The sequence below is a fragment of the Arthrobacter sp. 9V genome, assembly GCF_902506065.1.
Taxonomy (GTDB): domain Bacteria; phylum Actinomycetota; class Actinomycetes; order Actinomycetales; family Micrococcaceae; genus Arthrobacter.
The window spans coordinates 3,304,948-3,362,618 of the sequence record NZ_LR732912.1 but is presented as its reverse complement, the minus strand read 5'-3'; the positions used below and the strand labels follow the sequence as shown (position 1 = coordinate 3,362,618).

General features: G+C 62.7%; 53 protein-coding genes (1 of these 53 running past the window's edge). 25 read left to right on the top strand and 28 right to left on the bottom strand.

Features of this window, described 5'->3' with window-relative positions:
- The 4 genes in view from BACI9J_RS15380 to BACI9J_RS15365 are tightly spaced (at most 9 nt apart) and all read right to left on the bottom strand, a layout consistent with a single transcriptional unit that may run on beyond the window.
- On the bottom strand, positions 1-460 hold the 5' portion of the coding sequence (locus tag BACI9J_RS15380; RefSeq protein WP_159735149.1) for an ABC transporter ATP-binding protein. 311 nt of this gene lie to the left of the window's left edge; only the first 460 of its 771 coding nucleotides appear in the window; it begins with the start codon at positions 458-460; its stop codon lies off the left edge, out of view.
- Positions 457-1,449 (bottom strand): ABC transporter ATP-binding protein, encoded by a 993-nt coding sequence (locus BACI9J_RS15375; RefSeq protein ID WP_159735148.1) that lies wholly within the window; start codon positions 1,447-1,449, stop codon positions 457-459. Before BACI9J_RS15375 ends, BACI9J_RS15380 begins: the two co-directional genes overlap by 4 nt.
- Entirely contained in the window at positions 1,446-2,414 is a 969-nt protein-coding gene (locus BACI9J_RS15370) for a branched-chain amino acid ABC transporter permease (protein WP_159735147.1), read from the bottom strand. The genes BACI9J_RS15375 and BACI9J_RS15370 overlap by 4 nt, the downstream gene beginning before the upstream one ends.
- 9 nt (positions 2,415-2,423) lie before the next feature.
- Positions 2,424-3,821, bottom strand: coding sequence for a branched-chain amino acid ABC transporter permease (locus BACI9J_RS15365; RefSeq protein WP_159735146.1), 1,398 nt, complete (start codon positions 3,819-3,821; stop codon positions 2,424-2,426).
- Between the two features lie 342 nt (positions 3,822-4,163).
- Here BACI9J_RS15365 and BACI9J_RS15360 point away from each other — a divergent pair, with 342 nt between their 5' ends.
- Complete coding sequence (locus tag BACI9J_RS15360; RefSeq protein ID WP_159735145.1) at positions 4,164-5,075, top strand: Bax inhibitor-1/YccA family protein; 912 nt, start codon at positions 4,164-4,166, stop codon at positions 5,073-5,075.
- Between the two features lie 77 nt (positions 5,076-5,152).
- On the opposite strand, the gene BACI9J_RS15355 is transcribed toward BACI9J_RS15360, so the two are convergent.
- The 3 genes from BACI9J_RS15355 to galT form a co-directional block, all read right to left on the bottom strand.
- The gene (locus BACI9J_RS15355) at positions 5,153-6,391 is read right to left on the bottom strand and encodes an acetyl-CoA C-acetyltransferase (protein WP_159735144.1); all 1,239 of its coding nucleotides are present in this window, start codon (positions 6,389-6,391) and stop codon (positions 5,153-5,155) included.
- A 64-nt stretch (positions 6,392-6,455) separates the two neighbouring features.
- Positions 6,456-7,616, bottom strand: coding sequence for a galactokinase (galK, locus tag BACI9J_RS15350; protein ID WP_159735143.1), 1,161 nt, complete (start codon positions 7,614-7,616; stop codon positions 6,456-6,458).
- Positions 7,613-8,761 (bottom strand): galactose-1-phosphate uridylyltransferase, encoded by a 1,149-nt coding sequence (galT, locus tag BACI9J_RS15345; protein WP_159735142.1) that lies wholly within the window; start codon positions 8,759-8,761, stop codon positions 7,613-7,615. The genes galK and galT overlap by 4 nt, the downstream gene beginning before the upstream one ends.
- Positions 8,762-8,858: 97 nt before the next feature.
- On the opposite strand from galT, the gene BACI9J_RS15340 reads away from it, so the two are divergent.
- The 4 genes from BACI9J_RS15340 to BACI9J_RS15325 all read left to right on the top strand — a co-directional run bounded on the left by BACI9J_RS15340 (position 8,859) and on the right by BACI9J_RS15325 (position 13,097).
- Positions 8,859-9,809: an aldose 1-epimerase family protein gene (locus tag BACI9J_RS15340; protein WP_236558709.1), complete on the top strand. Its 951-nt coding sequence runs from the start codon at positions 8,859-8,861 to the stop codon at positions 9,807-9,809.
- A gap of 127 nt (positions 9,810-9,936) precedes the next feature.
- On the top strand, positions 9,937-11,214 hold the full coding sequence (locus tag BACI9J_RS15335) for an AI-2E family transporter (RefSeq protein WP_159735140.1): 1,278 nt from the start codon (positions 9,937-9,939) through the stop codon (positions 11,212-11,214).
- Positions 11,215-11,217: 3 nt separating this feature from the next.
- Positions 11,218-12,456, top strand: a complete 1,239-nt coding sequence (gene ilvA / locus BACI9J_RS15330) for a threonine ammonia-lyase (RefSeq protein WP_159735139.1) — start codon at positions 11,218-11,220, stop codon at positions 12,454-12,456.
- 14 nt (positions 12,457-12,470) lie between these two features.
- On the top strand, positions 12,471-13,097 hold the full coding sequence (locus BACI9J_RS15325) for a rhomboid family intramembrane serine protease (RefSeq protein WP_159735138.1): 627 nt from the start codon (positions 12,471-12,473) through the stop codon (positions 13,095-13,097).
- Positions 13,098-13,250: 153 nt separating this feature from the next.
- On the opposite strand, the gene greA is transcribed toward BACI9J_RS15325, so the two are convergent.
- Both greA and BACI9J_RS15315 read right to left on the bottom strand, forming a co-directional pair.
- Complete coding sequence (greA, locus tag BACI9J_RS15320) at positions 13,251-13,745, bottom strand: transcription elongation factor GreA (protein WP_159735137.1); 495 nt, start codon at positions 13,743-13,745, stop codon at positions 13,251-13,253.
- Positions 13,746-13,897: 152 nt separating this feature from the next.
- Complete coding sequence (locus BACI9J_RS15315; RefSeq protein WP_159735136.1) at positions 13,898-14,356, bottom strand: DUF4307 domain-containing protein; 459 nt, start codon at positions 14,354-14,356, stop codon at positions 13,898-13,900.
- A 74-nt stretch (positions 14,357-14,430) separates the two neighbouring features.
- Between BACI9J_RS15315 and mca the strand changes: the two genes are divergently transcribed.
- Positions 14,431-15,336 (top strand): mycothiol conjugate amidase Mca, encoded by a 906-nt coding sequence (gene mca, locus BACI9J_RS15310; protein ID WP_159735135.1) that lies wholly within the window; start codon positions 14,431-14,433, stop codon positions 15,334-15,336.
- A 104-nt stretch (positions 15,337-15,440) separates the two neighbouring features.
- A complete protein-coding gene (locus BACI9J_RS15305; RefSeq protein ID WP_159735134.1) occupies positions 15,441-15,731 on the top strand; it encodes a hypothetical protein in 291 nt (96 codons plus the stop codon).
- Between the two features lie 50 nt (positions 15,732-15,781).
- On the opposite strand, the gene trhA is transcribed toward BACI9J_RS15305, so the two are convergent.
- Entirely contained in the window at positions 15,782-16,423 is a 642-nt protein-coding gene (gene trhA, locus BACI9J_RS15300; protein ID WP_159735133.1) for a PAQR family membrane homeostasis protein TrhA, read from the bottom strand.
- 107 nt (positions 16,424-16,530) lie between these two features.
- Between trhA and BACI9J_RS15295 the strand changes: the two genes are divergently transcribed.
- Positions 16,531-17,337, top strand: coding sequence for an isoprenyl transferase (locus tag BACI9J_RS15295; RefSeq protein ID WP_159735132.1), 807 nt, complete (start codon positions 16,531-16,533; stop codon positions 17,335-17,337).
- 37 nt (positions 17,338-17,374) lie between these two features.
- Positions 17,375-18,970: a PhoH family protein gene (locus BACI9J_RS15290; RefSeq protein ID WP_442858643.1), complete on the top strand. Its 1,596-nt coding sequence runs from the start codon at positions 17,375-17,377 to the stop codon at positions 18,968-18,970.
- 164 nt (positions 18,971-19,134) lie between these two features.
- Here the strand turns inward: BACI9J_RS15290 and BACI9J_RS15285 are convergent, their stop codons facing one another.
- Both BACI9J_RS15285 and BACI9J_RS15280 read right to left on the bottom strand, forming a co-directional pair.
- Entirely contained in the window at positions 19,135-19,779 is a 645-nt protein-coding gene (locus BACI9J_RS15285; RefSeq protein WP_159735130.1) for a GNAT family N-acetyltransferase, read from the bottom strand.
- Positions 19,780-19,843: 64 nt separating this feature from the next.
- A complete protein-coding gene (locus BACI9J_RS15280) occupies positions 19,844-20,605 on the bottom strand; it encodes a hypothetical protein (RefSeq protein WP_159735129.1) in 762 nt (253 codons plus the stop codon).
- Between the two features lie 61 nt (positions 20,606-20,666).
- Between BACI9J_RS15280 and BACI9J_RS15275 the strand changes: the two genes are divergently transcribed.
- Both BACI9J_RS15275 and BACI9J_RS15270 read left to right on the top strand, forming a co-directional pair.
- Complete coding sequence (locus BACI9J_RS15275; protein WP_159735128.1) at positions 20,667-21,218, top strand: prepilin peptidase; 552 nt, start codon at positions 20,667-20,669, stop codon at positions 21,216-21,218.
- Positions 21,219-21,344: 126 nt separating this feature from the next.
- On the top strand, positions 21,345-21,821 hold the full coding sequence (locus BACI9J_RS15270) for an NUDIX hydrolase (protein WP_159735127.1): 477 nt from the start codon (positions 21,345-21,347) through the stop codon (positions 21,819-21,821).
- Between the two features lie 2 nt (positions 21,822-21,823).
- On the opposite strand, the gene BACI9J_RS15265 is transcribed toward BACI9J_RS15270, so the two are convergent.
- The 5 genes from BACI9J_RS15265 to BACI9J_RS15245 all read right to left on the bottom strand — a co-directional run bounded on the left by BACI9J_RS15265 (position 21,824) and on the right by BACI9J_RS15245 (position 27,283).
- Positions 21,824-23,500 carry an MDR family MFS transporter gene (locus tag BACI9J_RS15265; RefSeq protein ID WP_159735126.1) on the bottom strand — a complete coding sequence of 559 codons (1,677 nt, stop codon included), beginning with the start codon at positions 23,498-23,500 and terminating at the stop codon, positions 21,824-21,826.
- Positions 23,497-24,183 carry a TetR/AcrR family transcriptional regulator gene (locus BACI9J_RS15260; protein WP_159735125.1) on the bottom strand — a complete coding sequence of 229 codons (687 nt, stop codon included), beginning with the start codon at positions 24,181-24,183 and terminating at the stop codon, positions 23,497-23,499. The genes BACI9J_RS15265 and BACI9J_RS15260 overlap by 4 nt, the downstream gene beginning before the upstream one ends.
- 185 nt (positions 24,184-24,368) lie before the next feature.
- The gene (locus tag BACI9J_RS15255) at positions 24,369-25,796 is read right to left on the bottom strand and encodes a class II fumarate hydratase (RefSeq protein ID WP_141283037.1); all 1,428 of its coding nucleotides are present in this window, start codon (positions 25,794-25,796) and stop codon (positions 24,369-24,371) included.
- Between the two features lie 87 nt (positions 25,797-25,883).
- The gene (locus BACI9J_RS15250) at positions 25,884-26,498 is read right to left on the bottom strand and encodes a carbonic anhydrase (RefSeq protein ID WP_159735124.1); all 615 of its coding nucleotides are present in this window, start codon (positions 26,496-26,498) and stop codon (positions 25,884-25,886) included.
- 83 nt (positions 26,499-26,581) lie between these two features.
- Positions 26,582-27,283 carry a DUF4245 domain-containing protein gene (locus BACI9J_RS15245; protein ID WP_236558708.1) on the bottom strand — a complete coding sequence of 234 codons (702 nt, stop codon included), beginning with the start codon at positions 27,281-27,283 and terminating at the stop codon, positions 26,582-26,584.
- Positions 27,284-27,483: 200 nt separating this feature from the next.
- Here BACI9J_RS15245 and glpX point away from each other — a divergent pair, with 200 nt between their 5' ends.
- Positions 27,484-28,506: a class II fructose-bisphosphatase gene (gene glpX / locus BACI9J_RS15240; RefSeq protein ID WP_201296589.1), complete on the top strand. Its 1,023-nt coding sequence runs from the start codon at positions 27,484-27,486 to the stop codon at positions 28,504-28,506.
- Positions 28,507-28,674: 168 nt separating this feature from the next.
- Here glpX and BACI9J_RS15235 read toward each other — a convergent pair whose 3' ends face one another.
- From BACI9J_RS15235 to BACI9J_RS15215, 5 genes are read right to left on the bottom strand one after another with little or no spacing between them, the layout of a single operon-like run.
- Positions 28,675-29,610: a lipid II:glycine glycyltransferase FemX gene (locus BACI9J_RS15235; RefSeq protein WP_159735121.1), complete on the bottom strand. Its 936-nt coding sequence runs from the start codon at positions 29,608-29,610 to the stop codon at positions 28,675-28,677.
- Between the two features lie 3 nt (positions 29,611-29,613).
- Positions 29,614-30,864: a mannose-6-phosphate isomerase, class I gene (manA, locus tag BACI9J_RS15230; RefSeq protein ID WP_159735120.1), complete on the bottom strand. Its 1,251-nt coding sequence runs from the start codon at positions 30,862-30,864 to the stop codon at positions 29,614-29,616.
- Positions 30,865-30,911: 47 nt separating this feature from the next.
- The gene (locus tag BACI9J_RS15225; RefSeq protein WP_159735119.1) at positions 30,912-32,534 is read right to left on the bottom strand and encodes an LCP family glycopolymer transferase; all 1,623 of its coding nucleotides are present in this window, start codon (positions 32,532-32,534) and stop codon (positions 30,912-30,914) included.
- 14 nt (positions 32,535-32,548) lie between these two features.
- A complete protein-coding gene (gene purE / locus BACI9J_RS15220) occupies positions 32,549-33,112 on the bottom strand; it encodes a 5-(carboxyamino)imidazole ribonucleotide mutase (RefSeq protein ID WP_159735118.1) in 564 nt (187 codons plus the stop codon).
- Positions 33,109-34,296 (bottom strand): 5-(carboxyamino)imidazole ribonucleotide synthase, encoded by a 1,188-nt coding sequence (locus BACI9J_RS15215; RefSeq protein ID WP_159735117.1) that lies wholly within the window; start codon positions 34,294-34,296, stop codon positions 33,109-33,111. The genes purE and BACI9J_RS15215 overlap by 4 nt, the downstream gene beginning before the upstream one ends.
- Before the next feature lie 179 nt (positions 34,297-34,475).
- Between BACI9J_RS15215 and BACI9J_RS15210 the strand changes: the two genes are divergently transcribed.
- Positions 34,476-35,042 (top strand): GtrA family protein, encoded by a 567-nt coding sequence (locus tag BACI9J_RS15210; RefSeq protein WP_159735116.1) that lies wholly within the window; start codon positions 34,476-34,478, stop codon positions 35,040-35,042.
- Positions 35,043-35,079: 37 nt separating this feature from the next.
- Here the strand turns inward: BACI9J_RS15210 and BACI9J_RS15205 are convergent, their stop codons facing one another.
- Complete coding sequence (locus BACI9J_RS15205) at positions 35,080-35,775, bottom strand: TIGR03089 family protein (protein ID WP_159735115.1); 696 nt, start codon at positions 35,773-35,775, stop codon at positions 35,080-35,082.
- A 376-nt stretch (positions 35,776-36,151) separates the two neighbouring features.
- On the opposite strand from BACI9J_RS15205, the gene BACI9J_RS15200 reads away from it, so the two are divergent.
- The 3 genes from BACI9J_RS15200 to BACI9J_RS15190 are packed head-to-tail and all read left to right on the top strand — an operon-like array spanning position 36,152 to position 41,776.
- Complete coding sequence (locus BACI9J_RS15200) at positions 36,152-36,694, top strand: WhiB family transcriptional regulator (RefSeq protein WP_159735114.1); 543 nt, start codon at positions 36,152-36,154, stop codon at positions 36,692-36,694.
- An 11-nt stretch (positions 36,695-36,705) separates the two neighbouring features.
- Entirely contained in the window at positions 36,706-40,101 is a 3,396-nt protein-coding gene (locus BACI9J_RS15195) for a glycosyltransferase family 2 protein (protein ID WP_159735113.1), read from the top strand.
- Entirely contained in the window at positions 40,094-41,776 is a 1,683-nt protein-coding gene (locus BACI9J_RS15190; protein WP_159735112.1) for a DUF5719 family protein, read from the top strand. The genes BACI9J_RS15195 and BACI9J_RS15190 overlap by 8 nt, the downstream gene beginning before the upstream one ends.
- A 30-nt stretch (positions 41,777-41,806) precedes the next feature.
- Here BACI9J_RS15190 and BACI9J_RS15185 read toward each other — a convergent pair whose 3' ends face one another.
- Entirely contained in the window at positions 41,807-42,325 is a 519-nt protein-coding gene (locus tag BACI9J_RS15185) for a metallopeptidase family protein (protein WP_159735111.1), read from the bottom strand.
- A 143-nt stretch (positions 42,326-42,468) separates the two neighbouring features.
- On the opposite strand from BACI9J_RS15185, the gene BACI9J_RS15180 reads away from it, so the two are divergent.
- From BACI9J_RS15180 to BACI9J_RS15160, 5 genes are all read left to right on the top strand, one after another.
- Positions 42,469-42,867, top strand: a complete 399-nt coding sequence (locus tag BACI9J_RS15180; RefSeq protein ID WP_159735110.1) for a DUF3499 domain-containing protein — start codon at positions 42,469-42,471, stop codon at positions 42,865-42,867.
- A 145-nt stretch (positions 42,868-43,012) separates the two neighbouring features.
- Positions 43,013-43,231, top strand: coding sequence for a Trm112 family protein (locus BACI9J_RS15175; RefSeq protein WP_159735109.1), 219 nt, complete (start codon positions 43,013-43,015; stop codon positions 43,229-43,231).
- A 45-nt stretch (positions 43,232-43,276) separates the two neighbouring features.
- A complete protein-coding gene (gene ahcY / locus BACI9J_RS15170; protein ID WP_159735108.1) occupies positions 43,277-44,755 on the top strand; it encodes an adenosylhomocysteinase in 1,479 nt (492 codons plus the stop codon).
- Between the two features lie 146 nt (positions 44,756-44,901).
- Positions 44,902-46,122, top strand: coding sequence for a L,D-transpeptidase (locus tag BACI9J_RS15165; RefSeq protein WP_236558707.1), 1,221 nt, complete (start codon positions 44,902-44,904; stop codon positions 46,120-46,122).
- Positions 46,123-46,309: 187 nt separating this feature from the next.
- Positions 46,310-47,131 (top strand): pentapeptide repeat-containing protein, encoded by an 822-nt coding sequence (locus tag BACI9J_RS15160; RefSeq protein WP_159735106.1) that lies wholly within the window; start codon positions 46,310-46,312, stop codon positions 47,129-47,131.
- A 113-nt stretch (positions 47,132-47,244) separates the two neighbouring features.
- Here BACI9J_RS15160 and BACI9J_RS15155 read toward each other — a convergent pair whose 3' ends face one another.
- Complete coding sequence (locus tag BACI9J_RS15155; protein ID WP_159735105.1) at positions 47,245-48,048, bottom strand: RDD family protein; 804 nt, start codon at positions 48,046-48,048, stop codon at positions 47,245-47,247.
- Positions 48,049-48,154: 106 nt separating this feature from the next.
- On the opposite strand from BACI9J_RS15155, the gene BACI9J_RS15150 reads away from it, so the two are divergent.
- Entirely contained in the window at positions 48,155-49,150 is a 996-nt protein-coding gene (locus BACI9J_RS15150; RefSeq protein WP_159735104.1) for a stage II sporulation protein M, read from the top strand.
- A gap of 139 nt (positions 49,151-49,289) precedes the next feature.
- A complete protein-coding gene (locus tag BACI9J_RS15145; RefSeq protein ID WP_236558706.1) occupies positions 49,290-50,465 on the top strand; it encodes a TIGR01906 family membrane protein in 1,176 nt (391 codons plus the stop codon).
- Positions 50,466-50,504: 39 nt separating this feature from the next.
- Here the strand turns inward: BACI9J_RS15145 and BACI9J_RS15140 are convergent, their stop codons facing one another.
- Both BACI9J_RS15140 and BACI9J_RS15135 read right to left on the bottom strand, forming a co-directional pair.
- Positions 50,505-52,337 (bottom strand): AMP-dependent synthetase/ligase, encoded by a 1,833-nt coding sequence (locus BACI9J_RS15140; RefSeq protein WP_159735103.1) that lies wholly within the window; start codon positions 52,335-52,337, stop codon positions 50,505-50,507.
- 13 nt (positions 52,338-52,350) lie between these two features.
- On the bottom strand, positions 52,351-54,183 hold the full coding sequence (locus BACI9J_RS15135; RefSeq protein WP_159735102.1) for a dolichyl-phosphate-mannose--protein mannosyltransferase: 1,833 nt from the start codon (positions 54,181-54,183) through the stop codon (positions 52,351-52,353).
- A 133-nt stretch (positions 54,184-54,316) separates the two neighbouring features.
- Here BACI9J_RS15135 and rsmI point away from each other — a divergent pair, with 133 nt between their 5' ends.
- Entirely contained in the window at positions 54,317-55,186 is an 870-nt protein-coding gene (gene rsmI, locus BACI9J_RS15130; RefSeq protein WP_159736491.1) for a 16S rRNA (cytidine(1402)-2'-O)-methyltransferase, read from the top strand.
- A 160-nt stretch (positions 55,187-55,346) separates the two neighbouring features.
- Positions 55,347-56,828: an NAD-dependent succinate-semialdehyde dehydrogenase gene (locus tag BACI9J_RS15125; protein WP_159735101.1), complete on the top strand. Its 1,482-nt coding sequence runs from the start codon at positions 55,347-55,349 to the stop codon at positions 56,826-56,828.
- A 197-nt stretch (positions 56,829-57,025) separates the two neighbouring features.
- On the opposite strand, the gene BACI9J_RS24375 is transcribed toward BACI9J_RS15125, so the two are convergent.
- On the bottom strand, positions 57,026-57,671 hold a 646-nt coding region (locus BACI9J_RS24375), incomplete at its 5' end, for a DUF4129 domain-containing protein (RefSeq protein WP_236558705.1).

Genomic DNA, 57,671 nt, shown 5'->3' with positions numbered 1-57,671 from the left:
CGGACAGGGAGCCTGCACGCTGGGCACGCCGCTTTCCCAGTTCGGGGAAGAGGCTGGTCACAAAGTCGAAGCGCTGGGAGAAGTCTTTGGGCCGTTGGAACATGCCCATTTGCAGGTTCTCTTCAATGGTCAGCGTGGCAAAGACGTTGTTGGTCTGCGGCACGAAGCCCACGCCCTGGGTCACCAACTTGTTGGCCTTCAGCCCCGTGAGGTCCTCGCCGCGGACCACCACGGTGCCGGAGTGAACCTTCACCAGGCCGAACATGGCTTTCAGGAGCGTGGACTTGCCGGCGCCGTTCGGCCCGATGATGCCGATGAGTTCGCCCTTGCGGGCCTCGATGCTGCAGCCGTTGAGGATGTTGACGCCGGGAATGTACCCTGCCACCAGGTTGGTGACCTTGACCACCGAGTCGGTGTCGGGGGCAGCTGCCGAGGCGGGCATTGCGCTGGTGCTGCTCATTGTCCGTCCTCCTTCTTGGTTTCTACGATTTCGGACAGGATGCCTGCGTCTTCGGTTCCCACGACGGACTCTTCGTCAGCTTCGAGTTCTGCCTCGAGCACCTTGATGCCTTCGGCGTCGCCAAGGTCCACATCATGGTGGGCGCCGAGGTATGCGTCGATGACAGCGGGGTTCTTCATGACTTCCCCTGGAGGTCCTTCGGCAACAACCTTGCCTTCTGCCATAACAACAACCCAGTCAGCGATGTGGCGGACCATGTTCATGTCGTGCTCCACGAACAGCACGGTCATGCCCTCCGCTTTGAGGTTCTTGATGTGGTCCAGCAACGACTGCGTCAGGGCGGGGTTCACACCGGCCATGGGCTCATCCAGCATCACCAGCTTGGGCCTGACCATCAAGGACCGCGCCATCTCCAGGAGTTTCCGCTGGCCACCGGAAAGGGATGCTGCGTAGTCGTCCTTCTTGGTATCTAGCTTGAACTTCTCCAAGAGGAGGTTGGCTTGGGCTGTGATTTCCTTCTCGCGGCCTCCCCACATGCCCTTGAACAGTGCCTTGGAGAGCCGTTCACCTGGCTGGTCGGCAGCGCCGAGCCGCATGTTTTCCATGACGGTCAGCTTGCCCATCACCTTGGTTAGCTGGAAGGTGCGGACCATGCCCATGCGGGCCACTTTGTAAGAGGAGACGCCGGCCAGGCTGTTGCCTTCAAATTGCCACTTGCCCGTGTTGGGAGTGTCAAATCCGGTGAGCAGGTTGAACAGGGTGGTCTTGCCGGCACCATTGGGGCCGATCAAAGCGGTGATCTTGTGGCGGGGGATCTCAAGGTATTCGACGTCCACGGCGTTGATGCCGCCAAAGGAACGGGTGACGTCCTCTGCCACCACAATGGGATCCCGCTTCTTGCAGCCGGGAGTGTTTTCCCCGACGGCGATGGGCCGCGAATCTGTCATGTAGTCGATATTTTCGGTGTTGCGTTCGTTGGTCTCACTCATGCGAAAGCAAGCTCCTTCTTATTGCCGAAGACGCCTTGCGGGCGGAAGATCATCAGGAGCATCAGCGCAACACCCACCAGGATGTAGCGCAACTGGCCGGCCTGGACTGTAGTCAGCCAGGTGACCACCCCTGATTCGATGAGGCCGTAGAGCAGGCTCTGGGTCAGCGAGAGCACTACCCAGAAGATCATGGCCCCAATGACCGGCCCCAGGACCGTGGCCATGCCGCCGAGCAGGAGGCAGGTCCACAGGAAGAACGTCAGTTCCGTGCCGTAGTTGGATGGCTGGACGGCGCCGCGGGGGAGTGTGAAGATCATGCCGGCCAAGGCGCCCAGTACGCCACCAATGATCAGTGCCTGCATCTTGTAGGCGTACACGTTCTTGCCCAGCGAGCGGACAGCGTTTTCGTCCTCCCGGATGCCCTTCAGGACGCGACCCCAAGGGCTGCGCATCAGGAGCCACACCAGGAGGCAGCACACGATCACCAAGCCCCAACCGACCACGCGGATGAAGAAGTCGCGGTTGTTCATGCCCATGTAGGACCCCTCGGGGAAGGGGTTCATGGCATAGAAGGTGTTCTCAAACGCTGCAAGGCCGTTGGCGGAGCCCGTGACACTGGTGAGCTGGTTGGTGGTAACCACATAGCGGACAATTTCCGCCGCTGCGATCGTGACGATTGCCAGGTAGTCGGCCCTAAGCCGCAGAGTGGGGATGCCGAGGATGAAGGCGAAGATCACCGAACAGAGAACAGAGATGATCAAGGCCAGGAAGAACGGGGCGTCGAAACTCAGGGTTGAGATGGCAAAACCGTACGCGCCGACGGCCATGAAGCCGGCCTGGCCGAAGTTCAACAGGCCTGAGTAGCCGAAGTGCACCGCGAGGCCCAAAGCGGCAAGTGCGTAGGCCGCCGTCGTCGGGCTGAACAATTCGCCAAGGGCGCTGGAGAAAATAAATCCGAAGTCCATGGCCCGCTCCTAACCCACACGCTCACGCCGGCCGAGGATACCCTGCGGTCGGAACAGAAGAACAACAATCATGATGAACAGGGCCCCGACGTACTTGAGGTCGGCGGGGAGGCCGAACACGGTAGTCAGTTCCACGAAGATGCCGACGACGATCGAGCCGATCAGGGCACCGAAGACGGTCCCCAAACCACCCAGCGTCACACCGGCAAAGATGAGCAACAGGATCTGCGAACCCATGTCGAAGGTGACCCCTGGCCGGTAGTACGCCCACAGGATGCCACCGAGGGAAGCCAGGACACCGCCCACGATCCACACGATGCGAATAACGGAGTCGACGTCGATGCCTGAGGCGGCTGCCAGAGCGGGGTTGTCCGCCACGGCGCGGGTTGCCTTGCCCAGGCGGGTCTTCAGCAGGACGATGCCGATCAGTGCGATGACCACGGCGCTGATAATCAGGGACCAGAGGTTGTTCGGGGAGATGGACACAGGCCCGATCTGGATCTCTGCGCTCTGCGCGCCGGGCAGCTGCTGTGTTGCGCCCCCGAAGAAGAACTGGATGACGTAGCGGATTGCCAGGGCCAGGCCAATGCTGACGATCATCATGGGGACCAGGCCGGAGCCGCGCTTCCTCAGCGGCCGCCACAGCCCTGCATCCTGGACATAGCCGAAGAGGCCGCCGCCCAGCAGGGCAAGCAGGATCGCCAGCCAGAAGGGGAGACCGAAGGCGTTGAACATGAACACCAGTACTGCACCCAGAGTCACCATCTCACCGTGAGCGAAGTTGGTCAGGCCGGTGGTTCCGAAGATCAGGGAGAGGCCAACCGCGGCGAGTGCAAGGAGGAGACCAAAACTCAGGCCCGCAACGAGGCGATTGAGGAGGTTTTGGCCAAAGTCCTGTTGCTGGATCACGATGCCCTTGCCAAAGGCGAAGATCACCGACAAGTTGGACGTCTGGCTGAAGGTGACGTCCCGGGGATTGTCCTGGCCTTCAGCCAGAGTGATGCCCTCCGGCAAGGTGGAGGTGTCCAGCTCGATGGTGTAGGTGCCCTGGACGGGAACGCCGATGGTCCAGGCGCCGTTGGCTCCGGAGGTGGCTTCACCTTCAAATCCGTTGCCTGTGGCCTTGATCTTGACGCCGGGTATGGGGGCCCGGGCATCGTCGCGGAGGAATCCGCTGATGTTGTTCTGGAAAGACGTCGATGACGGCGAAGGCGAGGGGGTGGTTGCCTGTGCCGATGGGGCGGCGATCAACAGAGCGGTGATGAGGGCTGCGAACAGCGCCCCCACAACTCTCTGCAGTCCCTTGGACCGTCTCATGGACGGGTCGCGCAGTGTGCTTCTCAAAATGGAAACCTCCACAGTGGGGGTGGTCCCGGCTGCGCCATTGCAGCCGGTGCGAACGGTCATGGGGCTTGTGAACAGTTCTTGCCTAGCTGCCTCGTTTGTGATCTAAGTCACCCATGTGTGGCCTATGTTACCGCCCGGGGGAGGTAATGAATGCCCAGTTGGGGGCTGTGAAGATCGCGATCGGGTAACAACTGTGAAGCTATAGACAACTAGTGATGTAGCAAGACTTAAGTAAGCCTTTGTTGTTTGACGGTGCTACTAAACGTTTCGGCGAAGCCACTCCTCGGATTTCGTGTCACGGTTGAGTTTCGTCTCCGTGAACAAGGGAACTTTCCCTGCCGGGCGCACGTGGTAATTGGTACCGTGAATTATCACTAGCCCTTTTTCAGGAGGACACCCGCAATGGCACTTGGCGGAAACCCAGTCTTCAACGGAAAGAATTTCCGTGGAGCAAAGCAGGCCCCGCCTGTACCGCAAAACCAGTACGGCCAGCAGTTCAACCAGGCACCCGGCCGTGCACCGAGCCAGGTCATGGACGGACAGGCAGCATGGTCCGCCCAGCAGCAGAACATGACCAATGAGCAACTGCAGCAGATGTACAACCAGCCTGCTGCGGGCCCCGCCGATACCGGCCGCATGACCTATGACGACGTCATCATGAAGACCGTCGCCTGCCTCGTGGTACTCATCATCGGCGCAGGTGTGACGCTCTTCGTGGCGCCCGCCCTCTCCACCATGCTCATGATCGTTGGTGCTCTGGGCGGATTCGTCCTGGCGCTGGTCAACACGTTCAAGAAGCAGCCTTCACCGGCCCTGATCCTGGCCTACGCCGGCCTCGAGGGCCTGTTCCTCGGTGGCCTTACCCGCATCCTGGATGGCATGTACCCGGGCGTCGGCCTTCAGGCTGTCATCGGTACGCTGGCAGTCTTCGGCGTCACCCTGGTGCTCTTCAAGAGCGGCAAGGTCCGCGCCACCCCGAAGATGATGCGCTTCTTCCTGATCGCCACCATCGGCTACGCAGTCTTTGCCCTGATCAACATGGTGATGATGTGGACCGGCGCTGTGCAGGAGCCCTTCGGCCTCCGCACCAGCGTTGAGATCTTCGGCATCCCGCTGGGTGTCTTCATCGGCATCCTCGCAATCGGCCTGGCAGCGTTCTCGCTGATCATGGACTTCACCAGCATCGAGCAAGGCGTCCGCGCCGGCGCCCCGGAACGATACTCCTGGGTTGCAGCATTCGGCCTGACGGTCACCTTGGTTTGGCTCTACGTCGAAATCATCCGCCTGCTGGCAATCCTGCGGGGCGACGACTAGTTACAACAGCTCCACGCAAAGAATGCCCCCGAAGGGATTCGGGGGCATTCTTGTATCCCGGAGGGGTAGCGCCAGTGCTAGCTCAAGCGCTCCAAGACCACTGCCATGCCTTGCCCGCCACCAACACACAGAGTGGCCAGCCCAAGACTTCCATCGCGTTCCTTGAGCCCGTTGAGCAAAGTGCTGGTCATCCGCGCACCGGTCATGCCGAAGGGGTGGCCCAGGGCGATGGCGCCACCATGGACGTTGAGCTTGGCGGGATCGATTCCCAGTTCACGGGCGCTCGCCACTACCTGCACGGCGAAGGCTTCATTGAGCTCCACCAGATCGATGTCGTCCATGGTCATCCCGGCCAGTGCCAGGGCCCTTCGCGTGGACTCCACCGGCCCCATGCCCATGAGCTCGGGGGAGAGCGCGCTGACGCCTGTTGAAACCACGCGTGCCAGTGGTTGCAGGCCGAATTCGCGGGCACGAGTGTCGCTCATGACCACCACCGCTGCGGCGCCATCGTTCAGGGGGCAGGCGTTGCCGGCCGTGACCGTCCCGTCCGTGCGGAAGACGGGCTGCAGGGCGGATACTGCTTCGAGGGTCACGCCTGCGCGGGGTGAATCGTCCTTGTTCACCACAGTGCCGTCCTTGCGCGTATACGGTGTGATGTCACGGGCATAGAACCCCGACGCGATGGCAGACTCGGCGCGGTTCTGGCTCAGGACAGCCCACTCGTCCTGCTCAGCCCTGCTGATGCCGTAGCTGGTGGCCACGTTTTCGGCCGTTTGGCCCATGGAGATGTAGATATCGGGCAGCCGACCCCCAAGCCGGGGATCGGTCCAGGGGATATTGGACGCTGCGCGGGAGGCAGTGCGTTGGGCCGCCGCCTCGAAGAGCGGGTTGTGATTCGAGGAATCAATCTCGCCGGCGCCCGCCCAGTCCCGGTACCTGGACACACTTTCCACTCCGGCGGCGACTACCGCATGGGCTTCTCCGGCTTTGATGGCATGGAAAGCCATGCGCAAGGTTTGCAGGCTTGATGCGCAGAAACGGTTGATGGTGGCCGCGGGGACGCGGTCCAGTCCTGCGAGGACAGCCACTACCCGCGCCATATTGGATCCGGCCTCACCGCTGGGTTTGGCGCAGCCCAGCAGGAGGTCGTCCAGTCCCTGCCCGTCGTCAGCTCCGGGATCGAAGCCCGGAACTCTTGCGAGAGCGGCCTGCACCATGGCAGTGGCCAGGTCATCCGGACGTTCGTCCTTGAGGGAACCCTTGAAAGCCCGGCCAATAGGGCTTCTTGCAGTAGAAACGATGACAGCCTCAGTCATGGCCCCATGGTACGCCCGGCATCCTTGGGGAGGCCGCGCGCTCGCATCAGAAGGCGAAAACGCGTCAGGCCAGGCGAAGGGCTCCTGCGGCCGGGGTGACGGTGAAGATGTCCGGGGCAACGAAGCCCGCCGCTGCGAAGGAACGCACGACGGCGTCCCGCACCTGTTGTTCCTGGCCCACCGGAGTCAGCGCAATGGTTGAGCCACCGAAACCGCCGCCGGTCATACGCGCGCCAATGGCGCCGCTGGCCCGGGAGGTGTCCACGGCAAGGTCGAGTTCCGGGCAGGAGATCTCAAAATCGTCGCGCATGGAAACATGGCTGGCATCCAGCAATTCTCCGATGGCTGCAGGACCGGCAGCACCCAGGGTTTCCACCGCCTGGAGGACCCGATCATTTTCCGTCACCACGTGGCGGACCCTCCGGAGGGTGGTTTCGTCCAGCAATCCCGACGCTTCCTCCAAGCGCTCCACGCCGACGTCGCGCAGTGCCTTGACGCCAAGAACCTCGGCACCCAACTCGCAGGATGCACGGCGGGAGGCGTAACCGCCGTCGGCGTGGGAATGAGACACCTTGGTGTCGATGACCAACAGGACCAGGCCGGACGCTTCTGCATCGAAGGGGACCAGCTCCACATGCTGGTCCCGGCAGTCCAGGAACACTGCGTGCCCCTTGGCGCCGCGTAAGGACGCGGACTGGTCCATGATGCCCGTGGGTGCGCCCACGAACACGTTCTCGGCGCGCTGGGTTGCCAGCACCAGATCCTCGGCGGCCAGACCTGCGCCCGTCAGCTCGTTGAGGGCAGAGATGACGGCGCACTCGATCGCGTGAGACGAGGAAAGCCCGGCCCCGGAGGGGACGTCGGAATCAAGCAGAAGATCAAAGCCGGGCACCGTGATGCCACGTTCCTTGAGCGCCCAGGCGACGCCCAGCGGGTAACGCGACCAGCCCTCACCGGATCCGGGTTCGGAGGCCGCAAGGTCAGCTTCCACTACGCCGTGGCCACCGAAGGTGGACAGCATGCGGACCTTTGAATCGTCGCGGACACGCAAGGCCACCTTGGCTGTTTTGTCGATGGCGAAGGGCAGCACAAAGCCCTCGTTGTAGTCAGTGTGCTCACCGATCAGGTTGACGCGGCCCGGTGCCTGCCACACGCCGTCGGCTGCTGCGCCGAACGTTTCCTGGAAGCGGGCGGCGAGGACGCCGGCCTGGGTGGTGCTGCTCATGCTCGGATGCCTTCCTGGGTGGTGTTCGAAAGAGTGGGGGCCACGCTGCGCAGCCGCTCTGCCACTGCTTCGGGCGTGGTGTCGTTGATGAACGCTCCCATGGCGGCCTCGGAGCCGGCCAGGTACTTGAGCTTATCCGCAGCGCGACGAGGGGAGGTCAGCTGCAGGTGAAGCTGACCTGCGGGGCGAAGGACAGGGTCCAACGGCGCCTGGTGCCAGGCAGAGATGTATGGCATGGGGGTGGGGTAGAGGGCGTCGAGCCGCTTCAGCAGGTCCAGGTAGACGTGGGAGAGCTCATCGCGCTCTTCGCCCGTCAGTGCCGCAAGATCCGGGACGCTCCTATGCGGAACGAGGTGAATTTCCAAGGGCCAGCGCGCCGCGAAGGGCACGTAGGCGCTGAAGTGCTTGGCCTCCAGGACCATGCGGCTGCCGTCCTCGCGTTCTGCCTTGAGGAGCGAAGCCCCGAGCGTTTCCTTCGCATCGACGTCGTCGTAGTACTTCCGGGCTACCGCACCCAGCTGGGCGGCGCGCGGAGTTACATAGGGATACGCGTAGATCTGGCCGTGCGGGTGGTGCAGGGTGACGCCAATGTCCGCGCCGCGGTTCTCGAATGGAAACACCTGCTTGATGCCGGGGAGGGCGCTCAGTGTTTCAGTCCTTTGGGCCCACGCTTCGATGACTGTCCGCGCACGCGTTTCGCCCAGTTCAGCGAAGGAGCCGGTGTGCTGGGGAGTGAAGGCAACAACCTCGCAGCGGCCGTATGCCGCGCCCTTGAGGTTGTGCCCGGGGTGTCCAGGGTCCGGGAGCGCGGGAATGTCGCCCAGGGCCGGGCCCAGCGAGGGGAAGCGGTTTTCGAAGACCACAACGTCATAGTCGGCTGCCGGGATTTCAGAGGGGTTCGCAGCTGTGGTGGGGCAGATGGGGCACTGGTCCGCCGGGGGAAGGTGCGTGCGCGTTTGGCGATGGGCGGCAACGGCTACCCAGTCACCGGACAGAGCGTCATAGCGCACCTCACCCGGCTCTCCACGGGCGGGAAGCTTGCGGTGGTCCACCAAGGAATCCGGTGTTCGCTCCGGAGTGCCGGGGTCGTCAAAGTAGATCAGCTCTCGGCTGTCCGCGAGGCGGGTGCTGGTGATGCGGCTCATAGGTACATTATTCCACAAGTGATCAAAAGCGCATAGTTTCTAACAAAAGCTAACATTTTGCTCATGGCGGCGTACGTCAATGAAGTACGGTATTGCCATGCCTGCCTCTCCATCGCCTGCCCATGCGGCCCACCCATCAGAGTCCCGCCGCTTCGCCACGGGTCGCCAGTTCGAACTCCGCCGCGAAGATGCGCTCGCAGTCATCACCGAGCTCGCAGCCGGCCTGCGGCTCTACTCCAAGGGCGGGGTCCAGCTGACGGAAAGCTACGACGACGATCAGATCCCGCCAGGTGCCACGGGCATTACCTTGGCGCCGTGGGCAAACCGCGTAGAGGACGGCGTCTGGTACCTGGAGGGCAAAAAGCAGCAACTCGACATCACCGAGGCCTCACGCAACAACGCCAGCCACGGACTCTTGCGCAACACAGGGTACGCGCTGGTGGACGAATCCGAATTCTCCGTGACGCTCGAAGCCACGGTCTTCCCTCAGCACGGCTACCCTTTCCTTGTGCGGCACCGGGTGCGCTATGAACTGGACCAGAACCTGGACCTTCGCGTTTCGCAGACGTTGATTAACGATTCCCAGCGCAACGCCCCCTTTGTCCTGGGCGCACACCCGTACCTGCGCATCGGCGATGTGGCCCCCGAGGACTTGGTCCTGACCGTCCATGCCGGTACCCGGCTGGTGGCGGACGATCGCCTGATCCCGCGCAGCACGGCTCCCGCCGACGCCGGGTACGACTTCTCCGGTGGTGCCGGTGTGGGCAGCTTGCTGGTGGACGTGGCCCTGACGGACCTGAGGTTCGACGGCGGCACGGCGCGCCATACGCTGTCCGCACCGGATGGCCGCAGCGTGAGCCTTGAACAGGACGAGAGCTGCCGGTACGTCCACGTCTTCGTCACTGACACTTTCCCCGGCCGCTCCAAGGCCGTGGCCCTCGAACCCATGACCGGGCCGGCCAACGCCTTCAACAGCGGTGATGGGCTCCGCTGGTTGGAGCCCGGCGAGGCGTTCACCATGAACTGGGGGATCACCGCAGCGCTCTAACCGGCTCCTCCGGCTCGTCCGGATCGTTGGTCTCGGAAGCGCTCGGGAATCACCCGGAATGGCTCGGAAACGTCCCGGAAGTGAGAGCCGGTTTCCCATACGGCGCGCCCTACGGAATTATGGGTTCATGACGCCAACACCGGACGCCAAAACACGTTCTGACCGCCAAATTGCCGAAGACATCCCTTATGGGGTGCGCATTGCCGCAGCCTGGTCCTGGCGGGCAGGCCTGATCCTGCTCATGATCGGTGCCCTCGTCTGGCTGCTGGGCAAAGTCAGCTTCCTCATTATCCCGGTGATGGTTGCCGCGCTGTTGGCCGGCCTGCTGCACCCGGTAGTGGCGTGGCTCCGCAATCGCAAGGTTCCCAACGGGGCGGCAGTCGCCATCACGGTGCTGGGCTTCATTGGTGTGATCGGGGGTGCCCTCGCGCTGGTGGGCAGGCAACTGGTTACGGGCTTTGGCGCCCTCTGGCAAGAGGCATTGGCAGGGATCCAGCAGATTCAGACCTGGTTGGCTGATGGTCCGCTGCACCTGACCGCAGACCAGATCGACCAGTACATTTCCGACGGCGCAAACGCGCTGCAGAACAACAGCAGCAGCATCCTCAGTGGCGCACTGTCCTTCGGCAGCACCGCCGGCCACTTTGCTGCCGGACTTGTCCTGGCACTGTTCATCCTCATCTTCTTCCTTCTGGAAGGACCCAGGATCTGGGCTTTCATGGTTCGTCTCCTGCCCAAGAGCGCACGGAGGGCTACCGACGGTGCCGGGCGTCGCGGCTGGACTTCAATGGTCAGCTATGTGCGGATTCAGATGTTCGTTGCATTCGTCGATGCAGTCGGCATCGGCGTAGGCGCGGCCATTATTCAGGTCCCCTTGGCTCTTCCGTTGGCTGTCCTGGTCTTCATCGGCTCGTTCATTCCGGTGGTGGGTGCCTTGGTTACCGGTGCTATCGCGGTGCTGCTCGCCCTTGTGGCCAACGGGCCCATCAACGCCCTGATCATGCTGGCAATAGTCCTGGTGGTCCAGCAGCTGGAAAGCCACATCCTGCAGCCGCTGGTCATGGGCAAAGCCGTGGCACTCCATCCAGTGGCTGTGATCCTCTCGGTTGCTGCAGGCTCATACCTTGCCGGTATACCCGGGGCCTTGTTCGCAGTCCCGCTGCTCGCCGTAGTAAACACGGCAGTTCGCTACATTGCAGGCAGGACGTGGGAACATGATGAAGGATTGGGCGGCGTGGAACTCCAACCGGCTGCCGCTTCGGCGGGGCAGGACGGCGACGCAAACTTCAAGGAGATCCACCTCCCACGCGAATCCCGCCTCGGCAAAGGCGTCGCCGGCAAGACCAAGGCTTCGGGGAGCACCTCTGTTGAGGAGCCCCAAGCCGACACCAACAAAGGAGAATAGTCAGTGAATACCCTCGAAACCCTGCCCGTCACGCTGGACGATGTCCTTAAGGCGCAGGAGTTGCTTGAGGGCATTATTACCAAGACTCCTGTGGAGTCGTCCCGTGCGCTGGGCAGCCTCGTGGGCGGCAACGTCTTTTTCAAGTGTGAGAACCTGCAGCGTGCAGGCTCCTTCAAGGTTCGCGGCGCGTACGTGCGCATGGCCCGGCTGACCGAGGAAGAAAAGAAACGCGGCGTAGTGGCGGCATCAGCCGGTAACCACGCTCAGGGAGTGGCAGTAGCTGCCAAGAGCCTGGGCATCAACGCACGCATCTACATGCCCCTCGGCGTGGCCCTGCCCAAACTCGCCGCCACCAGGAGCCATGGCGCTGAAGTCGTACTGCACGGCCACAACGTGGATGAGGCACTGGCGGAAGCACAGCGTTACGCCAACGAGACGGGCGCGGTGTTTGTCCACCCCTTCGACAACGTGGACGTTGTTGCCGGACAAGGCACCATCGGGCTTGAAATCCTGGATCAGATCCCCAACGTGGACACCATCCTCATGGGCGTGGGCGGTGGTGGGCTGTTGGCCGGTGTAGCCGTGGCCATCAAGGCCAGGGCCAAAGAACTCGGCCGCGAGATCAGGGTCATCGGGGTGCAGGCAGAAAATGCTGCCGCCTACCCGCCGTCTCTTGCTGCTGATGCGTTGGTACCGCTGAAGAAGGTCACCACCATGGCTGACGGCATTGCCGTAGGACGTCCCGGGCAGTTGCCTTTCAGCATCATCCGTGAGCTTGTGGACGATGTTGTCACCGTCAGTGAGGACTCACTCGCCCGGGCCCTGATCTTCCTCCTCGAACGCGCCAAAATGGTGGTTGAGCCGGCAGGTGCAGTGGGAGTAGCCGCGCTCATGGACGGCAAGATCGAAAACCCGGGGAACACCGCCGTCGTGCTGTCCGGTGGCAACATCGATCCCATGCTGATGCTCAAAGTCATCCAGCGCGGTCTCTCCGCCGCCGGCCGCTTCATGACGGTCCGGATGATGCTGGATGACCGACCGGGTTCGTTGGCCACCATTGCCCGGATCATCGCTGAAAATGATGCCAACGTCACCGGGCTGGACCACACCCGTTTGGGTGGTTCCATCAGCATGGGTGACGTCTCCATCACCATCAACCTGGAAACCAAGGGCCATGAACACGGCGAGCAGGTTCTCGGCGCACTGAGGGCCGAGGGCTTCCAGCCGATCGTGGTGCACTGACGGGAGGGGCGCCCATGGTGCTTGGAATGCCTGAAGGGTCAAAGGAAGAGGCAAAGGAATCGCTCGCTGGCCGGGCGAAAGGCGGGTTGCTCTTCATGGGCGGATTCGTCATCCTGCTTTACGTCATCGAGATCCTCAACACCCTGATGCGCCATGGGCTCAACTCAACCTTTGGCCTGCGCTCCCGCTCGCTGGACGGCGCGCTGGATATCCTCACCTTTCCGCTGCTGCACGCAAACCTGAACCATCTGCTGTCCAACACGCTGCCGTTGATCATCTTCGGCTTCCTGGTGTTCCTGTCCGGACTCCGGGTGTTCATCACAGCGTTGGCTTTCAGCTGGCTGGGATCAGGGCTCACGGTGTGGCTGATCGGCGGGGGAGGAGTGACAGTGGGAGCGTCCGGACTGGTCTTCGGTTTCTTCGCCTTCCTGCTGGTGCGGGGGTTCTTCAACCGCAACTGGTGGCAGATCCTGCTCTCCGTGGTCCTGTTCATGGCCTACGGCAGCATCCTGTTTGGCGTGCTGCCCACGGTGTTGGGCTATATCTCCTGGCAGGCGCACCTCGGCGGGGCCATAGGCGGCGTGGTGGCTGCCGTTCTGCTGCGTCCCAAACCCAAACCCGCAATCCTCCGACCCAACTGAGGGACAGCACCTGCTCTATTCAGTGCTCATTGGAGCATGTGCTGTCCCCTAGTTGGGTGAATGCGACCCAGTTGGGTGCGCACACGAAAAACGCCGGCCCACCCCGGGAAGGGGTGGACCGGCGTCGTGAATTCAGGCCTGATGAGCCGTTGCTTAGGCGGCGTAGGGCTTGGCGGAGACGATCTCCACCGGGATTTCCTTGCCGTTGGGGGCGACGTAGCTCAGGCTGTCGCCTTCCTTGTGGCCAATGATGGCGGCACCAAGGGGCGATTTTTCGCTGAAGACATCAAGATCGGAGTCTCCGGCGATTTCGCGGGAGCCCAGCAGGAACGTCTCTTCGTCACCGGCGATGCGGGCAACAACCAGCATGCCGGGCTCGACGATTCCGTCATCGGCAGGAGCCTCGCCCACGTGGGCATCACGCAGGAGCGCGGTGAGCTGGCGGATGCGGGCCTCGATCTTGCCCTGCTCTTCCTTGGCGGCGTGGTATCCGCCGTTTTCCTTGAGGTCGCCTTCCTGGCGGGCAGCTTCGATCTTCTGGACGATTTCCGCCCGGCCAGCGCCGGAAAGGTGGTCCAGCTCAGCCTGCAAGCGGTCGAAAGCTTCCTGGGTAAGCCAAGCCGCAGTGGCGCTATTGGTGGTAGACACGGATTTCTCCTCTAGATCTGACAATGCAAAAAGACCCCGCCGAGTTGGCCACTCGTGAATCCAGTAACCAACTTAACGGGGTGAAGGTTTCATCCATTGTAGTAAATCCTTTGGACGAACCCAAACCGGATGAGTCCTCGCTCACACGCCTGTTATTTGCCGCTGTCCACGATCCAGCAGTTATCCACCACTCCGGAGACGGCCGGGGATTCGGTCCTGAGGACAGTCCGCTGCATGGTGGTGCTGCCGCCGTCGGGATCATCCTGGGGATCGTTGGGCCCGATTTCCACTACTTTCCAGCCCACCACCGCGAACTTGGAATCCAAGGCCTTTATGGCACATTTGGCTGTGGCGCCGGGGTATTTAGTGACCTGGTAGTCAACCTCTGCCTGGGTGTCGTCCACGGTGCTGTAACCAATGTCCTTGAACGTGACAGGAGCTTGGGCGGAGCCCGTTGCCACGTAAGCGGCGAACCCAATCCCAAGGACCAGGGCGCCGACGACGATGTTCCGCTTGGTCTTGCGCGTCATGGCGCGCTTTTGACCGCCGTAACGATTGGCTAGGCTGGAGCTTGCCGGTACTTGGGTGGCCGATAGGTCCTCTGAAGTCACCCATCCAGTTTAGTGCCGATCCCGGCGCCCCAGCACCGCCACCAAAGCTCGATCCATGAAAGAGGAGCCGTCACGTGACAGCGTCCAGCAGTTCCGACCAGCAGCTGCGGCTGCTCGCCGTCCACGCCCATCCGGACGATGAGTCCAGCAAGGGCGCAGCAACCATGGCGATGTACGCCGCTGCCGGAGTGGACGTCATGGTTGCCACCTGCACGGACGGTTCGCGCGGCGACATCCAGAACCCCGCCATGGAAGAGGCGCCCCACCCCAAGCGGGACATGGCCGGCGCCCGGCGCCTTGAGATGGCCAATGCCGCCGCCGTTCTTGGAATCCAACAGCGTTGGCTGGGCTTTGTGGACTCAGGTCTTCCCGAAGGCGACCCCCTCCCGCCGTTGCCGCCGGGATGCTTCGCCTTGCAGCCACTGGAGCGGGCCACGGCACCCTTGGTCCGGCTGGTCCGCAACTTCAAGCCTCACGTCATCCTCAGCTATGACGAAAACGGGGGCTACCCGCACCCGGACCACATCATGGCCCACAAGGTTGCGGTTGAAGCCTTTGAGGCTGCAGGCGATCCTGGACGGTACCCCGGCATGGGTGAACCGTGGACTCCCGGCAAGCTCTACTACGACCGCGCCTTCAGACCGGAGCGCTTCCGTGCGCTGCATTTCGCGTTGGAAGAAGCCGGCTTGCAGTCCCCGTACGCCGAACGGCTTGCTGCCTGGCTGGAAGCCGACGCAGAAGGTCACACTCCACCGGGGGCAGGACACCAGACCACCACCCAGGTTGATTGCGGTGACTTCTTTGAAGCCCGGGATGACGCGCTGCGTGCACACCGGACGCAGATTGACCCCCTTGGCTTCTTCTTCGCAGTATCCCCGGATCTGCAACGGACGGCCTGGCCTTGGGAGGACTACACCCTGATCAAGTCCAACGTCCCTTCCGAGCTGCCGGAGAAGGATCTCTTCGCGGGGATAAGATAGGAAAGCGGTAGTTTCTATCGCTCGTAGAAATTGCCGTGAGGCCGGCCGGCATACGGCCACGCGCTGCCGGACGGCACGCATCAGCTCCCATAGAAGGTTTGAAAGTGCATCACTTGATTCTTGCCCTGACCGTCACTCCGTCGCCCGATCCCACGGGCACGCTGCGGCCCGGCCTGTCCGAGGATCAGGTGACGCCCGGGACATGGGGCTTCGTCCTGACGGCCTTCATTGTGATTCTGACCACGTTCTTGATCGTGGATATGGTTCGCAGGATCCGCCGCGTCCGCTATCGCGCACAGGTGGAGGAGGGGCGCCTGGCAGCCGAGGCGGGCGACACTGCAGGGGAAGGCAACTCTGCTGATAACGACGACGACGGCGCTCCCCGCGCCCGCTGAACGCGCGGAACCGCTGATCTGTCCGGAACCGCCGGTGACAAGCCGGAGCCTTAGCTCAGCACTGCCATCATGATGGCCGCGAAGTGCGCGGCGAACGCCAGCACGGTAAAGGCGTGGAAGAGTTCGTGGAAGCCGAAGTGCCGGAGGCTGAAGTTCGGTTTCTTGATGGCGTAGAACACCGCGCCTGCGATGTACAGTGCGCCGCCGACGCAGATGAGTATGGCGGCCGGGGCGTTGGCGGCGAAGAACTGGGGAAGATAGAACAGTGCGCCGCAGCCCAGTGCGATGTACACCGGTACGTAGAGCCAGCGGGGCGCGTGTGTCCATAAAATCCGGAAGAGAACGCCCACTATGGCGCCGGACCACACCAGCCAGAGCAGGGTCACCGCCTGTGAGCGCTCCAGCAACGACCATGCCAGGGGCGTATAGCTCCCGGCGATCACCAGCATGATGTTGGTATGGTCCAGCCGTTTGAGCAGCATCCGGACCTTCGGGGACCAGTTGCCCCGATGGTAAACGGCGCTGACTCCAAACAGCAGGAAGCCCGTTACGGCATAGATAGCTAAGGTGATTTTGCGGTCGGGGGTAGGGGCCACGGTCACCAGGACAATCCCTGCCGCGAGTGCAAAAGGGGCAGCGACGGCGTGGATCCAGCCACGCCAGAGGGGCTTGGTTTCGAGGAGCTCAGCCATGGGACAAGAATAACTTACGTTTCGGTAAGTTACCCATTGGTAACAAATAGTAGGGCGAATTTGACCGGTGACTGCACCGGCCCGGCAGTTCGGGACGGTAGCCTTGGATGTGCGCCGTCGTCGTACAAGCAAGGAAGTCAGGTGAGAGTCCGGTGGAGCTGCCCGGTTTCCTCTACGGCTTCTACGAGCGCAAGTTGCTGCGCTCCCTCAAACAAGACAGAATCCCCGGCCATATTGGCGTCATGGTGGACGGGAACCGTCGTTGGGCACGGCAGTTCAACGCACCCACCAGCCAAGGACACCAAGCCGGCGCAGACAAAATTCACGAATTCCTCGGCTGGTGCCAGGAACTCGGCGTCAAAGTAGTAACCCTCTACATGCTCTCCACGGACAATATGAGCCGCTCCGGTGAAGAACTGGACCTCCTCATGGGCATCATCGCCAACACCATGGACCGGCTCGACGAAGACGAAGACGTTTCCGTGCACGCCATGGGCGCACCGGAACTCCTGCCGGACTACCTCGCTGAACGGCTCAACAAACTGACCGCCCGCACCCCCGTTCATGAAAAGATCCACGTGAACGTGGCCGTGGGCTACGGCGGACGCCGTGAAATCGTCGACGCCGTGAGGGAACTCCTCCACGACGCCGACGCAAAGGGACGCAAGATGTCCGAGGTCGCAGATGAACTTTCAGTGGACGACATCTCAAGGTTCCTTTACACGCGTGGCCAACCCGATCCGGACCTCGTCATCCGCACCTCAGGCGAGCAGCGGCTCTCCGGCTTCCTGATGTGGCAGAGCGCCTACAGCGAGTTCTACTTCTGCGAAGCCCTCTGGCCCGCGTTCCGCAAGGTCGATTTCCTGCGGGCGCTCAGGGACTATGCCGGGCGCCAGCGCCGCTTCGGCACGTAATCGCCGCCCCGGTTCACGAGGAATTAATCTGCTGGCAATGCGACTTGCCGACTCACGTTGCGGAATTTTCTGTGAGTGGGATTACGTTAATCCCATCAGCAGGCAAAACCGCCCGCTGATCGGGGAGGCCAGTATATGGAGCGGACTATCGCACCAGTTACATGGGAGGCCACGCCCGGCCTTCCGGCCGAGCCGCTTCACCATTAGGCCGGGCGAACTGCCCGGGGCTGGAGTCGATGTGGCTATTTCTGAGCAACTGCCCGCAATGGTTTCCGACGGGGAAAGTGCAGCTACCTCTCGCGCCAAGCGGGTCCCACAAAAAGCGCGGACCACACCATCCGCCGCTGGCCGCAGCTACGTGATCGATACATCCGTCCTTCTATCCGATCCCCACGCGCTGTTGCGCTTCGCCGAACACGAAGTGATCGTGCCGATCGTGGTCATCAGCGAACTGGAAGGAAAACGCCACGACCCCGAGCTGGGTTACTTCGCCCGAAAAGCCTTGAGGCTCCTGGACGACCTCAGAATCGAACACGGCGGACTGGACCACTCCATCCCGATCGGGAAGGACGGTGGAATGCTCCGGGTGGAAATGAACCACATCTCCCCGGAAGTGCTGCCCGCAGGGTTCCGTGGAGGCGACAATGACAGCCGCATCCTGGCTGTTGCCAAGAACCTGGCCAATGAAGGCCACAACGTCACCGTCGTCTCCAAAGACCTGCCCATGCGCGTCAAAGCCTCCGCTATGGGACTGCAAGCCGACGAGTACCGCAATGAACTGGTCAAAGACTCCGGCTGGACCGGGATGGCCGAAGTGGATGCAACCGAAGAGGAAATCACCACCCTCTACGGCCACGAACCCGCCTTCATTCCCGCCGCTGCAGAACTGCCCGTCAACACGGGACTGGTTCTTCTCTCCAACCGCGGGTCTGCGTTGGGGCGCGTAGGGGCAGACAAGCAAGTCCGCCTCGTCAAAGGCGACCGGGACGTCTTCGGACTCCACGGACGCTCAGCAGAACAACGGCTGGCCATTGACCTCCTCATGGACCCCGCCGTGGGGATCGTCTCCATCGGTGGGCGCGCCGGCACGGGTAAGTCCGCACTCGCCCTCTGCGCGGGCCTCGAAGCCGTCCTGGAACGCCAGGAACACCGCAAAGTAGTGGTGTTCCGCCCCCTATACGCAGTAGGCGGCCAGGAGCTCGGATACCTCCCCGGCTCGGAATCGGAAAAGATGAACCCTTGGGCGCAGGCAGTGTTCGACACCCTCGGGGCACTGGTCAGTCAGGAAGTCGTGGAAGAAGTCATGGACCGGGGCATGCTCGAAGTCCTGCCCCTGACCCACATCCGTGGACGATCGCTCCACGACGCCTTCGTGATCGTGGACGAGGCACAGTCACTCGAGAAAAATGTCCTCCTCACCGTCATGAGCCGCATTGGACAAAACTCCAAAATAGTCCTCACCCACGACGTCGCGCAGCGCGATAACCTCCGCGTGGGACGGCACGACGGCGTCGCCGCAGTAGTGGAAACGCTCAAAGGCCACCCGCTGTTCGGGCACATCACGCTGACCCGCTCCGAGCGGTCGCCGATTGCTGCCCTGGTGACGGAGCTGCTCGAAGGGGCCGAAATCTAGGTTCGCTGCTGCACGGTGGTTACCACCGCGCGGCAACGGCCTCCCGCCGTCGCTTAGACACACCGCAAAGGACCCCGAAGGTCGCTGGGCGACCTTCGGGGTCCGATGCGTCGCGATGCGCTCCTTCCCGGGAGACCGCCGCCTCGCTGATGCTTCCAGTGCGGTTAGAGCCCGAGGTAGGTTTTCAGCTCTTCGTTGCCTTGGACTTTGAGGGGCCAGTCGGGGCGTTTGAAGGTGGCGGGGGTGAGGCGGACTCCTTGGACTTCCTCTACCTTCTCGCCCCAAGCGTGGCGGAAGATGCCGTTTGTTTCATAACCGAGGCTGGTGGAAACGCCCAGGGACTGTTGATTCCAGATTGCTGCTTCGGACTCGGCCACTTCGGCGCCCAAGTAATCAAAAGCGAAGCTCACGACGGCGGCGCGCATCTCCTTGCCGATGCCGCGGCCCTGCGCGGCTTGCTTCAGCCAAGAGCCCGTGCTGACTGTCTTGAGGGTGCTGAAGTTTTTGGCGCCGATGTCCTGGACTCCAAGGAATTCGTCGTCGTTCCAAACTCCGAGGAGGAGGGTCCAGGACTCCTTGGTGAAGTTGGCCCGGCAACGCCAGTACCACTGGGCCATGTTCGGTGCGAGTTCGTCGTCCGGAAGTTCCGCCCACGGCATGCTGAACGGGCTCTTACCCGGTTGGTGTATGCCCGAACGCGCCGCCGCTACGGCCGAAGCGATGTCTTCGTCAAGAACGGGACGGAGGGTCAGCCTCGGAGTGTTAAGGGTGAGTCCGAACGGGGGCCAAACTTCTGCCAGCGATGTCATCGCCGTAGCTTAGCCCGGCAGGGGGAGCCACGCGAGTCACATCGTAGGGGGCTCCCGGGGGTGTTTAGGCTGCGGGGCCGATATCCCAGGAGATGTGGCGGCGGACGTCCGTGAGATTCATCGACTCCGCTACGAAGAGGTCATCCAACATGTACTCGTCCACTGCAAGGATCTTGAGCCAGTGACCCTTGCCTGATGAATCGCCGTCAAGGCTCTGGCTGGCCACGCAAACCCCCGTGCCGGCGTCTATTCTGATCAGCGTCCGGCCGGGATGGGCCAACGGCTGGGACGGATCTGAGGCGACGTATGTCCGGCTTGGCGTGACGATTGTTTCCAAGGCCAAACGGCCCTCATGGTCCACCTCGCGCGGTGGCTCAAGGAACACAGGGTTGGTATCCGGAAATTCCAAGGGGACCGGAGCCTTGCCTGCAAGTTCCACGGGATCGAGCGCGGCTGCGAGGCGTCCGTTACCAAAGGAAGGCTCCCCGTACGCGGCCTCAGGGCGTCGGCGCACCAGGCCGGCGTCGTCGTATACCGGGGTGACCAAGTGGGCCGGAAGCAGCCATGAACGGCGCGTGGAACTGACGTAAAGATCGTCTCGGGAATCATTGATTCCGGTGGTGCTGTGCAGAAGCCGGCCGTCCGGGGTTTCAAGGCGCAGTGCACCCGGGCGCCGGAGCCATGCCCGGACGATCGCTGCGCCGGATGCGGGCCGTTCAAGATACTCGAAGCGGAGGCTGGTCCACTTCCACGGGGAAGAGCGGCAAAGATTGCGGAATGTGGAGGACAAGTCAAAACCCGGTCCATCTGCGCTGTATCGCCCCATATCCACAGTTTACCCAAGCGTTCAAGCAGGTCAGAAGGCCAAAGCGGGATAGCATCCGAAGGTGATCCCACGACTCTCAGACCTCTGGACCAACAGCCTCCCGGGCTTTTGGCTCGTCTTGGCGGCGTGCCTGTACTTTGTGGTCATGGCCGTGCGGTTGACGGTCATCGATGTCCGTAGCCACCTGCTGCCCAACCGCATCGTGTTCCCGTCGTATGCCGTGGCGGGGGTACTTTTGCTGGCTGCGGCGATCTTGGTTTCCTTCGGGGATTCAGCCACGGAGGACGCGGCAGCAGCTGTGCTCTTTGGCATACCCGGGCTGGGCGTCCTGTCCGGCGGAGCCGTGCTGTGGTTGTTCTACTTTGTGCTGCGCCTCATTTATCCACCCGGCATGGGATTCGGGGACGTAAAGCTGGCAGGCGTGTTGGGTCTCTACCTGGGCTATCTGGGCTGGAGCCACGTCTTTGCCGGAACGTTCGCCGCCTTCCTGTTGGGAGGGCTGTGGAGCGTGGGCATCCTGATTGCCCGGCGTGGAACGCTGCGCTCGGCCATCCCCTTTGGCCCTTTCATGCTGGCCGGAGCGGTCGCCGCGATGCTGCTCTTGCCCGCATGATAGGCACAACCAGTGCCAACTGCAGCCAAATTGCAACGCTCACCGTATTCTCGGCGTTCACCGGGCTGAGTCATGCTTAGCCCAGCGACGCACACCCGATCATCGAAGTGAAGGAAAGCTGACATCATGGGTGCACCCGAATTCGTGCTCAAACTGCGGGAAAAGATCGGCAACGACCCCCTTTGGCTGCCGGCCGTGCGGGGAGTGGTGTTTGATGACGAAGGCAGAGTGCTGTTGGGCCAGCGTGCCGATAACGGTCACTGGACCCTCATCACAGGGATGCTTGAGCCGGGGGAGCACCCGGCACCTGGATTAGTGCGCGAGATTTTTGAGGAAACAGCGGTGGTGGCCGAGACCGAGCGCATCATCGGCGTCGGAGTTGTGGGCCCTGTGACGTTCCCCAATGGCGACGTGTGCGACTTCCTGGACATTACGTTCCGCTGCCGATACATCTCCGGAGAGGCGCGGGTGAACGATGACGAATCACTGGACGTCGGGTGGTTCGCGCTGGACGACCTTCCGGACATGAGTGCCGGAAACCTGGAAGCCATCAGGCTCGCCACGGAGCCCGAAGGCCCCGTGGCGTACCAAGTGGAGGACTAACGCTACTGACGCCCCGCGTCCGCCGTTGGACGGTCCTTTTCACCATCACCGGAAGCTGCGAGGGCCGCTTCCAGGCGAGCAGTTTCAAGGCGCTCGGCCTCAAGCCTGTCGGCTTCCTCGCCGCCCACAGCCTCGCCGCGTGCCACCATGCCGGCGGTATCGGAGAGCGGGATCTGCTTCAGCGTAAGAGCCAGGATCAGGGCTATGGCGATGAGCGGAACCAGGTACCAGAAGACGGGGGCCAGGGAGTTGGCATAGGCGTTCACGATTGCATCGCGCAACTGTTCCGGCATCTGCGCCAGGGCCTGGGGATCCAGGGTGCTGGTGGACTGCGAAGCCTGCTCGGCCGAAGCGCCGGCACCAGTGAAGGCCTCGGTGAGTGATTCGGCCAAGCGGTTGGTGAAGATTGCTCCAAAGACGGCGACACCCAGCGAGGCACCTACTTCGCGGAAGTAGTTGTTGGTACTGGTCGCCGTACCGATCTGGTCTGCGGGAACGGAGTTCTGCACTACCAGCACGATGACCTGCATGATCAGGCCCAGGCCTGCGCCAAAGAGGAAGAGCTGGACGCAGATGACCCAGATAGGGGTTGCCGCCGTGAGAGTGGTCAGCCACAGCATGGCAGCGATGGTGAGCGCTGCACCCAGGATGGGGTACATCTTGTACTTGCCGGTCTTGGAAATACGGATACCGGAGTAGATGGACGTGCCCATCAGGCCAACCATCATGGGCAGCATCAGCAGGCCCGATTCCGCGGCGGACGTCCCGGAAGACATCTGCAGGAACGTGGGTACGAAAGCAATGGCAGCGAACATACCCAGGCCCAGCGTGAAGCCGATCGCCGTGGCGTTGATGAAGATGGGGTTCTTGAACAGGCTCAGCGGAATGATGGGGTCTTCGGCGCGACGCTCAACCATCACGAAGGCAAAAGCGGCCAGGACCATGCCGGCGCCAAACGTCCAGGTAAGGGGTGAGTCCCAGCCCTCGTCCTTCTTGCCGCCGAAGTCGGTGAAGAAGATCAGGCATGTGGTGGCCGCGGAGAGGAAAAGGACACCAAGGATGTCGATCTTCTTCTCTGCCTTCTTGTTAGGCAGCGTCAGGGTGAACCAGGCGGTGATGAATGCGGCGATACCAATGGGGATGTTGATGTAGAAAGCCCATTCCCAGGTGAGGTGGTCTACGAAGAACCCACCCAGCAGAGGCCCGGCCACCGCGGAAAGGCCGAAGATGGCGCCCAAGGGACCCATATACTTGCCGCGCTCCTTGGCCGGAACAATGTCAGCGATGATCGCCTGCGACAGGATCATGAGGCCGCCACCGCCGAGGCCCTGGATGGCCCGGAAAATCACGAAGCCCCAGAAGTCTGTGGCGAACGCGCAACCCACGGATGCGAGCGTGAACAGGGCGATTGCCACAAGGAACAGGTTGCGGCGGCCCAGGATGTCACCGAACTTCCCGTAAATGGGCATCACGATGGTAGTGGCAAGGAGATATGCCGTGGTGATCCACGCTTGGTGTTCCACGCCGCCCAGTTTGCCCACGATGGTGGGCATGGCGGTGGAGACGATGGTCTGATCGAGGCTGGACAGGAGCATGCCTGCGATCAGGGCCGAGAAGATGATCCAGATTCGTTTCTGGGTCAGCAGCAACGGTTCAGCTGCTTTTGAAAGTGTACTCATGCGGGGTCCTTCGAGGTTTCAAGGGGGTTAGGACCCAGCTGTTGGCTCGTGGCCAATGGCTGGGCGAAGAGTTTCCGTGCGGCGTTGAGGTTCTGTTCGAGGATGCCGCGGTACGGGCGCACGTTGTCCTCTGAGAAGAATTGCTGTGCCGTCTTCTTCGAGACGGCCCCGAACAACGCGGTTGCCGTCATCACTTCGGGGTGATCCGGTTCCAGGCCTTCGCGTGCGGCCACCAGCGCGGCAAATTCTCGCTCGCGGGCTTCCCCCTCAAGGGTGAGCCGTGCCAGGAGTTGAGGTTCGGCTGTGATCGCAGCAATGAACTGCTGGACTTCCGTGCGGCTGATGGACGAGCGCTCCATCAGGGTCACGGTGAGCACATGCAGGGCTGCCAGAAGAGTTCCGGAGATGCTGTCCGGGGTGCGCATTGGGTTCAGGTTGAAGGCCGTCAAGGCATCTTCAGGTAACTCATCCGAAAAGGACCCTATGACGGCGTCTTCCTTGGAGTGGAAGTAATTGAAGAAGGTCCGGCGCGAAATCCCCGCCCCTTCGCAGACCTCCTCAACCGTGAAACCGCTTAAGCCACGCGCCGCGGTCATGGAACGCGCGACGGCGGTAATGGCCGTCCGCGTGGCAGCCCGCTTGCGCTCGCGGAGGCCGCCATCAGTATTTGCACTATTGCTCACAAAGTAAAGTTTTGCACTCTTCAAAGCAAAGTGCAAAAAGATGCGGGAGTTCTTGTACAGCTCATGACCTTCAGGAGGGGTCTTCGGGGCATCTGCTGTACAAAAACTCCGGGTACGACGACGGCCGGTACCTTTCGTGGGAAAGGTACCGGCCGTCGTCGTGCTCTTGAGTTTTAGACCTGAAGTCAGGCCTTGTGGGCCGGGGCCGTCATGGTGGTGACGTCCAGGGCCTTGTCCAGCTGTGCCTCGGTGACCTTGCCTTCGCCTTCACCGACGAAGCCGAGCTTCTCGGTGGCCTGGCGGATGGTGAGGCCTTCCTTGACGGCGATCTTTGCGATCTTTGCTGCATTCTCGTACCCGATGTACTTGTTCAGCGGGGTAACGATCGACGGAGAAGCCTCGGCAAGGAAGCGGGCGCGCTCCACGTTGGCGGTGATGCCGTCGATCATCTTGTCGGCCATGACGCGGCTGGTGTTGGCCAGCAATCGGATGGACTCCAGCAGGTTGGCAGCCATGACGGGGATGCCCACGTTGAGCTCGAACGCACCGTTGGTGCCGGACCATGCGATGGCGGTGTCGTTGCCGATGACCTGGGCGCAGACCATGATGGAAGCTTCGCAGATGACCGGGTTGACCTTGCCCGGCATGATGGAGGAGCCCGGCTGGAGGTCCGGAATGGCAATTTCGCCAAGGCCGGTGTTGGGGCCGGAGCCCATCCAGCGGAGGTCGTTGTTGATCTTCATGAAGGAGATCGCGATGTTGCGGAGCTGGCTGGAACCCTCGATCAGGCCGTCCCGGTTGGCCTGGGCTTCGAAGTGGTCGCGGGCCTCGGTCAGCGGCAAGCCGGTATCGGCGGCCAGGAGCTCGATCACGCGCTCCGGGAAGCCGGCCGGGGTGTTGATGCCGGTGCCCACAGCGGTGCCGCCCAGGGGAACTTCGGCAACGCGGGGGAGTGCGGCGTTGATGCGCTCAATGCCATAGCGGACCTGTGCGGCGTAACCGCCGAACTCCTGGCCGAGCATGACCGGCGTGGCATCCATGAGGTGGGTGCGGCCGGACTTGACGACGTCCTTGAACTCCACGGCTTTGCGGTCCAAGGAAGCTGCCAGGTACTCCAGCGCCGGGATGAGGTCGTTGATCAGGGCCGACGTGGCGGCAACGTGCACGGATGTCGGGAAGACGTCGTTGGAGGACTGCGAGGCGTTCACGTGATCGTTCGGGTGGACAACCTTGTCACTCCCGGCGGCCGCGAGGGCGCGCGATGCGAGTTCGGCGATGACCTCGTTGGTGTTCATGTTGGAGGATGTGCCCGAGCCGGTCTGGAAGACGTCAATCGGGAAGTCGCCGTCGTACTTGCCGGTGGCAACCTCATCGGCAGCGGCGGCGATGGCCTCGGCGAGCTCACCATCGAGCACCCCCAGTTCGGCATTCGCCAGTGCAGCTGCCTTCTTCACGCGGGCCAGGGCCTCAATGTGTGTGCGCTCAAGCGTCTTGCCGGAGATCGGGAAGTTCTCCACAGCACGCTGCGTCTGGGCGCGGTACAGGGCGTTCACGGGGACGCGAACTTCGCCCATCGTGTCATGTTCAATACGGAACTCAGTGGTGGAAGTCATGGGGCTAGCTTATGGCGATCGGACGCCTCACAGAAAACCCGGAGGAGAGTGCTACGTGCTCCGGCATCACTGCCGGAGCACGGCCACCTAGAGCTTGCCGATCCCGGAAACGAGGGCTGCACGGCCTTCATCGAGCTTGTAGGACAAGCCGATCACGGCAGCGCGACCGTCGTCGATGGCGTCGGAAATCACACGCGAGCTGTCGGCAAGACGGGCTGCCGTCTGCTTGACGTGCTCCACCACCATGTCATTGACGTCGTCCTGGTTGTTGCGGCGGGCCGTCAGGACCGACGGCGTGATCCGCTCCACGAGGTCGCGGATGAACCCCGGAGGCATCTCGCCGGTTTCCACAGCGGCTTTGGTGGCCTTCACGGCACCACAGCTGTCATGGCCGAGGATGACGATCAAAGGAACCCGGAGTTCGCTGATGCTGTACTCAAGGGAACCCAGCACTGCATCGTCAATAACCTGGCCGGCCGTGCGCACCACGAAGGCGTCACCAAGCCCCAGGTCAAAGATGATCTCTGCAGCGAGCCGTGAATCCGAGCAGCCGAAGATCACGGCGAACGGGTTCTGGTTCTCAATCAGTGAAGAGCGTCGCGAAGCATCCTGGTTGGGGTGCAGGGATTCGCCGGAAACAAAGCGTTCGTTGCCCTCGCGGAGACGGCGCCACGCCAGGGCTGGAGTCAGGTAAGTAGGCACGAGCCTTACTTTACGACGCACGGACCGCAGTCCGTGAAACTGTTGCGCGGATTACCCCTGATGTCCGGCCGCGGTGCCGGCAGTCAGGCGGAGGGCTGCGCGGAAGAAGTCGCGGTGGCCGGAACACTTGCAGGGGGCGCCTGCTCGGCAGACTTCACGACGGCGGCGGCCAAGGTTGCGAACTCCTCCAGCTTTGCGGTGCCGCTGAGAACGATGGTGGTGCCGCGGTACTCCAGGACCATGCTGCGCTTTTCCTTGCCGGAGTCCCTGAGCTCCCATTCCTGCCCGCCCGCACTGCGGGTGCCGGTGACAGGAAGGTTCTCAGTCTGCTGCAAAACCCACGTGGGGTTCGCCTGGTTGGTCTGCGTAAGACCAATGAAGTTCTCCTTGGGAGTCAGGAAACCGATCTCCCACGTAGGCACACCGCTTCCCGAGCCGGACTCCCAGCGCGCGTAATTGGGCTTGAATGTGTCGCCCGTATCCGGGGTGACCGGTGTGAATCCCGCCACACCTGTGGCGTTGCGGGCAATGGTTGCGACGTCCACATCAGGCCGGAAACCCTCGCCCTTGGGCGCCGGGTTCATCAAAACGATGGGGAGGAAAGCCAGGACACAAACCAGCAACGCAATAACCATGCCGATGACCGAAGCGTTGGCCCGCTTGGCAGCTTTCGCCGCAATGACGGGTTTAAAGGGGGCATCCGGGGCGGCCTGGGCATCGTTTTGATTGGTTGCCGCAGCATCAGGGGTGTTCTCTGCTGCGGGCCTGTCCTGCGTTTCACTCACCCCACCATGATCCCTTATCCCGGCAGGGAACACACATCGGACAACCTCACCACAGAGATCGGGGGCCGTGGTCATCCAACGACTCCCGGACCACGTGGCGACTATGATCGTTGATAGAGGAACCCCGGGTTGCCCCGCGCAACCATGTCCGGTCCCGTGAATCGTCACTCGAAGAAGAGGTTCAAGTGTCTCCTGCACCAATGACCCAGCAGTATTCCACGATTTCGCCGTCGCTCGCCGTCGGCATCGACGAACCAGACCGCAACCTTGCGCTTGAACTCGTCCGCGTCACCGAGGCCGCGGCAATTGCCGGTGGCCACTGGGTAGGTTTCGGTGACAAGAACAAGGCAGACGGCGCCGCCGTAGATGCCATGCGTTCATTCCTTCACACAGTCCACTTCAACGGCGTTGTGGTCATCGGTGAAGGCGAAAAAGATGAAGCCCCCATGCTGTTCAACGGTGAGCAGGTTGGCGACGGAACCGGTCCCGAGTGTGACGTCGCCGTCGACCCCATCGACGGAACGCGGCTGACCGCCCTCGGCATCAACAACGCCCTCGCGGTGCTGGCAGTTGCTGAGCGCGGATCCATGTTCGACCCCTCCGCCGTGTTCTACATGGAGAAGCTCGTCACCGGCCCCGAAGCCGCCGACATGGTTGACCTGCGCCTGCCGGTCAAGCAGAACCTGCACCTCATCGCCAAGGCCAAGGGCGTGAAGGTCAACCAGCTCAACGTCATGATCCTGGACCGCGACCGCCACCGCCCCCTCGTGGAAGAAATCCGCGAAGCCGGTGCCCGCACCAAGTTCATCATGGACGGCGACGTAGCCGGCGCCATCGCAGCAGCACGCTCAGGCACCGGCGTCGACGCCCTCATGGGCATCGGCGGCACCCCCGAAGGCATCGTTGCAGCCTGTGCCATCAAGTCGCTGGGCGGTGTCATCCAAGGCCGCCTGTGGCCGACGTCGGACGACGAGAAGCAGAAGGCGATCGACGCCGGACACGACCTCGACCGCGTCCTGTCCACCAACGACCTCGTCACCTCGGACAACTGCTACTTCGCAGCAACCGGCATCACCGACGGCGACCTCCTCCACGGCGTGCGCTACCAGAAGGACCGCGTCATGACGCAGTCCATCGTGATGCGCTCCAAGTCCGGGACCGTCCGCTTCGTGGAAGCTGAGCACCACGCATCCAAGTGGGAGACGTACGCGCGCAAGCCGTAACCCCCCCCCTGCTGTCGCGTCTCTGACGCGAAAAGCGCCCTATCGCTCTGCGGCTATCTCCTCGTACCTCGTCGATTTGATGCCGCTGACGCGACAGGGCGCTTTTCGCTGTCCGGATGCGTTCGCTTGCGGGTTGCGGTTGCGCGCTGTTTGGGTGGTGGGGTGGGTTTAGCGGAGTTTGTCTCGGAGTTTTCTGGCCAGCTGGTAGGCACCGTAGCGGAGTTTGTTGACCGGGAGGTCCCAGGTGCCGGGGTAGGTGACTTCCCGTCCGCCGAATGACTTTTTGAAGGCCGTGAAGCCCGCCCACTTATGGTCCGGCTGGTCTTCGGGCGCTACGCCCCAGAGGTCCACGTGCTTGAGGCCCTTCTCCTTGGCGTCGGCCATCAGGGTCACCAGCAGGGGGATGCCGGCACTGAGCTTGCGATGGGCATCGTCCAAGGCAGCGTGGGCATACACGCGGGTGTCAGCGGAATCATAGGCGAAGGCAGCTGCGATCGGTTCGCCCTCAAGTTCCGCGATGAAGAGCCTGCCGGCGCCATTGGGGAGCAGGGAAGCGGCCACTTGCGTGAGGTACTCATCGCTCTGCGGCTTGAAGCCGTTCCGGGCAGCCGTCAAGTGGAGGAAATGCAGGAGAACCTTGATGTCGGCCGGATCCTGGGAAGCGCGGAACGTCACACCCTTCTTGTGGATGTTCCGGTAAAGGTTCCTGTTGGTGGGTTTCATGCCAGCCAAAACATCCTTGAAGTCGCCCTCAAGATCCACGATCCAGCTGAGCTCAGGCTGCTGGTTGACCGGCGCCGGCCTCAAGCCGCGGGCGCGAAGGAGGGCATCGGCGTCGGACGCTGTAAATCCAGCGGCAGCGGGCTCCATCCGTACGAAGACCGCTTTCTCGTTCCTGGCCAGGGCTACCAAAGCCGCTGTGGCGGCGTCGAAAGCCTCCACCGACGCGGCCACCGGGCCGTACGGAGCGTAAATGACCTTGCCGGCAGGGTTCTTTTCCTCAATGGCAAGGAAGCTCCAACCGGGTCCGGACTGCTCGTGGACGCGGCGCCCCAAGGAACGCTGGACAGCCGCCCACGCGGGAGTTTGCAGGAAAAACTCCATGGATCAGTTTCCCAGGCCAGTGGTCACTGCGAAGGCAACACTGACATCCGTGGCGCCCTGCACAGGGTGGACGTTGACGGGTGCTTCGATGTCCGGGATGAATGCCGCTGCGCCGCGCTCAAGCCGAAGGTCACTCTTGGGCGAGTCGAGCAACACGGCTCCGGAAACCACCACGACGACGGCCGGCCCGGTCTGCGCCAAGGGCACCGGCTCTGTTCCGGGGCCAAGCTCAATGCGCTGGAGCTGGAATTCCTTGAACGGCGGGCAGTACAGCTCCTGTCCGAATTCTGTTCCGCTCGCTTCGACGCGGGGTACGCCCAGAGCTTCGAAGCGGACAGTCTTCAACAATTCCGGCACGTCCACGTATTTGGGGGTGAGCCCCCCGCGGAGAACATTGTCCGAGGACGCCATGACCTCCACACCCAATCCATGGAGGTAGGCGTGGATGTTTCCTGCAGGCAGGTACACCACATCGCCCGGCTCCAGGGACAGGTGGTTCAGGAGGAGGGAGATGAGGACACCGGGATCGCCGGGAAACGCCTCATTGATGTCCAGCATTGCCGCAAGCACCTCACGGTGCGGTTCCAAGGGCGCGCCGGCGGAGAATACAGCCACTACTTCGCTGATCGCATCCGAAACCTGGCTGCCGCCCTCAATCAGGCGGCTGAAGGCTGCTTTCAAGGAAGCAGCCTCGTCGGGGGCCTCAAGGTCCGAAATGACGTTGGTGATAACGGACGGAACAGTGACGGCAGCGGAGTCAAGGACGCGGACCAGGTGCTCAAAGACCGCCTTGGACGCGGCGGGAGGACGGAAGCCACACAGCGCCTTGAACGGAGTCAGGGCAAAAATCATCTCCGGTTTGTGGTTATCGTCGCGGTAATTGCGTTCCGCTGCGTCGGCGGGGATGCCGGCGGCATTCTCGCGGGCGAACCCTTCCCTGGCCTGCTCCAGGCTTGGGTGCACCTGAAGAGATAGGGGCTGGGCAGCCGCCAGGAGTTTGGTCAGGAACGGCAGCCGGGGTCCGAACTCGGCAATACTCTCCGAGCCCAGGCAACGCAGGGGATCCGAGGCGATCAATGCATCCAGTGGCTGGGTAACCCCATTGGGATGGACGGCTGTGGAGGGGGAATCCGGGTGGGCTCCGATCCACATCTCGGCTTCAGGACCACCCGATGCCGGCCGGCCCAGCAACCCGGAGATCGCCGTCGTCGAACCCCACGCATAGGGTCGCAAAACATTCTCAATCTGATACACGAAAGAAAGTCCTTATCGTCGCGTCGAACGTGGAGGCGGAAGGCGGCTTACAGCGGTGCGCACTGTCCGTTGGTGGCCACCAAATCCCGGATGCCCTGCTCATCGCCTTGGGCCTTGAGGCCGTTCAGCAACTCAATGGTGATGGGGGTACCGTCAGGCGTAGTGGTCACCGGTGTAAAGTCCGCGGACGGCGACGGCAACTGGCCCGCAGGTACGGACCCCGCCAGCGGACCGGCCGCAGTGATGGTACCGGCAGCGGCACCGTCATAGGATACGACGGCGTCACTCGCCTTGGGCGTGTTGGACGACGCCAAGACTTCCTGGACCTTGGAATGGATCATGTCGAAGTCGGGCACCGTGGAGAAGGATGCATCAAAGTCCGGGGGGCCGATGGTGAGGCGCTTGACCGGCTGGTTCTTGGACTTCAAAGCCAGGTCCACGAAGCTGCCCAGCTGGTTGGAGGAAATATTGGAGTCAACCACTTTGGTGCCCGCGTTGGCGATGTCCTCGAACTTGGTGAGGAGGGTTGCGGGGTCCAACTGCTTGAGCATGGCCTGCTGAACGCACTGCTGGCGGGCAATGCGGGCGTAGTCATCCACGAACTCGCGGGAACGCCCGTACCACAGCGCCTGGAAGCCGTTCAGGTGCTGATCACCGGCTGCGATCCAACCGTCGGGCATGCCGTGAATACCGTTTGCTTCGTCGGTGACCGGACCACTGATGGGTACCCAGCCGCCCGCCTTGATGCGGATTCCGCCCATGGCGTCAATGAGTTTTGCGAAGCCGTCCATGTCCACCAACACATATGCCTGGACGGTGATGCCCAACGTGCCGGACACGGCTTCGAGCGTGGCCTGGGCGCCGGGATCGGCAACACCGGGATAGAGATCCTGGTAGTTGTTGGTGACCTCGGTGTTGACGGCATTGATGAGGCATTCATCGCCGCAGTTGTAGCCATCCGGATAGATCTTGCGCATGGGCGAGCCCTCGCTGAACTGCGCATTCTGCAGGTTCCGGGGGACGGAGATAATGGCGCTCTCACCCGTTTTGGCGTCGACGCTGATGACGGAGAGGCTGTCCGGACGGCGGCCGGTCCTGTCATCTCCGGCGTCGCCGCCCATCATGAGGAAGTTGTACCGCCCGTCCACGGGATCAATGGCGGGGCCGGCATCAAAAATACTGCCGATCGCATTCCGGCTGACGTTCAGAACGTAGGCAAGGTATCCCAGGGATCCGCTGGCGATGACGGTGCTCACGGCCAGGACCACAGCGATGATGGGCCGCATTCCCGGCGCCAGCAGCGCGGGCCTGATGATCCGCAGGGTATTGAGGAACAGGAAAGCCCAGCCCAAGGCCAACGCCACCAGGATCACAATGATGAACAACGAGCCCACGGGATGGGTGGCAAGGCTAAGCAGCACGCTTCGATTCACCAAGGCTATGAACAGCGTGAGGAGGGCCAGAGCCCACACAGTGATGGTCACGCGCAAGGCAATCCGGCCAAGCCTCCGTTCTCCGGCAACAATTTGGGCACTGCCGGGGACAAAGAGAGTGAGGAGGACCAGCACAAAGGCGCGTTTGGTCCGCACCGGGGCACTGGCTCCGGAGGGGTAGCGGACGGGATCAGTCAGGGCGGAACCGGGCTGAGCGGGGGTCTTGTGCATGGTCATCAACCGCTGCCTTCCTAGCGGGAGCTCCGGGCGGAAGCGTTGGCGGGGGAGAAGACCTCTTCTACTTTGCGGCGCAGGTTTTCGCCCTTCTTGGAGGCGACGTCATTGAGCTCCTGGGCAAAGGTAAGGAGGTCTGCGCGGAGCTTGGCCGCGAGTTCGTCCGTTCCGGAGGCCAGCATGCGCACCGCGAGGAGTCCTGCGTTGCGGGCGCCCGCAATGGACACCGTGGCCACGGGAACGCCGGCAGGCATCTGCACTATGGACAGCAGGGAATCCATGCCGTCCAGGGTTTTGAGGGGAACCGGGACACCGATCACTGGAAGGGGCGTCACTGAAGCCAACATGCCGGGGAGGTGGGCTGCCCCGCCGGCGCCCGCGATGATGACGCGCAGGCCGCGCTCGTGGGCCGTCTGTCCGTAACGGATCATTTCGGTGGGCATGCGGTGGGCCGAGACCACGTCCGCCTCGAAGGGAATGCCGAATTCGGCCAGGGCGTCCGCGGCGGCTTCCATGACGGTCCAGTCCGAATCCGAACCCATCACGAGCCCAACAATCGGGGCTGTTCTTTCCGAAGTCATGCAGTCTCCTCAAGAGTGGTCTGTTCCGGTTTGCGGCCGTCACGGATGATGTTGGCTACCGCAGTAGCGCGCTGGCGGACGGAGTCGACGTCGGAAACCGAGCTGCCAACCAGGTTTACGTGGCCGATCTTGCGGCCAGGGCGGACGGACTTGCCGTAGGAGTGCACCTTTGCAGCGGGTTCGTAGGCCAACGCCATGGGGAAGGCTTTGAAGAGGTCCTGGTTCTCGCCGCCCAGGAAGTTCTTCATGACCACCACAGGTGCCAGGGCGTCGGTAGCGCCCAACGGAAGGTCAAGCACAGCCCGCAGGTGTTGCTCAAACTGGCTGGTGATGGACCCGTCCTGCGTCCAGTGACCAGTGTTGTGCGGGCGCATGGCGAGCTCATTGATAAGGAAGCCCACACCAACTCCCGGGGTTTCGAAGAGTTCTGCAGCCATGACCCCGGTGACGCCGAGCTCGTTGGCAATGCGGAGAGCCGCCTCTTCAGCAGCAGCAGCCACTTCAACGGAAATGTTCTGGGCGGGTGCGATTACTTCATCGCAAACCCCATCCACCTGGATGGTGTGCACCACAGGCCAGGCACGGGATTCGCCGCTGGGACTGCGGGCAACAAGGGCTGAGAGTTCGCGACTGAAATCAACCTTGGCTTCGGCAAGCAGCGGGCTCATGGCCTGGAACCAGTCGGCTGTCTCCCGGGCCTCATCCGCTGAGTCAATAATCCTCACGCCCTTGCCGTCATAGCCGCCGCGGGGCGTCTTGAGAACAACGGGCCAGCCGATCTGCTCGCCGAAGGACACCAGGTCTTCAACGGTATTCACCGCTGACCACTCCGGGTTGGGCAGACCAAGACGGTCAATGGCAGCACGCATCACCAGCTTGTCCTGGGCGTTCACCAACGCATCAGGGCCGGGCTGGACGTTGACACCGGCGTCCAGCAGGGCCTGCAGGTGCTGCGTGGGGACGTGTTCGTGATCGAAGGTCATGACGTCCAGGCCCTTGGAGAACTCAAGAAGAGCGTCCAGGTCCTTGTAGTCGCCAATGGGCGCCGTGGCTACTGCAGCCACGGCAGAAACGTCCTCACCCTCGGCCAAAACACGGAGTTCGAAGCCCAGGGCGGTAGCGGGCGGAGCCATCATTCGTGCGAGTTGGCCGCCGCCAACAACGCCAATTACTGGAAAAGTCACAAGGTTCAGCCTACCGAACCGCGGCGGGATCACTGATTCTGCCGCCCCCGGGCAAGGTTTTTTGCAGCGCGGAGGACCAGTATCGGCCTTCTCACAGCCTCCTCAAAGGCAGTGCAAGGAAATCGGCGCTAAAATAGGATCGGCCCATCGGCCCACTTTTTCGACGGCCATGGAGGGTCATGATCACCACACTTGCAGATCGCATCCGCGGACTTGCCTCACTTTTTTGGCGTGAGGTAGCAAAGTTCGGCGCCGTCGGCGGTGTTGCTTTTGTCATCGACTCGGCGGTTTTCATCTGGCTGTTCTCCGGTCCGATGCACGGCAGCGAAGTGTGGGCCAAGGCCATCGCAACCATTGTTGCAAGTGTCTTCTCCTGGGTTGCAAACCGTTTCTGGACTTTCCGGCACCGCAAACAAGCCAATGTTGTTCGCGAGGCAGTGCTGTTTGCCGTCATGAACCTTGTAGGGCTCCTGATTGCCTCCGGCTGCGTGTGGTTCGCCAAGTACATCCTTGACCTCAACGACAAACCGTCGCTGTTCATTGCCGGCAGCGTTGTGGGCCTTGTCCTGGGGACCATCTTCCGTTTCTTCGCCTACCGCTTCTGGGTGTTCAACGAAGAGCTGGACGCCGAACCCGAGTTCTCGCATGACCACGAGATCATCGAAGTTCACCACAAGGCGAAGGCGGGTTCCGAATCCGGTCCGAACCCTGCAACCGGCGAATTTCCCTCGATCAAAAACCTCTAAAGCCGGTCCGGAATCTCCGGCGTCATCAGCGGCTGACTTAAGAGCGGCTGACGCGTTCGTTATCGAGAAGGTGCTCGGTCACATCGAGGTCCGGGTGCACAAGTACTACGGAGCCGTCCTCTTTCCATGCGCCCAATGAGGCTGCCAGGCATTGCTCCAGGCCCTCGGCCGCACGTACCAGCAGACGGACGCCCGGCTCCTGATCAGCAGCAAAGCCGTCCATGAGTTCTTCATGGGGCAGTCCTGTGGTTCCACGCACCGCGGGCAAGCTCGCCTCAGGTTCGCTATGGGCCATGAAGACATCGCCATGGGAGCGGACTTCCGCCGCATAGTCCACGACGCCGGATGGCAGCTCGCCCGGCCAGCGCATGGCAAGTGCCGCAAGCGGCACGGCGACGATCGCCTCGAAGCCGGCCCCGGCGCCGTCGTCGGGCTTGTCCGTGGCCAGGAGATCCGCTGAGGTGTGATCGAAGACCACCTCCATGCCCAGCTGCCAGGCAGCCAAGGCCCAGACCAAGGACTTCCAATGCGCCGGAAGATCCAGGCGGATGGACATCCCTGGTTCTGCGTCAAGTTCGTCCTGCAGCAGGTTGCTGGTTTTGGCTACCCAGTTGTCCAGGACGCGGCCGGAAAGCTCAACGCGCTCGGAGTCGGGGCCGTACCAAGTGAGTCGTGGTGACGTCGACTGACCGGATCGCAGGGCGGTCATCAGGTTCGCTGCCGGGATGCTCATGCGTCAATCTTGCCACGGCGTTAGGCAGGTTCCTTAGGGCCAGGCATCGTAATTGTGAAATGCGACACACCCGGATTTCTCCAGTCGTTGGCCTCTTGCGGAACCTGATGTCAATTTCCGCGGAAATTCAATGAAAGTTCACCTGAGCCGATCGAGGGCTTCCATTTGGCGCCACGACACGCGGCGGCGCGGTAAGAATGTTGGGCGTGGCGCATCCCACGTTTTTGCAGATTCTTGATTATTATCCCGGCGCGGCTTGACTGGCAGGTAGTTACACGCGTGTAATTAGTAATCAACGCCGCTGCACAGATACCCGGAACGTCATCGGGAATCGGAAACACATCCAAGCAGCAGCTGCAAAATCAGGAGGGACGCCATGGGGCAAGCGTTGCGTATCCAGGAAGATGCAGTCGTCGCAGAACATGCGTCGGTGAAATACCGTTCGCGGGAAGTGCCGGGGGATTGGTACGTTGACCCGGCGGACCCGGAAGCGGCAGACCGATACAACCAGAATGTGCAGCAGTCTTTGGAGGAGCAGGCTACTGCCCTCCTCGCGGCACATGAGGCGTTGATTGGTGATCTGCCCGCTGGGCCGGATGAAGATTTGGACGACCCTCCCATGGAGCTGCGTCGCCCCATTGAGACGCCGGGGCAACCCGTGTGGATCGGACTTCCCCAGGGGGACTTCGATGACGAAGGCGAACTCGGCTGGCAGACTGATGCGCTGTGCGCGCAAACCGATCCCGAAGCCTTCTTTCCTGAAAAGGGCGGGTCAACCAGGGACGCCAAGAAGGTCTGCGGAGCGTGCAACGTCCGCTCACAGTGCTTGGAATATGCTCTCGCCAATGATGAGCGGTTCGGAATTTGGGGCGGACTCTCCGAGCGGGAGCGTCGCCGGCTAAGGAAGCGAGCGGTCTAATTCTCAAGGAAGTGCATGTTACCGCCGTCGTGGTTTCCCACGACGGCGGCAACTACCTGCCCAGGACATTGGCGGCATTGTCGGACCAGACGCGTTCGGCAGATGCCGCCATTGGCGTTGATACAAGCTCCACGGACAACTCGCTGGAGTTGCTCGGCGATGCGCTGGGCCACAACAATGTCACCTCGTTCCATCAAGCAAAGTCCGGGTTCGGGGCAGCCGTCCAAGCCGGCCTGCAGGAGCTCGCCCCCTCACGCGTTACTGCGCAGGAGGCGGCACGGGGTGCCGCACAGGACGGCGAAGGCGGGAAGTCCACCGCGGTCGAATGGATCTGGCTCCTGCATGACGACGCCGCACCTGCGCCTGATGCGCTGGCGGAGCTTCTCCATGCGGTTGAACGCGCGCCCTCTGTAACAGTGGCGGGCTGCAAGCAGCTTGGCTGGGACAACAAGCGGCATCTGGTGGATGTGGGACTCTCCACCAGCCGCTGGGCTGAACGTCTGACGCTGATCGACGCCGACGAAGTGGATCAAGGGCAATACGATGCCCGCACCGACACCTTCGCCGTGAACTCCGCAGGCATGCTCATCCGTCGGGATGTTTGGGAATTGCTGCAGGGTTTTGACCCCGCCCTGCCAGGCAGTGGCGATGACGTGGACTTTTGCTGGCGAAACTGGCTCGCAGGAAATCGTGTCGTCGTAGTCCCGGGAGCACGCATGTTCCATGTGGAACACCGCCCGCATGGTTTGGGCACTTCCTCCGCAGCACGTAAAGCCCAGATGCACATGAGGCTTAAGCACACTCCGTGGTGGAATGTCCCGTTCCAGGCGGTGGGCGCCCTGTTCGGTGCGGTGATCCGGCTCGTGTTGAGCATCCTGGTCAAAGAACCGGGGTATGGCCTCTCGCAGTTCACTGCCACCATCGCTGCCCTGGTCCGGCCTGTCGCCATCACCAGGGGCCGCCGGGTTGCAGCCAGGACCCGCCGGGTACACAGATCGGTGGTGCGCGGGCTGCAAACGCATACGCGGGAGGTGCGCGCCCATCGGCGATCCTTGCTCGAAGCGATCCGCCCCGCCGACGAAACGCAGGCCTTCTCCGATCTTCTTGCCCCCGAACCCAGCGGGGATGCTACCGATGACTTCGCCGCGCTGGCCACCAATGAGCGGGGCTGGGTGGGCACAGGTGCCCTCGCAGCTGCTCTGGTAGCCCTGGCCGCGGCACTCGTAGGACTACTGGGACTACTGGGCTCAGGCACCGTCGCCGGCGGTGGCCTCCTCCCTCTTTCGGTCTCTCCAGGGGAGATATGGGCCAATGCCTCCAGCTGGTGGATCTCCCTGGGCGCAGGTCTGCCAGGGCACGGCGATCCGTTCGGCTACGTGCTGTGGTTGCTTTCACTTTTTGGAGGCGGTGACGGCAACGCCGCAATGGTGTGGTTGCTGATCCTTGCCATGCCGCTGTCCGCACTGGGTGCCTGGTTCGCAGCGGGTGCCCTTACTACCAAACGCCGTTTCCGGCTCGCAGCCGCCTTGGCCTGGTCCGGGGCTCCCGCACTGCTGATCGCCATCAACGAGGGCCGTGCCGGAGCCTTGCTGGCCCATGTCATGATGCCCCTGTTGCTCCTTGCGCTGTTGCGCGCCTCGGGATCCGCGGTAGCCCAAAGCCCGGCGTTGGCGGGCACGCCGCTGAGTCGTCGTCCCGCGTTGATAACCGGTAAGCCGGGCATCAACGGAACACCGTCCTGGACTGCGGCCGCTGCCGCAGGTCTTGCCATGGGCGTTATCACCGCCTCGGCGCCGTCGTTGTTGGGGCCGATCGTCGTTGCGGTGATCCTTGCCGCGGTGGTCCTCGGCCAACGCGGCAAAACCCTGTGGTGGTCGCTCCTGCCAACCGTCGCATTGTTCCTGCCCTATGGAATATCCGTGCTGGACCGGCCGCGCTCGTTGCTGGCCGATCCCGGATTGCCGCTGACGTTCGAAGCAGCTCCGCTGTGGCAGCAGCTTCTGGGCCAACCATTGGCTTTTGATATCGACGGCGGATTGACCGGCTTGGCGATCTTCGGCCCCGGCGCCGCACCGTGGGCTCTGCTTCTTGCTTTGCTCGTCATCGCACCGGTCCTGATCCTCGCTGTCGCCGCCCTGTTCCTGCCTGGTAAACGTGCTGCCCTGGCCCGGGTGTTCTGGCTTGTTGCCCTGGCTATTCTTGCGAGCGGCTGGCTGGTGGGCCACGTAGCCACCGGAGTCAATGGCAACGTCATAGTGGGCCCCTTCACCGGCCCCGCCGTTTCGGCAGCCGGTGTGTTGCTCTTGGGGGCCGCCATTCTTGGTGCGGAAAAGCTCTTTACCGCGCCTCGGAAGAAACCAAAGGCTTCCGGTCGTTCGTTCCCGCTTCGGCGCGTCGCCTCGGCTGTTACCATGGCGCTGCTGGTGGCCGGGCCCCTCGCCGGCATGGCTGCCTGGGCTGCCCAAAATGTTCTCCAACCCACGCCGACAGCCGGATTTGGCGCGGCAGTCGAAGCCGGGGAGCAGTCATTGTCCCTTGGAACCCGCCGCCACGTATGGCCGGTGGATAGGGGCACGTTGCCGGCTACGGCGGTGGATCGTGGAAAGGGACCGGAGCGCACGCGAACACTGGTGATCACCAGTGGTGAGCAGGGCTCGTTCTCATCATCACTCATGCGCGGAGCCGGGACCACCCTGGACAGCTTGTCCACTATTGCCTCGGCACGGACCATCATCGGTGCGCCGGGACGTGAGGAAATCGCGGAAGACGACGCTGCGACTTCATCCTTGCGCCGCGCCGTAGCTACTATCGTGGCTGGCACGGGCGTTGACCCACGCACCGATCTGGAACAGCTTGGCGCAGGATTCGTAGTCCTGAAAGCAGAGGACAACGCCGCGCAACTAACTGCCAGCAGGATCGACGCCGTCCCGGGACTTGTGGCCGTAGGCCAGACTGACGCCGGGTGGTTGTGGCGGGTGACGCCCCGGAACCAGGAGGCCGCTACTGCTGCTGACACTGCACACCGGGTGCGCATCGTGGACTCCCAAGGTGCGCTGGTGAGTACGCTGCCCTCAGAGGAAGTGAACGTGGACGCTACTGTGTCATCGGGGGATGAAGGCCGAAAGATCGTCCTGGCCGAACGCGCCGATCCCGGCTGGACTGCTTGGCTGGACGGACGCCAACTGCAGGCCACAACATCCGGTTGGTCGCAGGCCTTTGAGCTACCGGCCAGCGGCGGCGATGTTGAAATCCGCTACACCAACCCTTGGGCTCTGTGGTTCGGGATATTGCAGGCGGTGGTGATCGGACTGACGGTTCTCTTGGCAGTGCCGATGCCCGCACGCCGCAGCCGAACCGGCATGTCGAGGGACGAAGTCTCCCTCCGTAAGGAGTACAGCAGTGTCTGAGGACCAGAAAAATCCGTCCGGCAATAGCACCGGGGCCATCGAACCAACGAAGTCCCGAAGCTCGACCACCCGCAGTTCCGGCACCCGCAGCTCCGGCACCCGCAGTTCCAATAAGGGAGTCATCACCGGCGTCCTCTCAGCCGTGGTCATCCTTGCGGCGGGCGGAGGCGCAGTGGCGGCGACGTCCATGGTCCCCGAACCTTCCGGGGGGACCACCATGGACATCCGCCAGGCTGACGTACCTGCCGGCCGCGCTTTGGGCGTTTGTCCCGAACCTGCCCGGCTTGTCAACGGAACGGTGGTGGGCACGGATGCTGATTTCAGCCCGGTATCCACCACTGCCACGAGCGCCCTGAACGCAGTGGTGTTGAGCAACCCGGCCGGAACGGTGCCAGGGAGCAACGTGGCGTCGCTGACAGGTGAGGCCATGGCGCGGATTGCTGAAACTCCCACCAGTTCGCCTACGCCCACCGTTGGCCCGCCGGTACTTGCGGCGGGCGTCGCGTCCATCAGCCCTGTGCCTTCCACGGCTGTAGTGGGCGCCGATGCCGTTGGAAACGAGCAAGCGTCGCTGGCCGCCAACCTCAGTTACTCGGCCACCGACGGCGATCTCCGGGGTTTGGCGTCAACTCAATGCCAGCCCCCTGGTAACGACGCCTGGGTGCTGGGTGCAAACACTGCCGTGGGACGCACAGCGGTTCTGAACGTGAGCAACGCCTCCGAAACCCCGGCCACGGTGAACTTGGAATTGTATGGAGACGCGGGACAAATCCAGGCGCCCGGCGCGCGTGGTCTCCTGGTGGCTCCCGGCACCACCCGTTCGGTAAACCTGGCCGGGCTGGCCCCCGGCGAATCGCAGCTTGCAGTACATGTGCGCAGCACGGGCGGGCCGGTTGCAGCCACCATCCAGCAAAGCGTTTTGCGTGGCATCGCTCCCGGCGGTGTGGAGTATCTCTCGCCCGGGGCAGGGCCATCGAACCTGCAGGTGATGTCCGGCGTCGATATCCAGGACCCGGCTGGGGTTAAGGCTCTGGCCGCCAAGTCAGGTTTTGCCGATGCTGTCCCCGCTTTGCAGATCGCCGTACCGGGTTCCACCGACGCCGTGGTGCAAGTCAGCCTTTATGGTGCCAACGGTGAACGCAAGATTCCCAACGGGGGAGTGGTGACGGTCAAAGGCGGGACCGTGGCAACCCTGAACCTGGATGGCGTTCCGGCGGGCAGTTACACGGTAAGAGCCAGCTCCGATGTTTCGTTCCTGGCCTCTTCGAGGGTAACCCGCGGCGCGAAGGCCGAAGATGCGACCGACTTTGCGTGGTCACCGTCCTCGGCCCGCCTCGGCAGCCAGCACTTGGTGGCCATTCCCCGGCAGGGCCAGAGGTTCTTGAGCCTCGGTGTCCCCGAGGGGCGCGGCACGGTCAGCTATGCGCCGGTGACTGCCGACGGCAAGGTAGGCAAGGCCGTTGACGTGGACATGTCCGGCGGGACCACCTCCATGATCGAGCTACCGGAGAAGTCCGGCGGCTCGGTAGTGGCCGGCTACGTGGTGTCCGCTTCGGGTGACCCTGTGTACGGCGCACTGGTCCTCGGAAAGCAAGGCCGCACAGACGTTTCGGTGGTGGCAATTCAGGATGCAGCAGCCGGGCTTCAGAAGGTCCCTGTCTCTGTTGGCTACTAATCACGCCCGGAGCCGCGTGGGATTACACGACTATTGGTATCGACGCCGGTAGACGGGGTCCAGTGTCTCAGGTGGCACGCCGAGCATCTCGGCTGTGTACTCCACCACTACGTCATGGACGAGGTCCTGCAGTTCTTCCCGGGTGGAGACGCCCTGCTCCACCACGCGGCGGTAGACCGTGATCATGGGTGCCTCACCGCGGCCACCGGGAGTGTAGGAGCCCAAGGGGGCTTGGTTTCCCGTGGCAACGAGCTGCTCAAGGTTGGGCGGAATTTCGTCGACGGCAAATAAAACGCCGTCCAGTTGTTTGCCCCACATGTCCTGGAGGCGCTCCGCGGAGTCCAGCACCATGTCATCAAAACGCTCTGCGCGGGTGCGGAATCCCGGGAGGTTGGGGAGCATCAGTTCTCCCCGCAGTCCCCGTCCGTGCCGGTTGCGCCGGCGTCGGCGGAATCCCCGCGCTTCCGAACCGGCGTGTTCCTGGGCCTGATCGCCATCGGCGTCAGTCCACCGGATATTGAACCCGGGAACATGTGGCTGTGACTGCATATATCGACTTTAGTCCCGAGGAACCGCCAGCGCGACCTCACGGCTTGTACCGCGCCGCGTCCGTTGATAGTACGGAGCGTTGTTACGTGATGCCCGGCAGACATGGTGAGGCACGGACGATCAATGCGCAATGTACGTGCCTGATGGCGCTAATCTGGGATGTTGTGGGTGCCATTCGTCAGTGTTCAAGATCAGCTTGCCGCCAGTCCGCGGTGGCCACTTTGACGTACGTGTACGCAGAGTCAACCGCAGTCCTGGGGCCTCTGGCCACGTACGCGGAACCGCATGCCTATGATCTTTGCTCGCAGCATGCAGAGTCCTTGACCGTTCCGCGTGGCTGGGAAGTGCTGCGCCTGGCCATGCCCACAACGCCGCAGGAGCCGGGCCCGGATGATTTGCTGGCGCTTGCAAACGCGGTCCGGGAGGCGGCCTCGGCCCCCACGGAAACTCCTGCCCGGCAAAGCCACGCCCAAATGGAGCCGCCCGCCGGCGCCGAAGGCACCCGCCGTGGGCACTTGCGTATCCTCCGCGAACCGTCCTGAACCGGCCGCTGCCAACGCCGTGATCCTGCCCCGCGGTGGTAATTCGTCGTCCGGATCAAAACACGATCTCCCTGCGCGGTAGTCTGGAATCTGCAGATATATCCGCCAGCGGCGCCGTGCCGGCGCCACCCAGGGAGCATCATTCATGCCAAAGGTCAGTCCTGAACTGTTGTCCATCCTGCGCTGCCCCGTGACGGGTTCACCGCTGGTCCAGGAGGGCGATGAGTTGGTTTCCACCGATTCCGCTGCGGACGGCGAAAAGCTCCGCTACACCATTGAGGACGGCATCCCGTTGCTCCTGCCACCGGAACTGCTGGCCGCCGCCAACGCGGCAACCTCAGGCCAGCACGACTCCAAGGCCTGACGCGCCTTCTTCCACCACATCCGCACGGTACCCCTAAGGACTTTCATGACTTTTGACTTCAAAGTGGCTGACATCACTCTCGCGGAGGCCGGCCGCCATCAGATCCGGCTCGCCGAGCACGAGATGCCGGGCCTCATGTCGCTCCGCGCTGAGTTCGGTGCATCGCAGCCCCTCAAGGGTGCAAGGATCGCCGGGTCCCTGCACATGACGGTCCAAACCGCGGTGCTCATTGAAACCCTCACTGCCTTGGGCGCGGAAGTTCGCTGGGCCTCCTGCAACATCTTCTCCACCCAGGACGAAGCCGCTGCCGCCGTCGTTGTTGGCAAGGGCACCCCGGAGGACCCGCAGGGTGTCCCGGTTTTCGCTTGGAAGGGCGAAACCCTCGAGGAATACTGGTGGACTGCGGAGCAGATCCTCACCTGGCCCGGCGCTGATGCCAACCCGGAGTTGGGCCCCAACATGATTCTCGACGACGGCGGCGACGCCACGCTGCTGCTGCACAAGGGCGTCGACTTCGAAGCCGCAGGGGCAGTACCCGCCGCTACCGAGGATGATCCGGAGGAGTACGTCCTTATTCTTGACCTCCTGCGCCGGACCCTTGCCGCTGATCCGCAGAAGTGGACCCGCCTGGCCGCCCGCATTGAGGGCGTCACCGAGGAAACCACCACCGGTGTGCACCGCCTATACCAGCTCGCCGAGCAGGGCAAGCTGTTGTTCCCGGCCATCAACGTCAACGACTCCGTCACCAAGAGCAAGTTCGACAACAAGTACGGCATCCGCCACTCCCTGCCGGACGGCATCAACAGGGCAACGGACGTCCTCATGGGCGGCAAAGTTGCAGTTGTGTGCGGCTACGGTGACGTCGGCAAGGGTGCCGCTGAGGCGCTCCGTGGCCAGGGCTCAAGGGTCATTGTCACCGAAATCGACCCCATTTGTGCCCTCCAGGCCGCCATGGACGGCCACCAGGTAGCAAAGCTGGAGACGGTACTCGCCCAGGGTGACATCTTCATCACCACCACAGGCAACAAGGACGTCATCATGGCCGAGCACATGCTGGGCATGAAGAACAAGGCAATTGTTGGCAACATCGGGCACTTCGACAACGAAATCGACATCGCCGGGCTTGCAAAGATTCCCGGCGTCAAGAAGGTCGAGATCAAGCCGCAGGTCCACGAATGGGTGTTTGAGGCCGGCACGGATTCGGAGCGGTCCATCATTGTGCTGTCCGAGGGCCGCTTGCTGAACCTGGGCAACGCCACGGGCCACCCGTCGTTCGTGATGAGCAACTCTTTCGCCAACCAGACCATTGCGCAGATCGAGCTCTGGACCAAGAAGGATCAGCCGGCCGGTGAGCGCGAGTACAGGAACCAGGTCTACGTCCTCCCCAAGATCCTTGATGAGAAGGTTGCACGCCTCCACCTGGATGCTTTGGGCGTGGAGCTGACGGAATTGAGCAAGGACCAGGCTGATTACCTGGACCTGGACGTTGCCGGCCCCTACAAGCCGGAGCACTACCGCTACTAGGCTGCACTTGTACCAAGTGTCCTGGCTGCCTGCTTCGGCGGTACCCAAATCGATGGCGAAAGGCCGGCCACGCAACCAGCGTGGCCGGCCTTTCGGCTAGAATTGAGTGTTCAGTAGTGCTTGCGGGGGACAGGATGACGGGAACCATGACGGAAGTCGCCACACGGAAAAAGGGCAAGATCCTTGCCATCATTGGAGTCTGCGCAGCTATTGTGGTGGGCGGAATCGGCGTGGTCACCGTGCCGGGACTTCTGGCGGGTTCTCCCCGGGAAGCGGCCGTCGCGCCGTCGCCTGCTCCCACGGTGGAGGCCAAACCCGTGGAGTTGGGCATCACCCCGCTGGATGGCGCTGTGGAATGGAATCCCGTGGTTGGCCCACAGATCAAGGCCGTCAATGGCAAGGTGAAGGACGTCATGCTGACGCCTGTCACCGGCGGGGTCTCCGTGCAGGGCAAGACCAGCCCTGACGGCAGCACCTGGACCACCCTGGAAGTCCTGAAATTCAAAACCCAATACAACTTCGCCTTTACCGTGGTGGACACAGCGGGCAAAGAGATCAGGAAGTCCCAAACCTTCACAACTGTTTCCGCAGCATATGAGGCAGATGCGTCCATCTACCCCCGCCACGGCACCACCGCAGGCTCCGGGCAGCCCATTGAAATCAACTTCAGCGAGCCCGTCGTAGACAAGGTGGCCATGGAGAAGCGGGTGGCCATCACCGTTTCGTCGGGCCAGCCTGTGGCTTGGCACTGGTACTCGGACAAGAAGGTCAGAATCCGTCCCGAGGCCTTCTGGGCTTCCGGCACCACGGTCACCGTGGACATGAAGCTTTTGGGTGTGGACTTCGGTAACAAGATGATCGGCAATGCCGACGTAGTTTCGACCTTCACCACTGGCCCCCAGCGCGTGGCGGTGGTGGATGACACCACCAAGACCATGAACGTGTATTCCGATGGGCAGCTGGTCCACACGGCGCCAGTATCGCTAGGGGGCGAGGACTGGCTCTCACCCACAGGATATGCCGTGATCCTGGAGCAGGAGCGCAAATCCAACTTCAACGCCGGCAGCATTGGCCTGAAACCCGGTGACAAGGGGTACTACGCTCCGATGGTGGTGGATTATGCAAACCGCCTGACGTGGTCCGGCGTGTACGTTCACCAAGCACTCGAAGCGGCGTGGGGGGCCATCGGCCGGGTGAATGTCTCTCACGGCTGCGTTGGCCTGCTGCCTGCGGACGCTGAATGGTTCTTCAACAACATGAAGACCGGAGACGTTGTCCAGATCCTCAACACCGGAGCGCCGGCAGTGGAACCGTTGGAAGGCTTCGGCGACTGGAACATCCCCTGGGCGAGCTACGCTCAGCGCTAGTGATGCTGCTAGGATCGCCGCAGTGATTCTTTCCTGCGCGCTTTGACCCATTTCTTCAGTGCTGACACCATGTTGGCCCTGCTTTTCGTGCTGCCTTCAACGGTGATCACGGGTGTCCCTCCGGGGAACCCGCTCACGGGTTCCCCGGCTCTTTCCCCCGGACCCTTTTTCTTCACCTGGAGCATGCATGACCATTTCACCAAACCTCAGCCCGGATTGCGGCAACTGCTTTGCCCTTTGCTGTACGGCACTAGGGTTCTCCCGATCTGCTGACTTCGCGATCGACAAGCCTGCCGCTTCGCCGTGCCCGAACATGGCGGGCGACTTTTCCTGCACCATCCACCAAAGCCTGCGGCCCAGAGGCTTCAGCGGTTGCACGGTTTTTGATTGTTTCGGCGCCGGCCAAGTGGTGTCCCAACAGACGTTCTCAGGAATCAGTTGGACCCAGGACCCGAGCTCAATGTCCTCGATGTTCGCCGTCTTCAAAATAGTCAGGCAACTCCATGAGATGCTCTGGTATCTGGCCGAAGCCGGGGAACGGACTTTCGATCCCGACCTCGCAGCTGCGGCGGACCAACTCTCCGAGGGCATAGCAGCCGCCGCCCAAGGAGACGCGGCCACCGTCCTTGCCGCCGACGTCGTCTCACTCCACGGCGAGGTCAGGGCGCTGCTGATGGAGGTTAGCGATGAAGTCCGCGCCTCCTACGGCGCCGAAGACCAGCAGACCGTCGACGGCGGCGTCCGGGCGGGTGCCGACCTCGTGGGCGCCAACCTTGCCAATCGCCGCCTCTGCGGCGCAGACCTCCGCAGTGCCTACCTGATCGGCGCCAACTTACGCGGAAGCGACCTCACAGCGGCAGACCTTTTGGGCGCTGACCTGCGAGGAGCACAGCTTCAAGGAGCCGACCTGTCCAAAGCGCTCTACCTGACCCAACCGCAGATCAACGCCGCCGAAGGCGCCCCCACCACCCTTATCCCAACAAGACTCACAAGTCCGGCTCACTGGTAGTAGCCCAGATCTGACAACGACGGACGGCCGGCGTCCGGCAGCCTGCGTCTAAGCGAGGAACGAGCGAGCAGGCAGAGGACGGCGGCCGCCCGGCGTCAGCCGGCAGCGGGGCGCTAACTATCAGTGAACGGCAGCTTCCTGAGTCGCTCACCTATGGTGGCGTTCCGCTGTTCCGCCTGCCTGAGCCGGACGAGTTCGCGGTTGCGGCGTTCCCCGAGGACTGCACCTATGTAGTCTTCGGGGATGGTGCCGGCGGGCGGGGGCGGGGCAACGTATCTTGCCAGTTCGGATGCGAGGGAGGCGGCCATGTTCACGCGCGAGGCCGGCGCCATGAGGTAGGCCTGCTGCACGAAGGTCCCTGCGCGTCGGGCGGTGGCGTCCGGTACCCTGCCGATGTCCGCCATGGCCACCCAGGATTGCAGGTGATGCGGGGTTACGGGCATGATCCGGGGCTTTGAGGGTACGCGTTGGCGGAGTGAGTAGGTGCCTGCAACGATGTCGCCGAGGCGCTTGGATTTGTCGTTGAAGAGCGCAACGCCGATTGCCAGGCCACCGAAGGTCATGTAGATCTCCAGGAATCCGAGGAGCCCGCGGATGAGGGCGTGCCGGAAGCGGATGGACCCGCCGTCGTCGCGGACTATGCGTAGCCCTGTTGCGAGCTTTCCCAGCGACCGCCCGCGGGTCAGTGTCTCCACTGTGACGGGCACGATGACCACGGAGAACACTACGCTGCTGAGGATCAGTGCTTGTATGGCGGCGTCGTCAAGATCCCGGGATGCTGCGGTGATGAGGATGATCAGGAGTATTGCGAGGACCACCTGGGAGATGACATCGATAATGAGGCCCAGGGCCCGTGCGGCGAAGGACGCGGGGCGAAGCTCGAGGACTACGGCCTCGCCTGTGATGATTGAACTCATGCCCGCCCCCAAGTTTTGCCAATACTGCGGGCGCTTTGAGCGCCTGCACCATCGAGTCTAGCGGCGGGGCTGACTGCACGGTGGATACAGGCGCTAGGGTGGTGCCGTGGACATTGATGCCTTCTCGGCCGTACATGGGGACAAATGGTCGCGGCTTCATTTCCTGGCGCATAAGCGCAGGCTTGACGGGGCCGAGGCGGACGAACTTCTGCGCCTTTACCAGACCGTGTCCGGGCATCTTTCCTTGATCCGTTCCGTGGCACCGGAGACGGGACTGTCGTCGTCTTTGTCCGCAGCGCTGGCTCAGGCCCGGACTCGTTTCACCGGGGCGCGCTCGAACTTCATGGAGGATCTGGCGCGGTTCTTCGTGATCTCCCTTCCCGCAGCGTTTTACCGGATCCGGTGGTTGACCGTGTGGTGCGGGCTCGCCTTTGTGCTGGTGGCTGGTGCTTATGCTTTGTGGATTGGCACTTCACCGGAGGCATTGAGGGCTGTGGCCTCCAGCGATGCAAGGGTGCAGCAGTACGTGGAGGAAGACTTCATCGACTATTACTCGGAGAATCCCGCGGCTTCCTTCGCCGGAGCGGTTTGGACGAACAACGCCTGGATTTCTGCCCAGGCGGTGGCTTTCGGCGTCACGGGGTTTTGGGTGCCCTTCATCCTGTTCATGAATGCGCAGGGACTGGGAATCGCTGCCGGGCTCTTCCTTGCAACCGGGAAGATGGATATCTTCTTCAGCTACATCCTTCCGCACGGTCTCATGGAGCTCACTGCGGTCTTCATCGCATGTGCTGCGGGGCTCAAGATTTTTTGGGCCATGGTGCGGCCCGGACCGAGGACCAGGTTGCAGGCTGTGGCTGACGAGGGCCGTTCGCTGATCACCATTGCCATGGGGTTGGTGCTTGTCCTGCTCGTCTCGGGCATGGTTGAAGGTTTTGTCACGCCGAGCTTGCTGCCTGTGTGGGCCAAGATCACTATCGGCGCGTTGGTTCTGGCCGGTTATTGGCTTTACACCCTGGTTCTTGGCGGGAGGGCAGTCCGGGCGGGCGTCACGGGAGATATGGACGCCAACGACGCCGGTTACCGCAGCATCGCGGCCTAGAGCTTACAGTTACGTTTCAATCTGCTCGAAGCCGGGGTGGCACCGCGTGTCTGTGTAATGCCGGGCGGTAGGCTCGAATGCAGACAAGAGAGCCGGCAGCAAGCAATCGCCGGTGGATGCCTACGGAAGTGAACCCGCTGTGAGCGACAAGAGCCCAAAACCACAAGAACCGGACACGGACGTCCACGAGGACCCCAACGAGCCGGCCTTCGACTGGATGAAGCCGAAAACGTCCAGTGGCGCTACCGAGGCTGCTCCTGCAGCCACTGCAGGAGCCACGCCCGTCACAGCAAAGGCTTCAGCCACTCCGTCAACTGCGACGCCGGCCAGCGGACAGCCCGGGAGCCGGGCGGACCGCAAAGCCGCTGAGGCCGCAGACGCTGGTACTGAAACGCCGTTGTTCGCCGACACCCTTGCGGAGGCTTCCACCACCAACGCGCCTTCGCACTACTCGGAACCTTTGCCGACGTCGGCCCTTCAGATCCGTCCACCGGATGATGAAGTGGCGCGACGAAATGCCGAACGCGAGCAAGCTGCAAAGGTGAAGCCGATCGGACCTCGGATTTTCCAGGTGCTGTTGGCCGTTTTCTACCCCGTAATTCTGCTGGTGCTCGCAGTCCGGGCCGTCACCAGCCCTTTGTTCCTGTGGGTGGAGTACAACCGTCCGGGTTTCCCGGGCGATGGATACGGCTTCAGCACTGACGATCGCATGACGTACGGCTCTTACGCGGTGGACTACCTCAGCAACTGGGCGGGGCCCCGCTATCTGGGAGGCTTGGTCAACCAGGACGGCGAGAAGCTCTTCACGGACAGCGAAGTTTCCCATATGGCCGACGTGAAGCTGGTGATCTTGTCCGCCTTCGGGGCAGGGCTCCTGCTCATCATCCTGAGCATTATCGCCATCCTGTATCTGCGTAAGCGAAGCAACGGCGGGATCCGGCGGGGTCTCTTTGCCGGATCAATCGTCACGCTGGTCATCATCATTGGCCTCACGGTTCTGGCGGCCTTGAGCTGGCAGCAGTTCTTCACCGAGTTCCACCGGATCTTCTTTGCCAATGGAACATGGACCTTCTCGCTGGAAGACACTTTGATCCGGCTCTTCCCGGGCCAGTTCTGGATTGATGCGGGCATTGTCATCGGCGCCCTGGTGTTCCTGGCAGCAACTTTGACGTTCATCCTCACGTGGCCCACCAAACGGCGGCGTGGTGTGGCGTCCCGGCAGGAGGAAGAAAACGAGAACGCAGCTGCTTCAAACGAAGAATCTGAGGTTCCCGACCTTCCGAAGGAAACAACAGAGGCCACGCGCCAGAGGTAAGCGGCGCCAAGTGTGCCTAAGGCCGCCTGGATGGTGCCGCTACTTCCGGTACAGCTTTTCCACGGCCCCTGAGAAGTCGTTGAGCACCGCGGCCCGCTTCAGTTTGAGCGAGGGCGTCAGGTGTCCGGACTCGACGGTGAGGTCCGCGGTGATAAAACCGAACTTCTTGATGGATTCGGCGGCGGAGACCAGCTTGTTGGCCTCGTCCACTGCAGACTGAATGGCGGCCTTTACCCGGTCATCGCCAGCGGCTTCTTCGGCCGTCATGGCGCCCATTTTGTTCTCCGCACACCAGTCGGCAAGCCCTTCAGGGTCCAAGCCGAGCAGCGCGGCGACGAACGGCCGGCCGTCACCCACCACCACGGCCTGCCCCACCAACGGGTGTTCGCGGAGTTTCTCCTCCAAGGGAGCCGGTGCCACGTTCTTGCCTCCCGCCGTCACCAAGAGGTCTTTCTTTCGGCCGGTGATGGTGAGGAAGCCGTCCGAGTCGAGTTCGCCGAGATCACCGGTACGGAAGAAGCCGTCAACAAAGGCGGCCCGGGTAGCCTCGTCATTGTTGTGGTACCCCTTGAAGACGCCGATGCCCTTGACCAACACCTCCCCGTCCCGGGCCACCCGAATGGTGGTTCCCGGCAGGGGTATCCCCACCGTGCCGATGCGGGTCATGCCGGGTGTGTTGACCGTGCAGGGCGCGGTGGTCTCCGTCAAGCCGTAGCCCTCAAGGACAGGAACGCCCGCGCCATGGAAAAAGTGGTTGTCCCGGAGGCTGAGGGGACTGGCGCCGGAAACCGTGAAACCCACCTCTCCGCCGAACAGCTCCCTCACTTTGGGGTAGAGGAGCTTGTTGAACGTGGAATGCTTCAGGCTCAGAAGCCAACCCGGACCCGACCCCTCGCCGCGGGCGGCGAGGTCTACCGCCGTCGAATATTGAACAGCGGTTGCTGAAGCCGCGGAGAAGAGGGCTGACTTGCCGCCCATTGCCGCTTTGTGGCTGGCGCCGGCGTAGACCTTCTCGAAAATGCGGGGCACGGCCAGCAGGAAAGTGGGCTTGAAAGAGCCCAGGTCGGCCATGAGCCCACTGGCACCGGCACTATGCCCCAGAGTGATGCCCGCGCTCATGCAGACAACCTGGACTGCCCGGGCGAGGACGTGTGCCAAGGGCAGGAACATCAGTGTCCGCGCGCCATGCTGCATGAGGAGTTCGGGGAGGAACGGGATGACGTTTCGTGCCACGAGGACAAAGTTGCCGTGGGTGATTTGGCAGCCCTTGGGTTTGCCCGTTGTCCCGGAGGTGTAGACGATTGAGGCGACGCTGGCCAGGTTCGCGGCACTGCGCTGGCGCTCCAGTTCGGTGTCCATGATGCCGACCCCGACGGCGGACACGCTGGTCAGGTTGGGCGCGTCGCCGTCGTGCTCCATTCGAATGATGATCACAGGGTCCTCGCCCAGAACGGGGGAGCGTTCCACCAATTCATGAACGAGATGGGCTTTGTCAGTGTCTTCCACAAAGACTCGCCTGGCACCGGAATCGGCGAGGATCCATTCGATCTGGCTTGCCGAGGACGTCTCGTAAATGGGCACGGTGACTCCGCCGGCCATCCAAATGGCGAAGTCCACCAGTGTCCATTCAAAACTTGAGCGGGACAGCACAGCCACAGGATCGCCAGGGTTTAGCCCGCCTGCGATCAGGCCTTTGGCCAAGGCCGTGACGTCTGCCAGGAACCTCGCCGCGGAGACGTTCAACCAGCCGTTGGCCGTCTTGTGGGCGTACAGGTTACCGAAGGGATCCTTGTGGCAGCGTTCCAGGAGGAGGTCCGTCACGTTGGTGTTCGGGTCCGCCTCGACCAGAAGTTCCGTGCTTGCTTCCCTCACTGTTTGCCTCCTCCTAGATCCACGATGGCATCCACATTCTCATCCGCCACTCCTGGTAGCTGATGACTTCGGCGGTGAGCACCGGATAGAAGAATGCCGTGGCCAGGACGGCCAACACCACCACAAGACCCACTATGTAGAGGCCGGATCGTCGCCGCCATATGGGGTCTGTGCTGCGCCCCAGAACCAGCCCCAGCACATATGTCGGGCCCAGAACGAGGAACGGCTCGAAGGACACGGCGTAGAAAATGAACATGGTACGTTCCGGGTACATGAACCACGGAAGGTATCCGGCGGCCACCCCGGCGAGGATGGCACCGGCGCGCCAGTCGCGGCGGCCGGCCCACCAGAACAACAGGATGACCAAAGCGATGGTTCCGCCCCACCAGACCACCGGATTCCCTACCGGCAGAATGGCCGAAGAACACGTCTCAACGATGCAGCCAGGGGTGCCCTGTTTGGGGGACTGGTAGTAGAACGAGGTGGGGCGGCCCATGATCAGCCACGTCCAGGGGCTGGACTCATACGGATGGTCCGAGCTGAGGCCCTGATGGAATTTGTAAGCTTCAAGGTGGTAATGCGCCAGGGAACGTACGGAATTGGGCAGCCAATCCCAGCCGGGTGCAGGGTTGGTGGCGGCCCATTGCCGGTAGTAGGCGTCCTTGGAAAGGAACCATCCCGTCCACGTGGCCACGTAGGTGACCGCAGCGATGGGAATGATGGTGACGAAGGCGGGCAGGCCGTCCTTGATGATGCCGGCGCTGAACCAGCTGCGGATTCCTGCAATGCGCCGGGCGTTCAGATCCCACAAAACGGTCATGATCCCGAAGGCCGCCACGAAGAACAGCGCCGACCATTTTGTCCCCACAGCGAGGCCGAGGCAAAGACCTGCAACCAAGCGCCACCACCGCATGCCAAGCCAAGGGCCTGTTACCAGTTGGGTGGGTTTGGGGCGGCTTCCCGGTGAAGCAGCCGCTTGCGCGGCGAGCCGGGAAGCCAGACGACGGCGGCCGTCGTCGCGGTCCATCAGCAAGGCGCCGAAAGCGGCCAGAATCCAGAAGGCCAGGAAGATGTCCAACAAGGACGTCCGGGAGAGCACCAGGTGATGGCCGTCAATGGCCAGCAGAAGTCCGGCAACGGCACCGAGAGTATGCGAGCGGAACAGCTTCAGGGCGATAAGTGAAACAAGGAAGACCGTCAGTGTGCCAACCAATGCTGCACTGAATCGCCATCCAAAGGGGTTGTCTCCACCGAACAACCACATTCCGAAGGCAATCATCCACTTGCCCACCGGCGGGTGGACAACGTACTCAGGAGTATTGAGGAGGACGTTCGGGTTGCCTGCGACGAAGGAATCATTGGCATTTGCTGGCCAACTGCGTTCATAGCCGCTCACCACATAGGAGTAAGCGTCCTTGACGTAGTACGTCTCATCGAAGACCAGGCTGCGCGGGGTATCCAGCCGGAAAAAGCGGAGAATGCCGCCCACCACGGCAGTGAGGGCGGGGATCAGCCAGAACCACAAGCGCAAGGATGCCGGGTAGTCCCGCCAGCTTTGGATTCCGCCGATCAGACGTTCCTTCAACGCCCGGGCAGTGTAGGCCTCGGACGGCCGTGCGATCCAGCGGTGCCCCTCAAGGCTTCGGCTGGACAAGAAACGACCGGGCACGCCGCTGCCGGGCAGGTGCTCCCTTGTGCTGGCCCGTGAGGAGCCTGCGGACTGCTGTCTCTCCGGCTGCCCGCTGCTTTCCTCCACTGTTGTGTCTTCGGGTTCCGGAGTCGCCGGGGTCGCTTGCGGCGCTGCCGGGGGTCCGGAAGCGGTGGAAGGAACGGGCGACTGGTTCACCCGCCCATGCTACCTTTCCATCCTTGCTGTATCCCTGAACCCCGCGGCTGCATCCTTGAACCCCGCGCGGCATTAGGCTTGGCAGGTGGACGAACAACGCGGCACCCCTGACGAAGCTCCCTTTGACGACTACCTGGAAGAGGCAGCTTCTGCTTCAGGGTCGACTCCCGGCGTCGGCAGGATTGTCCTTGCGGCAACGCCGATCGGCAACGTCGGCGATGCTTCCGCGCGCTTGGTCGAACTCCTTGGGACCTCGGACATCGTGGCCGCAGAGGACACCCGGCGTCTGCACCGGCTTGTCACCGCCCTCGGCGTTGAGGTCACCGGCCGCGTCATCAGCTACCACGAGCACAATGAAGTAGCCAAGACCGGCGAACTGCTGGACCACGTGCGCGCCGGCAAGACCATCCTGATGGTCAGCGACGCCGGAATGCCGGCGGTTTCAGACCCCGGATTCCGTTTGGTGGAAGGCGCGGTGGCGGCCGGGCTGACAGTAACCGCGGTTCCCGGCCCCTCTGCAGTGTTGACGGCGCTGGCACTGTCCGGTTTGCCAACCGACCGTTTCTGTTTTGAAGGATTCCTGCCGCGAAAGTCGGGGGATCGGAACTCACGTTTGGCGGATTTGGCTGACGAACGCCGCACCATGGTCTTCTTCGAGGCCCCCCACAGGCTTGAAGTGATGTTGCGGGCACTTCATGAGCGTTTTGGGGCCGAGCGCCGCGTTGCAGTGTGCCGTGAGCTGACCAAGACGTACGAAGAGGTCATCCGGGGCACCTTGCGTGAACTTCTGGAGTGGGCCGAGAACAACGAGGTCCGCGGCGAAATCGCAGTGGTAGTGGGCGGTGCACCCGAACAGGAACCCGGCAAGCCGGAGGACCACGTGGCAGCGGTCAATGAGCTTATTTCCCAAGGCATCCGATTGAAGGAGGCCGTGGCAGCAGTTGCCGAGGACGCCCGCGTCAGCAAGCGGGAGCTCTACTCGGCGGTTCTCGCAGCACGCTGACACGCGCTGTGCACCTGCACAAATCGGCGGCCACGTGGCAGTGCGTGAAGGCGTAGACACTGCTTCTCGCGGGGCAGTACGGTGGCAGTAATTCACGCCGCTTCCGGCAACGAACCCCAGTGGTGCAATTCTCCAAAGCACCCAAGACGAAGGAGTCGCCATGACTGTCACGGTTGAACGCGAAAGCGAACTGCTGGCTTCCGTCCCTACCGGCCTGCTGATCAACGGTCAGTGGCGCCCGGCCGGTTCCGGAAAGACCTTTGATGTTGAGGACCCGGCAACGGGCAAGGTCCTGCTCAGCATCTCCGACGCCGGTGCTGAAGACGGCGCTGCCGCCCTCGACGCCGCTGCTGCCGCCCAGGCTGATTGGGCCCGCACGGCGCCCCGCGAACGCGGCGAGATCCTGCGCCGTGCCTTCGAACTGGTCACCGAGCGCGCCGAAGACTTCGCACTGCTGATGACCCTGGAAATGGGCAAGCCCCTGGCCGAAGCCCGTGGTGAAGTGACCTACGGTGCCGAGTTCCTGCGCTGGTTCTCCGAAGAAGCAGTCCGTGTCTCCGGCCGCTACTCCGCAGCACCGGATGGCAAGAACCGCCTCCTGGTGCAGAAGAAGCCGGTTGGCCCGTGTCTGCTGATCACCCCGTGGAACTTCCCGTTGGCCATGGCCACCCGCAAGGTAGCCCCCGCGGTGGCTGCCGGTTGCACCATGGTGCTCAAGCCCGCCAACCTGACCCCGCTGACCAGCCTGCTGTTCGCACAGGTCATGCAGGAAGCCGGCCTGCCCGCCGGTGTCCTGAACGTCATCCAGACCTCCACCGCCGGCGCAGTCACGGGTCCGCTGATCAAGGATGACCGTCTCCGCAAGATCTCCTTCACCGGCTCCACCCCGGTGGGCCAGGCCCTGATCCGTGAAGCCGCGGACAAGGTCCTGCGCACCTCCATGGAACTGGGCGGCAACGCACCGTTCGTGGTCTTCGAAGACGCTGACCTGGACAAGGCAGTCGAAGGCGCCATCGCGGCCAAGATGCGCAACATGGGCGAGGCCTGCACCGCAGCAAACCGCTTCATTGTGCACGAGTCCGTGGCTGACTCCTTTGCCGAGAAGTTCGCCGCCAAGATCGGTGCCCTCACCACTGCCCGCGGTACCGAGCCCGAGTCCAAGGTTGGCCCGCTGATTGACGGCAAGGCCCGCGATGGCGTTCACGCCCTGGTTTCCGAAGCCGTAGCAGGAGGTGCCACAGCCGTCACCGGTGGTGCCGCCGTCGAGGGTCCCGGCTACTTCTACCAGCCCACCGTGCTGAAGAACGTTGCCGCCGATGCCCGCATCCTGCAGGAAGAGATCTTTGGCCCGGTAGCGCCGATCATCACCTTCTCCACCGAAGACGACGCCGTTCGCCTGGCCAACAACACCGAATACGGTCTGGTGGCTTACGTCTTCACCAAGGACCTGAACCGTGGCCTGCGCATCAGCGAAAAAATTGAGACCGGCATGCTCGGCCTCAACGCCGGTGTGATCTCCAACGCAGCTGCACCGTTCGGTGGCGTCAAGCAGTCCGGCCTGGGCCGTGAAGGCGGCTCCGAAGGCATCGAAGAGTACCTCTACACCCAGTACGTAGGTATCGCGGACCCGTACGCCGACTAATACTGCTCTTTCCACCAAGGAGCCCGGTCCACCGCTCTCGCAACAAGAACGGTTGACAAACGCAGGGGCCCGGCCCCGGAACCACAAGTTCCGGCGTCGGGCCCTTGCTGTCTGTACGTCAAAGGGCTGTCTGAACTTCAAGCGGCGGTGCTGAACCCGCGGTGCTGAACCCGCCGTGCTGAACCCGCCGTGCTCACCTAGCGGCGTTGGGGGAGCAGGCCCTTAAGCCTTCGCCAGGACAATGCGATGCCCCGCCCGGTCGCCTTGCCGAACCTTCCAACAACCCGGAACGGCGCGCCCAGGGCATGGACCCAGCGGCGCATCATCGACGGCGGCAACCAGTCAGCGCGGAAGCGCACCAACCAGCGGGCATTGTTGCGCAACGACTCGCGGACGACGGCGATGCGTGCGGCGGCGGCCGGGGCCGAGGTCGCCACACGGCCGTAACGTTGCCGTTCGAAGTCCGAGGTGAGGGAAGCCACTGCCTCATGCGCGGCGTCGTCGAGTCCTCCGGCGACGCCAAGGGCGACGCCAAGAGCGGAACTGGCGCGGAGCCTGGCGGAGAAGTTTCTTGGGGTCTCGCTGGGGGTGGCGGGCACGCCGTAATCCGTAGCGAGATCCTGCAACTCGGCCCATGCCAGTTCAGGGGCCGGATCGGCGGGGCCCGAGGGGTGGGTACCGTTCGGAGGCTTTTGGTTGAGCCGGCGTCGCCGGAGAACCGTCCTGCTCAGCCTTGGCGACCACAGGAATCCGGCCAGCAACAAGGCCCCGGCTGCGGCAGCGCCGATGGCCGGCCACGGGTTTACCGAGGCGGATCCTGCCGCCGGTGTATCAAGCCCGGGG

Coding starts and splice junctions, on each gene's coding strand:
- BACI9J_RS15285 (WP_159735130.1), bottom strand. CDS start 19,779: ATGACATCGCTGGCAGAAGTTTGGCCCCCGTTCGGACTCACCCTTAAC.
- BACI9J_RS15180 (WP_159735110.1), top strand. CDS start 42,469: ATGGCGCTAATCTGGGATGTTGTGGGTGCCATTCGTCAGTGTTCAAGA.
- purE (WP_159735118.1), bottom strand. CDS start 33,112: ATGACTTCGGAAAGAACAGCCCCGATTGTTGGGCTCGTGATGGGTTCG.
- BACI9J_RS15125 (WP_159735101.1), top strand. CDS start 55,347: ATGACTGTCACGGTTGAACGCGAAAGCGAACTGCTGGCTTCCGTCCCT.
- BACI9J_RS15270 (WP_159735127.1), top strand. CDS start 21,345: ATGGGTGCACCCGAATTCGTGCTCAAACTGCGGGAAAAGATCGGCAAC.
- BACI9J_RS15235 (WP_159735121.1), bottom strand. CDS start 29,610: ATGGAGTTTTTCCTGCAAACTCCCGCGTGGGCGGCTGTCCAGCGTTCC.
- BACI9J_RS15360 (WP_159735145.1), top strand. CDS start 4,164: ATGGCACTTGGCGGAAACCCAGTCTTCAACGGAAAGAATTTCCGTGGA.
- BACI9J_RS15355 (WP_159735144.1), bottom strand. CDS start 6,391: ATGACTGAGGCTGTCATCGTTTCTACTGCAAGAAGCCCTATTGGCCGG.
- galT (WP_159735142.1), bottom strand. CDS start 8,761: ATGAGCCGCATCACCAGCACCCGCCTCGCGGACAGCCGAGAGCTGATC.
- BACI9J_RS15290 (WP_442858643.1), top strand. CDS start 17,375: ATGCGACTTGCCGACTCACGTTGCGGAATTTTCTGTGAGTGGGATTAC.
- BACI9J_RS15225 (WP_159735119.1), bottom strand. CDS start 32,534: ATGACCATGCACAAGACCCCCGCTCAGCCCGGTTCCGCCCTGACTGAT.
- trhA (WP_159735133.1), bottom strand. CDS start 16,423: ATGGCTGAGCTCCTCGAAACCAAGCCCCTCTGGCGTGGCTGGATCCAC.
- ahcY (WP_159735108.1), top strand. CDS start 43,277: ATGACTTTTGACTTCAAAGTGGCTGACATCACTCTCGCGGAGGCCGGC.
- galK (WP_159735143.1), bottom strand. CDS start 7,616: ATGAGCAGCACCACCCAGGCCGGCGTCCTCGCCGCCCGCTTCCAGGAA.
- BACI9J_RS15325 (WP_159735138.1), top strand. CDS start 12,471: ATGGTGCTTGGAATGCCTGAAGGGTCAAAGGAAGAGGCAAAGGAATCG.
- BACI9J_RS15375 (WP_159735148.1), bottom strand. CDS start 1,449: ATGAGTGAGACCAACGAACGCAACACCGAAAATATCGACTACATGACA.
- BACI9J_RS15155 (WP_159735105.1), bottom strand. CDS start 48,048: ATGAGTTCAATCATCACAGGCGAGGCCGTAGTCCTCGAGCTTCGCCCC.
- BACI9J_RS15160 (WP_159735106.1), top strand. CDS start 46,310: ATGACCATTTCACCAAACCTCAGCCCGGATTGCGGCAACTGCTTTGCC.
- BACI9J_RS15165 (WP_236558707.1), top strand. CDS start 44,902: ATGACGGAAGTCGCCACACGGAAAAAGGGCAAGATCCTTGCCATCATT.
- glpX (WP_201296589.1), top strand. CDS start 27,484: ATGACCCAGCAGTATTCCACGATTTCGCCGTCGCTCGCCGTCGGCATC.
- BACI9J_RS15205 (WP_159735115.1), bottom strand. CDS start 35,775: ATGAGCATCCCGGCAGCGAACCTGATGACCGCCCTGCGATCCGGTCAG.
- BACI9J_RS15175 (WP_159735109.1), top strand. CDS start 43,013: ATGCCAAAGGTCAGTCCTGAACTGTTGTCCATCCTGCGCTGCCCCGTG.
- BACI9J_RS15340 (WP_236558709.1), top strand. CDS start 8,859: ATGCCTGCCTCTCCATCGCCTGCCCATGCGGCCCACCCATCAGAGTCC.
- BACI9J_RS15210 (WP_159735116.1), top strand. CDS start 34,476: ATGATCACCACACTTGCAGATCGCATCCGCGGACTTGCCTCACTTTTT.
- BACI9J_RS15200 (WP_159735114.1), top strand. CDS start 36,152: ATGGGGCAAGCGTTGCGTATCCAGGAAGATGCAGTCGTCGCAGAACAT.
- BACI9J_RS15265 (WP_159735126.1), bottom strand. CDS start 23,500: ATGAGTACACTTTCAAAAGCAGCTGAACCGTTGCTGCTGACCCAGAAA.
- BACI9J_RS15255 (WP_141283037.1), bottom strand. CDS start 25,796: ATGACTTCCACCACTGAGTTCCGTATTGAACATGACACGATGGGCGAA.
- BACI9J_RS15295 (WP_159735132.1), top strand. CDS start 16,531: ATGTGCGCCGTCGTCGTACAAGCAAGGAAGTCAGGTGAGAGTCCGGTG.
- BACI9J_RS15280 (WP_159735129.1), bottom strand. CDS start 20,605: ATGGGGCGATACAGCGCAGATGGACCGGGTTTTGACTTGTCCTCCACA.
- BACI9J_RS15185 (WP_159735111.1), bottom strand. CDS start 42,325: ATGCAGTCACAGCCACATGTTCCCGGGTTCAATATCCGGTGGACTGAC.
- BACI9J_RS15335 (WP_159735140.1), top strand. CDS start 9,937: ATGACGCCAACACCGGACGCCAAAACACGTTCTGACCGCCAAATTGCC.
- BACI9J_RS15370 (WP_159735147.1), bottom strand. CDS start 2,414: ATGGACTTCGGATTTATTTTCTCCAGCGCCCTTGGCGAATTGTTCAGC.
- BACI9J_RS15365 (WP_159735146.1), bottom strand. CDS start 3,821: ATGACCGTTCGCACCGGCTGCAATGGCGCAGCCGGGACCACCCCCACT.